At 38.9% G+C, this 43,963-nt stretch carries 42 protein-coding genes, 4 tRNA genes and 1 pseudogene (1 of these 47 cut by a window edge); 21 read left to right on the forward strand and 26 right to left on the reverse strand.

What is annotated here, in order from left to right; all coding sequences use genetic code 11:
* Positions 1-73 carry the 5' portion of a hypothetical protein gene (locus BW142_RS10910; RefSeq protein ID WP_010557528.1) on the reverse strand. 278 nt of this gene lie to the left of the window's left edge, so only the first 73 of its 351 coding nucleotides appear in the window; the start codon lies at positions 71-73; the stop codon falls past the left edge of the window.
* A 165-nt stretch (positions 74-238) separates the two neighbouring features.
* Here BW142_RS10910 and BW142_RS10915 point away from each other — a divergent pair, with 165 nt between their 5' ends.
* From BW142_RS10915 to BW142_RS10935, 5 genes are all read left to right on the forward strand, one after another.
* Positions 239-1,138, forward strand: a complete 900-nt coding sequence (locus BW142_RS10915) for a cation diffusion facilitator family transporter (protein WP_002962256.1) — start codon at positions 239-241, stop codon at positions 1,136-1,138.
* 85 nt (positions 1,139-1,223) lie between these two features.
* On the forward strand, positions 1,224-1,520 hold the full coding sequence (locus BW142_RS10920; RefSeq protein WP_232007049.1) for a hypothetical protein: 297 nt from the start codon (positions 1,224-1,226) through the stop codon (positions 1,518-1,520).
* A 73-nt stretch (positions 1,521-1,593) separates the two neighbouring features.
* Positions 1,594-2,886 (forward strand): TolC family protein, encoded by a 1,293-nt coding sequence (locus BW142_RS10925; RefSeq protein ID WP_002962255.1) that lies wholly within the window; start codon positions 1,594-1,596, stop codon positions 2,884-2,886.
* Between the two features lie 70 nt (positions 2,887-2,956).
* Positions 2,957-3,853 (forward strand): efflux RND transporter periplasmic adaptor subunit, encoded by an 897-nt coding sequence (locus BW142_RS10930; protein WP_002962254.1) that lies wholly within the window; start codon positions 2,957-2,959, stop codon positions 3,851-3,853.
* Positions 3,854-3,863: 10 nt separating this feature from the next.
* Positions 3,864-6,992, forward strand: coding sequence for a CusA/CzcA family heavy metal efflux RND transporter (locus tag BW142_RS10935; RefSeq protein ID WP_002962253.1), 3,129 nt, complete (start codon positions 3,864-3,866; stop codon positions 6,990-6,992).
* 84 nt (positions 6,993-7,076) lie between these two features.
* Here the strand turns inward: BW142_RS10935 and BW142_RS10940 are convergent, their stop codons facing one another.
* Both BW142_RS10940 and BW142_RS10945 read right to left on the reverse strand, forming a co-directional pair.
* Positions 7,077-7,964, reverse strand: coding sequence for a cation diffusion facilitator family transporter (locus BW142_RS10940; RefSeq protein WP_002962252.1), 888 nt, complete (start codon positions 7,962-7,964; stop codon positions 7,077-7,079).
* Positions 7,951-8,681: pseudogene (locus tag BW142_RS10945) on the reverse strand (transglutaminase family protein). The gene BW142_RS10940 and the pseudogene BW142_RS10945 overlap by 14 nt, the downstream one beginning before the upstream one ends.
* 78 nt (positions 8,682-8,759) lie before the next feature.
* Here BW142_RS10945 and cadR point away from each other — a divergent pair.
* The 3 genes from cadR to BW142_RS20930 all read left to right on the forward strand — a co-directional run bounded on the left by cadR (position 8,760) and on the right by BW142_RS20930 (position 9,914).
* Positions 8,760-9,149, forward strand: a complete 390-nt coding sequence (gene cadR / locus BW142_RS10950; RefSeq protein ID WP_002962247.1) for a Cd(II)/Pb(II)-responsive transcriptional regulator — start codon at positions 8,760-8,762, stop codon at positions 9,147-9,149.
* A gap of 51 nt (positions 9,150-9,200) precedes the next feature.
* Complete coding sequence (locus BW142_RS10955; protein WP_028834999.1) at positions 9,201-9,569, forward strand: MerR family transcriptional regulator; 369 nt, start codon at positions 9,201-9,203, stop codon at positions 9,567-9,569.
* A gap of 102 nt (positions 9,570-9,671) precedes the next feature.
* Positions 9,672-9,914 (forward strand): MerC family mercury resistance protein, encoded by a 243-nt coding sequence (locus BW142_RS20930; protein ID WP_327077832.1) that lies wholly within the window; start codon positions 9,672-9,674, stop codon positions 9,912-9,914.
* Between the two features lie 464 nt (positions 9,915-10,378).
* On the opposite strand, the gene BW142_RS10965 is transcribed toward BW142_RS20930, so the two are convergent.
* The 8 genes from BW142_RS10965 to BW142_RS11000 form a co-directional block, all read right to left on the reverse strand.
* Positions 10,379-11,110, reverse strand: a complete 732-nt coding sequence (locus BW142_RS10965; protein WP_002963060.1) for a MauE/DoxX family redox-associated membrane protein — start codon at positions 11,108-11,110, stop codon at positions 10,379-10,381.
* Between the two features lie 28 nt (positions 11,111-11,138).
* Positions 11,139-11,651, reverse strand: a complete 513-nt coding sequence (locus tag BW142_RS10970; RefSeq protein ID WP_010388415.1) for a DUF305 domain-containing protein — start codon at positions 11,649-11,651, stop codon at positions 11,139-11,141.
* Positions 11,652-11,784: 133 nt separating this feature from the next.
* Positions 11,785-12,303 carry a DUF411 domain-containing protein gene (locus BW142_RS10975; protein ID WP_002963058.1) on the reverse strand — a complete coding sequence of 173 codons (519 nt, stop codon included), beginning with the start codon at positions 12,301-12,303 and terminating at the stop codon, positions 11,785-11,787.
* 10 nt (positions 12,304-12,313) lie between these two features.
* Positions 12,314-12,802: a nuclear transport factor 2 family protein gene (locus BW142_RS10980; protein ID WP_002963057.1), complete on the reverse strand. Its 489-nt coding sequence runs from the start codon at positions 12,800-12,802 to the stop codon at positions 12,314-12,316.
* A gap of 23 nt (positions 12,803-12,825) precedes the next feature.
* Complete coding sequence (locus tag BW142_RS10985) at positions 12,826-13,734, reverse strand: CopD family protein (protein WP_010388414.1); 909 nt, start codon at positions 13,732-13,734, stop codon at positions 12,826-12,828.
* Positions 13,735-13,745: 11 nt separating this feature from the next.
* A complete protein-coding gene (locus BW142_RS10990) occupies positions 13,746-14,153 on the reverse strand; it encodes a copper resistance CopC family protein (protein ID WP_010388411.1) in 408 nt (135 codons plus the stop codon).
* A 22-nt stretch (positions 14,154-14,175) separates the two neighbouring features.
* Complete coding sequence (locus BW142_RS10995; protein ID WP_002963237.1) at positions 14,176-15,039, reverse strand: copper resistance protein B; 864 nt, start codon at positions 15,037-15,039, stop codon at positions 14,176-14,178.
* Positions 15,036-16,859 carry a copper resistance system multicopper oxidase gene (locus BW142_RS11000; RefSeq protein WP_010388409.1) on the reverse strand — a complete coding sequence of 608 codons (1,824 nt, stop codon included), beginning with the start codon at positions 16,857-16,859 and terminating at the stop codon, positions 15,036-15,038. Before BW142_RS11000 ends, BW142_RS10995 begins: the two co-directional genes overlap by 4 nt.
* Before the next feature lie 166 nt (positions 16,860-17,025).
* On the opposite strand from BW142_RS11000, the gene BW142_RS11005 reads away from it, so the two are divergent.
* Both BW142_RS11005 and BW142_RS11010 read left to right on the forward strand, forming a co-directional pair.
* Positions 17,026-17,712 (forward strand): heavy metal response regulator transcription factor, encoded by a 687-nt coding sequence (locus tag BW142_RS11005; RefSeq protein WP_010388408.1) that lies wholly within the window; start codon positions 17,026-17,028, stop codon positions 17,710-17,712.
* Positions 17,702-19,099 (forward strand): heavy metal sensor histidine kinase, encoded by a 1,398-nt coding sequence (locus tag BW142_RS11010; protein ID WP_010388405.1) that lies wholly within the window; start codon positions 17,702-17,704, stop codon positions 19,097-19,099. Before BW142_RS11005 ends, BW142_RS11010 begins: the two co-directional genes overlap by 11 nt.
* Before the next feature lie 142 nt (positions 19,100-19,241).
* Here the strand turns inward: BW142_RS11010 and BW142_RS11015 are convergent, their stop codons facing one another.
* Positions 19,242-20,051 (reverse strand): toll/interleukin-1 receptor domain-containing protein, encoded by an 810-nt coding sequence (locus BW142_RS11015; protein WP_002962239.1) that lies wholly within the window; start codon positions 20,049-20,051, stop codon positions 19,242-19,244.
* Between the two features lie 522 nt (positions 20,052-20,573).
* Between BW142_RS11015 and BW142_RS20785 the strand changes: the two genes are divergently transcribed.
* Positions 20,574-21,713 carry a hypothetical protein gene (locus tag BW142_RS20785; protein ID WP_076924856.1) on the forward strand — a complete coding sequence of 380 codons (1,140 nt, stop codon included), beginning with the start codon at positions 20,574-20,576 and terminating at the stop codon, positions 21,711-21,713.
* 174 nt (positions 21,714-21,887) lie between these two features.
* Complete coding sequence (locus BW142_RS11025) at positions 21,888-22,628, forward strand: hypothetical protein (RefSeq protein WP_143475931.1); 741 nt, start codon at positions 21,888-21,890, stop codon at positions 22,626-22,628.
* 373 nt (positions 22,629-23,001) lie between these two features.
* Here BW142_RS11025 and nth read toward each other — a convergent pair whose 3' ends face one another.
* From nth to BW142_RS11085, 12 genes are all read right to left on the reverse strand, one after another.
* The gene (gene nth / locus BW142_RS11030; protein ID WP_039487264.1) at positions 23,002-23,664 is read right to left on the reverse strand and encodes an endonuclease III; all 663 of its coding nucleotides are present in this window, start codon (positions 23,662-23,664) and stop codon (positions 23,002-23,004) included.
* 49 nt (positions 23,665-23,713) lie between these two features.
* Positions 23,714-24,412: an electron transport complex subunit E gene (locus BW142_RS11035; RefSeq protein WP_007585346.1), complete on the reverse strand. Its 699-nt coding sequence runs from the start codon at positions 24,410-24,412 to the stop codon at positions 23,714-23,716.
* Positions 24,409-25,050 carry an electron transport complex subunit RsxG gene (rsxG, locus tag BW142_RS11040; RefSeq protein WP_076924858.1) on the reverse strand — a complete coding sequence of 214 codons (642 nt, stop codon included), beginning with the start codon at positions 25,048-25,050 and terminating at the stop codon, positions 24,409-24,411. The genes BW142_RS11035 and rsxG overlap by 4 nt, the downstream gene beginning before the upstream one ends.
* Complete coding sequence (gene rsxD, locus BW142_RS11045; protein WP_076924859.1) at positions 25,047-26,105, reverse strand: electron transport complex subunit RsxD; 1,059 nt, start codon at positions 26,103-26,105, stop codon at positions 25,047-25,049. Before rsxD ends, rsxG begins: the two co-directional genes overlap by 4 nt.
* Positions 26,102-28,684, reverse strand: a complete 2,583-nt coding sequence (gene rsxC, locus BW142_RS11050; RefSeq protein WP_076924860.1) for an electron transport complex subunit RsxC — start codon at positions 28,682-28,684, stop codon at positions 26,102-26,104. Before rsxC ends, rsxD begins: the two co-directional genes overlap by 4 nt.
* Positions 28,685-28,692: 8 nt before the next feature.
* Positions 28,693-29,247 (reverse strand): electron transport complex subunit RsxB, encoded by a 555-nt coding sequence (rsxB, locus tag BW142_RS11055; RefSeq protein ID WP_002960333.1) that lies wholly within the window; start codon positions 29,245-29,247, stop codon positions 28,693-28,695.
* A gap of 1 nt (position 29,248) precedes the next feature.
* Positions 29,249-29,830 carry an electron transport complex subunit RsxA gene (gene rsxA, locus BW142_RS11060; protein WP_008134172.1) on the reverse strand — a complete coding sequence of 194 codons (582 nt, stop codon included), beginning with the start codon at positions 29,828-29,830 and terminating at the stop codon, positions 29,249-29,251.
* Positions 29,831-30,042: 212 nt separating this feature from the next.
* The gene (locus BW142_RS11065; RefSeq protein ID WP_076924861.1) at positions 30,043-31,986 is read right to left on the reverse strand and encodes a GGDEF domain-containing protein; all 1,944 of its coding nucleotides are present in this window, start codon (positions 31,984-31,986) and stop codon (positions 30,043-30,045) included.
* A gap of 148 nt (positions 31,987-32,134) precedes the next feature.
* Positions 32,135-32,211: transfer RNA gene (locus BW142_RS11070), tRNA-Asn, on the reverse strand.
* Between the two features lie 29 nt (positions 32,212-32,240).
* Positions 32,241-32,317 (reverse strand) — tRNA-Asn (locus BW142_RS11075).
* A gap of 21 nt (positions 32,318-32,338) precedes the next feature.
* Positions 32,339-32,415, reverse strand: a tRNA-Asn gene (locus BW142_RS11080).
* Positions 32,416-32,436: 21 nt separating this feature from the next.
* A tRNA-Asn gene (locus tag BW142_RS11085) sits at positions 32,437-32,513 on the reverse strand.
* Between the two features lie 1,051 nt (positions 32,514-33,564).
* On the opposite strand from BW142_RS11085, the gene BW142_RS11090 reads away from it, so the two are divergent.
* From BW142_RS11090 to BW142_RS11110, 5 genes are all read left to right on the forward strand, one after another.
* Positions 33,565-34,944, forward strand: a complete 1,380-nt coding sequence (locus BW142_RS11090) for an MATE family efflux transporter (RefSeq protein ID WP_076924862.1) — start codon at positions 33,565-33,567, stop codon at positions 34,942-34,944.
* On the forward strand, positions 34,941-36,935 hold the full coding sequence (uvrB, locus tag BW142_RS11095; protein ID WP_002960403.1) for an excinuclease ABC subunit UvrB: 1,995 nt from the start codon (positions 34,941-34,943) through the stop codon (positions 36,933-36,935). The genes BW142_RS11090 and uvrB overlap by 4 nt, the downstream gene beginning before the upstream one ends.
* A 2-nt stretch (positions 36,936-36,937) precedes the next feature.
* Positions 36,938-37,876 (forward strand): class I SAM-dependent methyltransferase, encoded by a 939-nt coding sequence (locus BW142_RS11100; RefSeq protein ID WP_076924863.1) that lies wholly within the window; start codon positions 36,938-36,940, stop codon positions 37,874-37,876.
* Positions 37,877-38,557, forward strand: a complete 681-nt coding sequence (locus BW142_RS11105) for a tRNA (adenine(22)-N(1))-methyltransferase TrmK (protein WP_076924864.1) — start codon at positions 37,877-37,879, stop codon at positions 38,555-38,557. It abuts the gene before it with no gap.
* A 101-nt stretch (positions 38,558-38,658) separates the two neighbouring features.
* Positions 38,659-39,681 (forward strand): hypothetical protein, encoded by a 1,023-nt coding sequence (locus BW142_RS11110; protein WP_076924865.1) that lies wholly within the window; start codon positions 38,659-38,661, stop codon positions 39,679-39,681.
* Positions 39,682-39,684: 3 nt separating this feature from the next.
* On the opposite strand, the gene BW142_RS11115 is transcribed toward BW142_RS11110, so the two are convergent.
* Positions 39,685-39,927, reverse strand: coding sequence for a hypothetical protein (locus BW142_RS11115; RefSeq protein ID WP_010553668.1), 243 nt, complete (start codon positions 39,925-39,927; stop codon positions 39,685-39,687).
* Between the two features lie 195 nt (positions 39,928-40,122).
* On the opposite strand from BW142_RS11115, the gene BW142_RS11120 reads away from it, so the two are divergent.
* Positions 40,123-40,572, forward strand: a complete 450-nt coding sequence (locus BW142_RS11120) for an isoprenylcysteine carboxylmethyltransferase family protein (protein ID WP_076924866.1) — start codon at positions 40,123-40,125, stop codon at positions 40,570-40,572.
* An 87-nt stretch (positions 40,573-40,659) separates the two neighbouring features.
* Here the strand turns inward: BW142_RS11120 and queC are convergent, their stop codons facing one another.
* Positions 40,660-41,316, reverse strand: a complete 657-nt coding sequence (gene queC, locus BW142_RS11125) for a 7-cyano-7-deazaguanine synthase QueC (protein ID WP_002960416.1) — start codon at positions 41,314-41,316, stop codon at positions 40,660-40,662.
* A 145-nt stretch (positions 41,317-41,461) separates the two neighbouring features.
* On the opposite strand from queC, the gene queE reads away from it, so the two are divergent.
* The 3 genes from queE (at position 41,462) to BW142_RS11140 (ending at position 43,869) form a co-directional block, all read left to right on the forward strand.
* The gene (queE, locus tag BW142_RS11130; RefSeq protein ID WP_002960417.1) at positions 41,462-42,127 is read left to right on the forward strand and encodes a 7-carboxy-7-deazaguanine synthase QueE; all 666 of its coding nucleotides are present in this window, start codon (positions 41,462-41,464) and stop codon (positions 42,125-42,127) included.
* 271 nt (positions 42,128-42,398) lie between these two features.
* Positions 42,399-43,142: a class I SAM-dependent methyltransferase gene (locus tag BW142_RS11135; RefSeq protein WP_076924867.1), complete on the forward strand. Its 744-nt coding sequence runs from the start codon at positions 42,399-42,401 to the stop codon at positions 43,140-43,142.
* 253 nt (positions 43,143-43,395) lie between these two features.
* Positions 43,396-43,869 (forward strand): hypothetical protein, encoded by a 474-nt coding sequence (locus BW142_RS11140; RefSeq protein WP_076924868.1) that lies wholly within the window; start codon positions 43,396-43,398, stop codon positions 43,867-43,869.
* Positions 43,870-43,963 lie beyond the last annotated feature (94 nt).

Below are 43,963 nucleotides of genomic sequence, written 5' to 3' on the forward strand. Positions count from 1 at the left end.
ATGCTACAGCAGTTAACGATTGTAAAACAATCGAAATAACCAAGAGCATTTTTAGTACAACATTAAGGTTCAAAGTTATCACCAGTTAAATATAGTATTTAAAATACTAGCAGAAACTATTTTCTTAAACTAGCTTTTCAATTCAGTTTCCACGCTTTTACATTAAATAATTTTTTATTTGACTCTATAGCCACTATAGATTTTATACTTATTTTAATATTATTACGGAGTGTTAAATATGTCAGAAAAATGTAGTGGTCAGTGTCAATCATCTTCTACCAATGAAGATGTAAAAATTGATACACAATTAGATAACTATAGTGGCGCGTTTGTCAGTACATTTAAAGTACCTCAAATGGACTGTCCTTCAGAAGAGAGATTGATTAGGTTAGCACTTGACTCAATTGAGCCTTCAGTTGGGTTGCAATTTGATATTCCTAGCCGTTTAGTCAAGGTTTTTCATGATGAAAATTTAGATGAGATAACAAAAAAATTACAACAACTCAATCTCGGTGCAGAGTTGGCATCAACTAAAGAAAGTTGCAGCACCGAAGCTGCAAAAGCAAAAGATCTAGCCCAAAAAAATGAGATGAAAGAAGCATCAACGCTAAAATGGTTGTTAGCCATTAATGGAGTCATGTTTTTTATAGAAGTAATTGCTGGGATTATTGCGCAATCTGCTGGCCTTATTGCCGACTCATTAGATATGTTTGCTGATGCTGCTGTTTATGGTTTAGCTATATATGCTGTCGGTAAAAGCATAAGCATGAAACTTAGAGCGGCACATATATCTGGTGTACTTCAAATTATTCTAGCGCTAGGTGCTTTGAGTGAAGTCGTAAGACGCTTTATTTACGGTAGTGAACCTATCTCTTCTTTAATGATGATATTTGGTGGAATAGCACTAATCGCTAACATTGCTTGTCTGTTTTTAATATTTGGCAACAAAGAAGACGGCGCTCATATGAAAGCGAGTTGGATTTTTTCCGCAAATGACGTAATCGCAAACGTAGGTGTAATCTTAGCTGGCTTATTAGTTACAGTAACTAGCAGCCGTTATCCAGATTTAGTGATTGGTTTGATTATTGCTGTTGTCGTTTTAAACGGTGCTCGCCGCATCTTACAGCTAAAGTCTTAAGTAGAAAGTAGTTAAAAGAATGCACCCGTCATATTTTAAACCATATATATCATACGTGATAATGATTTTAATCGCGGTGCAGTCTGTGTTTTTTTCGCAAGAAGAGATTGAAGGAAACTTAATTGAAAGTTCTTTTAATATATCACTAACTGAGTCTATTACCCCGCTAAAAGCTCCTGAAAGCTCTAATTTATTTGAGGAGGGTAATAGCCAAACTTTAATTGATAATTGTAATTTTTGTTGCTGCTGTCAGTTATTTTTAAATACAGATTCTTCTTGTAATATTTTACAAGCAATAGAATATTTCCCTACCTACGCCTTAGTTTCCCCTGAGCTAAAAGGCTATATCTCGGTGCCATTCCGCCCACCTAAATACGCCTAAATTTTATAGAAAATTAAGAAAGGTCAAATGTTAATGACCTAAATATCACATATAAATTTATAGGAAAGTATACATGGCACTTAATACCTGTGTGCATCGCAAGATAGCAATTTTAAGGTGTGTAACACCTCGGCTTAAATATATCGCGTTTCTCGCTTTGTCACTTTTTACATTTAATGTTTATGCCTTTGAGAAGCAGTTAAACCTTCAAGAGGCAATTCAGTGGACGCTTAAACAAAATCCAGAACTTAAAATATTTGATTTCAAGCAAACGGCATTAATTGGACGAGAACAAATCGCAAGTTTAAATCCTGCTTATGAACTAGAGCTTGAAGCTGAGAACTTTGCAGGCTCAGGTGAATTTAATACATTCGACAGTGCTGAATTAACAGTCGCTCTATCTTCGGTTATCGAAATGGGAGATAAACGCTCAGCGCGGATTGGAATTGTTTCAAAATCAAGAACACTACTCACTGCTGAAAAAGAAGTCTCTGCGCTTAATTTAATGGCTCAAGTCACTGAGAAGTACGTGGAAGTACTTGCAGCCCAACAAAGAGTTATATTGGCAGAAAATGCTTTGAGCTTAGCACAAGAAACCTTAGAGATTGTATCTCAGCGTAACCGCGCAGGTGCTACTCCTGAGGCTGAAGTGAAACGCTCAAAAGCAGTTATTGCTCAGGCTAACCTCACCCTTCAATCTGAACAAAAGCGCTTGGAATATCTAAAGCTTTCTTTATCAGCTTACTGGGGAGAAACATCAGTGTCATTCTCTAGAGTAACTGGAGATCTGTTTCAGTTTGGCAATGATAGTGATTTTAGTAGTCTCTTTGCGAAATTAGAGAAAAACCCTGCTATTCAAGTTTATGCAAGTGAGCAGCGACTAAAAGAGGCCGAGTTACAGTTGGCTAAAACAGAGTCAACGGCCAATATCAAATGGTCTGTTGGTGTTAGGCGCTCTCAAGAAGCCAATGATACGGCACTGGTCGCTGGCTTTAGCTTACCTTTGTTTGCTGAAAAGCGAAATTCTGGCGCAATCGCTAGTGCGCTAGCAGAGCGTGACCAAGTTGCCATAGAGAAAGAGGCGACTAAGTTAAGATTTAGAAATCACTTACTACGAGCATACTCCAATAGAAAACAAGCCATATTAACAGCTAATTCATTAAAGCAGTCGGTTATCCCAATGCTTGAAGATGCACTGGAAGATACTCAAGACGCCTATCAAAAAGGTCGATATGGATATCTTGATTATGTATCGGCTAGACAAGAGCTGTTAAATGCTCGGCGAACCCTTATTGACGCGGCATCTGCTGCCCTAATTTATGGCGCAGAGATAGAAAAACTAACAAACGAAGCGCTGTCACTCTAAATAAACATCACTTTAAGTTTAATAACAATTTATTGATTCAGTGATTAACTGAATCGTTTAGGAATTCAAAATGAAAAACTATTTACTCGCACTATTGATTTTTATTGGGTATCTATCACCCATTCAAAGTGTTTTCGCTAGTGAAGATGAACATGAAGGCGAAGAAGGCATAAGCAAAATCGACAATAACATGGCAAAAAAGGTTGGTGTTGAAACAGCCTATTTAGCTTCAAAAACGTTGAACCAAACTATCCCTGTATACGGCTCTACGACGATAGGCGCTGAACAATTATTTCAAGTTAGCGCTAGATATAACGGCGTTATAAAGACAATAAACTTCACTGTTGGTGATACGGTAAAAAAAGGCGATCTATTAGCCGTTATTGAATCTAATGAGAGCTTAAATACTTATAAAATAACATCGCCTGTTTCTGGGACTGTTTTACAGCGAAATGGAAATATTGGCGGTATCACGCAAAACACTAGCTTGTTTGAAATCGTCAAATTTGACACCTTGTGGGCTGAATTTAAGGTGTTTACCAGCCAATATAATCAAATCAAAGTCGGTCAGCATGTTGATATTGAGCAAGGTGAACACGCATTCAGTTCAGTCATCACTAATATTATTCCAGCTAAAGATCAGCCTTATGTTTTAGCACGGGTACGATTAAACAACACTGAGTTAAAGCTAACGTCAGGTCAATTATTAAAAGGCAACGTAAAGATAAACCAATTTGAGGTGGATTTAGCGGTCGAGAAAGTTGCCATACAAGAGCTAGGTGGACAATTAGGTGTCTTTGTAAAAGAAAATGAAGAGTACGAGTTTGCACCACTTGTCCTTGGTCGTTCAGACAAAAACTATATCGAGGTCATTGATGGCCTCAGTAAAGACGCTGAATATGTAAACAAAAACAGTTATCTGATTAAAGCAGATATCTTGAAATCTGAAGTAGAAGACGACGATTAGGAGACGCAATATGATTGAATCAATTTTGCGTCTTGCAATAAATAGGCGCTATTTAGTATTAAGCTTGCTGATGGTAATCATCGGCGTTGGTATGTGGAGTTATCAAAAACTTCCCATTGATGCTGTTCCAGATATAACAAACGTACAGGTACAAATAAATACCTCTGCCCCCGGTTATTCACCTTTAGAAGCGGAGCAAAGGGTAACTTTTCCAGTAGAAAACGCATTAGCTGGACTACCAAAGCTGTCTCACACCCGCTCTCTTTCAAGATATGGTTTATCCCAGGTGACCGTTATCTTTGAAGAGGGAACCGATATTTATTTCGCACGCAACTTAATCAATGCAAGATTAGCTGCGATAAAAGGCGTTATTCCCTCTGGCTTAGAGCCAGAGATGGGTCCTATTTCCACAGGGCTTGGTGAAATATTTATGTATACCGTACAAGCTTCTCCTGACGCTAAAATGCCTAATGGAGAGCCTTATACCGCTATTGCCTTAAGAGAAATACAAGACTGGATCATTAAACCGCAATTGGCTCAAGTTAAAGGCGTCATTGAGGTCAACAGCATCGGCGGCTATAACAAGCAGTATCATATAACGCCGAAACCCGAAAAATTACTTTTTCATCAGGTAAGCTTTGAAGACGTTTCTGATGCATTACGTAAAAATAATGATAACCGTGGCGCGGGTTATATTGAGCAAAACGGACAACAAGTGTTAGTGCGCTCCATCGGGCAACTTGCGACAATGGATGAAATCCTCAATGTCATCATCAAAAAGAACGATGGTATTCCTGTAAAAATAAGTGATGTTGCCAATGTTGCTATAGGCAAAGAACTTAGAACAGGGGCTGCTACTCGTAATGGCATTGAGACAGTGCTTGGTACAACCATGATGCTGATTGGTGAGAATTCTCGCACCGTTGCTTTAGAAGTGGAACATAAGCTCAGCGAAATACAAAAATCTCTGCCAAAGGGCATTACCGCAGAGCCTGTTTACGACAGAACAACGTTAGTAGATAAAGCGATTGCAACCGTTACCAAAAACCTCGTTGAAGGTGCGCTTTTAGTTATTGTTGTGTTATTTATTCTACTTGGAAATTTACGTGCAGCTCTCATTACCGCTGCTGTTATCCCTATTTCCATGTTAATGACAATCACAGGTATGGTGCAAGCAGGAGTATCTGCCAATTTAATGAGTCTCGGCGCATTGGACTTTGGCTTGATAGTGGACGGGGCTGTAATCATCGTTGAAAACTCTGTCCGTAGGTTAGCACAGGCCCAACACAACGGTCATAGGCAAGACTTAAGAGAACGCCTAAATACCGTTTTTGAAGCCACTTCAGAAGTGATACGTCCAAGCTTGTTTGGTGTGGCAATTATCACTGTTGTTTACATCCCCATTTTCACGCTAACTGGCGTTGAAGGGAAAATGTTCCACCCTATGGCGGCAACTGTCGTTATGGCGTTAATTTCCGCAATGATCCTTTCAGTTACACTGGTTCCTGCTGCTGTAGCTGTGTTTATGAAAGGTAAAATCAGCGAAAAAGAAAGTGTAGTTATTCGTTCAACCAAGTCTATTTATGAACCATTGTTAAAAATGGCGATGAAATTTCGTTGGATTATTGTTTCATTCTCAACGCTGTTAATGGGGTATAGCCTTTGGTTAGCAACTACGCTTGGGACAGAATTTGTTCCTCAATTAAATGAAGGTGATATTGCACTACAGGCATTAAGAATTCCATCGACTGGCCTAGAGCAATCAGTAGAAATGCAAGAAGTACTTGAGCAACGTATTAAAGCGTTTCCTGAAGTTGATAAAGTATTCTCGCGCATTGGCACACCAGAAGTAGCAACCGACCCAATGCCACCGAGTATTGCTGATATCTTTGTTATTTTAAAACCACGTAAAGAATGGGCCGAACCTTCAAAACCAAAAAGTGAATTAGTTGAAGAAATGGAAAAAGTACTGAAAAACATTCCAGGCAACAACTATGAATTCACTCAGCCTATTCAAATGCGTTTCAATGAATTGATTTCTGGCGTTAGAGCTGATGTCGGCATCAAAATATTTGGTGATGATTTGGATCGGTTATTACTTACCGCAAAAGATATTCTAAATATTGTGAAAACCGTGGATGGTGCCGCTGATGCTCGAATAGAACAGGTCACAGGTGTTCCATCTTTATCAGTAATTCCTAAACGAGAAGCGCTTGGTAGGTATGGATTGAACGTTACCGAATTGCAAGACTGGGTTGCCACTGCGATTGGCGGTGAATCTGCGGGGATCATTTATGAAGGTGACAGACGGTTTGAGTTAGTTGTTCGCCTACCAGAGCAAATAAGAACGGATATCGATAGCTTGAAGCATCTGCCGCTTCCACTTGAGAATGGTAACTATGTGCCAATTGAAGAAGTTGCAGAGCTTAAATCAGAGTCTTTACCCGCGCAGATTAGCCGAGAGAACGGAAAAAGAAGAGTTGTGGTTACCGTCAATGTTCGTGGTAGAGATTTAGGCGGTTTTGTAAAAGAAGTTAAAGCTAAAATTAATCAGGAAGGAGAAATTCCAGCAGGATACTGGCTTGATTATGGTGGAACGTTTGAACAACTAGAATCAGCAAGTAAGCGATTAAGCCTAGTTGTACCGATAACATTGGTTGTTATCCTAGGTATTTTGATTATAGCATTTGGTTCATTAAAAGATGCATTAATCATTTTCAGTGGCGTGCCTTTAGCATTAACAGGGGGCGTATTTTCACTTTATTTAAGAGACATGCCCTTATCAATTTCGGCAGGTGTCGGCTTCATTGCATTGTCAGGTGTCGCAGTATTAAATGGCTTGGTTATGTTGGCTTTTATTCGAGATCTTTGGCATGAAAAAGGCGACCTATACGTAGCGATCATTGAAGGTGCCATCATTCGTTTAAGACCTATTTTAATGACGGCACTGGTCGCAAGTTTAGGTTTTATTCCAATGGCGTTAAACACTGGAATTGGTGCAGAAGTACAACGACCACTAGCAACAGTTGTTATCGGCGGTATTGTATCTTCTACCATTTTAACTTTGTTTGTATTGCCTATTTTATATCAATGGGCGCATGGCGCTGAGAGTAACAAACAGCAATCCGACGAAATCTAAAAGCAAAAAAGCAGCTTAATTACTAAGTTATGCCTAATTAAGCTGCTTTTTATATTGTATGCTCCAAAATTTTATTGATAAAACTTACTCTGCTTCATCCCTACAATTTTCATTTAAAAACTCAAACTCTATCGTCGTATGCGATAAATGATAGGAAGATAATTTAGCTGCAACCTCTTGTTTAAGCTTAATTAATTCTTTAACGTCAAAGTTGTCACTCAGCTCAAGGTGCGCTGTTAAAACGTGACTTTCACCATCCAGTGACCAAAAATGCATATGGTGTATACCATTTACTTCAGGAAATTCAATTAATGACTGCTTAATACGCTCTTGGGTCTCTTTATCGGGTGCAGCTTGAAGAAAAAGCACCAATGTTGATTTAAGATTTTTGAAAACGTTAAATAAGATAAACAGCGTAAACCCTATTGATAATAGAGGATCTAATATCGGCAGTTCAACGAACAACAATACAATAGAGACTATAAGAACGGCAACCCAACCGAGTACATCTTCAAGTAGGTGCCATGTCAGCACTTTTTCATTTAGTGTTTCACCCGCTTTTAATTTGAATACCGCATAACCATTTACGGCAACACCGAGTATGGCTAGCCCTAACATCCCCTCAACTACAGGCATTTCAGGATTGGACAGCTTAGGTATTGCTTCAAATAAAACCCAAATAGAGCCGATAATCAAAACAATACTATTTACCAATGCACCAAAAAGTGTAAGTCGGCGATAACCATAGCTGAATTTGTCTGATGCTTCTTTATCTGAAAAACGACTTAAAATCCACGCAAAACCTATTGAAAGACTATCACCAAGATCGTGAACGGCATCCGCCATTATCGCCGTACTGTTTGTGAGCCAACCACCTATAAATTCGATAATGGTAAATATCACATTAAGGAAAAATGCCCAACCAATCCGGTCGTCTTTACCATGCTGATGACTGTGACTATGGTTGTGCATTTTGTACCTCCAGTACTTTTTTATTTCTTATTTTTGATACATTCATATTAATCAAATGTCGGATCACTCGTTGATACAACCAACGTTTTACACCTGATAGATTAGTACCTTTTTCGAGATAGAACTTATCTGGTGAATCATAAAGCCCAAAGTCGTCATGAATACCTTCTTTTTGAATATAGGTATCCTCTCCACGCCAATCCGTACCGGGTGAAGATAAGCACTTTGTTGCAACACCATAACCACAAAACTCATCTTTTGCTTGGCTAAATTTCTGCTGTAGTGAGCTTAAGTATTGCTCATCCAATATAAAGCCCTCTAAGTTTATCCAACGCCCTTCAAAGTAAACTTCTACCCAACTATGAATGATGTATTTAGGTGCTAACCAAAATACAAGCTTAGGATAGCACCTTTTTATAGTTGCTGATCAATGGTAAAACCTTGGAAACGACACTGGATACCTAGTCCACGCAATAGTGCCATTAACAGATTACCCTTAGTATTACATTGTCCATAACCATCTGCTAGCACATCGCTTGCTGAAATATCATCACTCTTGTTATAGCCAAACATTATTTCATCTTTTACAAACTGATAAGCGGCACCAATTTTGTTGAAATTATCCAAATTTTTCCACCCTCGTTGATCGATCAGGGATTGGATATCTTTGTGTTCAAAATTAACGATATTCGTATTGTTTAAATATTTCTCAGTCATTTTTATATATCCCTTTCGTTGCATACCTATACTATAGATCCTATAGTAACTATAGAGTCAAATGTCTGGGGGAAATTGATGAAAATAGGCGAATTGTCAAAAAAATCGGGCTGTTCAATACAAACGATTAGATATTATGAAAGAGAAGGATTACTGTTAAATCCAAACCGTTCAGAAGGTAATTTCAGGCTGTATGATAGTAAAGCACTTAAACAATTGGAATTCGTAAAGCATTGTCGCAGCCTAGATATATCACTCAATGATATTAAACGTCTTATCGAATTAAAAAATAAGCCAGAAGAAAGCTGCTCTAGCGTTAATGCATTAATTGATCAGCAACTTGCACTAGTGAATAAACGTATGAAAGAATTAAGGGCGCTTAAAGCTGAATTACAACAGATGGCAAGTGCTTGTGGTTCAGACAATACAATTGAAGCGTGCGGCATCATCAAATCATTGGATAGCTAAACTAAATATAACTTTAGATTAGTAGTATTCACAAAGGCAATAATGTAAACCATTGGCAAATTAGCACAATCATTAAATTTAAATGTAGAAACCATTCGTTTTTATGAACGAGAAGGGCTGATTACACAACCTGAAAAACCAATATCTGGTTATAGACAATATGACGAAACAATAGCAGGACAACTTAGGTTTATCACAAAAGCCAAAGCGCTCGGCTTTACGTTAAGAGAAATAAAATCGCTAATGTCTATGGACAGCAACTGCACTCAAGTTGAGCTATTAAGCCGACAAAAGTTAGCAATCATTCGAGACAAAATTAATGACCTTCAACGTTTAGAGAAAGTAATTGTGGATATGACAAATACCTGTATGCAAAACGAAGATCCAACACATTGCCCCATAATTGATTCATTAAAATGATTGACTCCGTACTTATATACGGAGTTTAGAATGATGGTAATATCAACCAATAGACTTTCAAATGATAAATAAAATATTAGACAGAGTAGGCTCTAGTGGCGTTTGGCTAGCGGCACGGCCTGCTTCCCTGCATTAAGGTCACTTGCATCGGCATTAGGACTAGGCTTCTTCTCTCACTTCGAAGGAATAGCTGTAAATACGCTTTTACCTATTTTTGCATCTTTGGAACTATTGGTAAACTTATACAACTGGCACAAAAATAAAAACCATACCAGAGCTGTCTTCAGCATTCTAGGGCCTGTAGCAGTGCTATTAACGCTTTATCCTCTTTGGCTATATGATTGAAGCACATACCTATTTTACTTTGGTATTTGCTTAATGGTCGTTATGTCGGTTTTGGATATCGTAAAACCAGTAAGGGAGCAAACATGCAACGTATGGCTAATTGCCGTCGTTGAAACGATTAACGGTCAATGTCTGCTTTTCGCTCTAAGCGGACTAGAAAAATTTCACAAAATTTATTAATTAAATTTATAAATTCTTAAACACTAGGATGATTAAAAATTTATTGCCAAAAGAATTCTGGAATCAAATTTAGATTAGATCTATTTAATAAAATTAGAGGGCTAGTGCTTTTTTAAATCATGCAATTGATAAAAAACTTTAGTCTCGTTGTAACTTCAAGATACCTTAGAGAAGCCAGAGCAAATTGATGGCATTTTAAGTTCAGGCAGAACCAGACTCAACTACTGAATCTGGTTCGTGCTATAAATAAGCTCGTCATCATATTTTTAAATTAAAGCTGTTATTTACCTAACAAACATCCAAATACCGGCAGCTATCATAAATAAGTTTTCTGTTAGAGAGATAAACCCTAGTGGTACGTTACTGTCACCGCCTACACACGCACATTTTAACTCTCGTTTATCTATATAGACTGCTTTTATCACTGAAACAGCACCAACCCCACCTATGAATAATGAAATAGGGGCAATAATATAGGCTGGTAACCCGGCTATCATTCCAATGCCAACAAATGCTTCTAAAAATGGGTAAACATAAGCGTACCTGACTACTTTCATAGCGACTAAGTCATAGGTTATAAATGAATTAGTAAAGCTAAATAAGTCTTGAAGCTTTTGTATTGCTAACACTGCCATTGTTAGGGCTACAAACAGTTCAGCGGTTTGCATTGATAATAAGCTATTATCCGATGCAAAACTAAATGCCACACTAAGCAAAAAACTAACCGAAAAAATCGCAATCACGGGCGTGTAAGTTGTACCTTCTTGGGCTGCTTGTGGCTTATTAAAGTAATCACGTAAATCGTCGTAGCCACCTATACGTTTATTATCAATAAATGCTTGAGGTGTAGTTTCTACACTGTGTTGTTTTTTAAATTCATCTGTTTGCTCTCGAGAAGTTAAAAGCTGATCATCAACTGTATATCCCTCTCGCTCTAGTAGGTCTTTTGATTTTAAACCAAACGGACAAATATGCTCATCTGTTGCCATTCTAAAAAGTTGGGCTGATTTACTCATGCTTTACTCCTTATGTTATGCGGTTTATTTATTTATTTGAATTGAAATCTGGAACAGCTCTTAATTGTGCTTGAGCATTGGTTTGTGCAATGCCGTTTTGCTCTATATCTTTTAGGAGCCATTGCATTTCTTTTATTTCTCGCTCTTGGGCTTCAATTATATTTGTAGCAAGCTTTTGAACGCGTTTATCTTTGATTTTTGCCCTGTCACTGGTGAGTATGGCAATTGAATGATGTGGGATCATCGCCGACATCCATGAGCTATCATCAACAGTCACTTGTGAGCGAACTAAAAATAAACTTCCTGCAAATACGGCAACACTAGCAATGAGTACTGTTATATTTTTCTTTTTATCTTTATACATATTGAGCATGAAAAGTAGCATTATCACTGCCATCGTGGCTCCCATATAAAGCGCCATATAAGTACGAGTTTCACTAAAATAAACATGACTAAGTTGGTAGGTGTTCAAATACATCAATACAAACATGGTTATTGTGGATGTTGCTATCATTAAAAAAAATTTTGAATAGTGTGACATTGTATTGCTCCTTAAAAGTTTTGTATTTTGTTTTTACATGTGAGTAATTTTTACACTATCAAGCTCACAAATCAGTGTTTCCTGTTGTGTAAAATGGGTATTTAATAATTAACTCAAGAATTATGCCGTTAGGCTAAAATTGCTCGCTGGATTTACTTATGTATCTGTAGGTTTCTTCATTTGAGTTGTCAGTGAGTAGTTCAATATTATATTTGTGAAATATACCCTCCATTTCCATTCCGGGAGTGCCAATAGGCATGGCTGGTACACTTAAGCCTGTAATGTGCGGAGCGTGTTGCCCAGATAAAAACTGTTTTATATGTTTAACGGGAACATGACCTTCAAATACAAATCCATCGGCTGACACGGCTGTATGGCATGAGCGCATATTAGGTTTTATTTGATACTGAGATTTAATCGACCCCATGTCATTAACGTTAATTGCTTTTGTTTGAATATTGTTTTCACTCAAATGAGCAATCCACTTATTACAACATCCACAATTTTTACTTTTATAAACGGTAAGCTCAATTTCAGGTTTTTCTGAATTTTCATAGATTATTGATGTTTTATGCTGTTTTTCGATACTCATTGCCGAAAATGACATAGTTAATGATAAAAAAAACGCTGAGGTAATGTAGATTACTCGCATTGTTAACTCCTTAATTAGACCAGTGAATATGAGTGATTTTCCAACCTTTATCGGTGTTTTTTAATGTGATTGATTCCATTCCCGTAGACTTAATATCTTTCCCTTTATACTTTCCTTGAGTTTTACTTCTTGAAATTGAGTAAGCTATGTCTCCATTTGTGTGAACTTGATGCTCTAGCAGTTCACTATCAACTGCACTTAAGAATTTCATATCCGCTATCATATGATGGTTCGCGTATACATCTGCAGAACGCTCAACAATTCCGCCTTCAAAAATGACGACATCGTCGGCCAGTAATTTACGGGCACCTTTGGCATCGCCTTGTTTTAGGGATGCATGAAATAAGCTAACTGCCTTTGCAGCTTCGCTATCAACATTAACAAAGACCCAGCCTTTTTTTGTGTGCTCTTCATGGGTGTGTGCGTTCACAGCAAAAGAACTAACAGCGCTAAAAATTAGTAGCAATAAAATTTTTAAATTAGAGGATTTAATTAACATACATTTTCCTTTTTTATTAATCGTTAAATAGGCGGACCAACAAGTGTTGTAAATACACTTGTTGTAATAAGTACAAATAGGGCAATTAATATTTCAACAGTGATCGAGCGTTTTAATATACTTATATGGTGTTGTTGAGTGATTTGCGGGACTAAAAAAAGCTTATGCCATGCACCTAGTAACAGCATCGCGCTGACGAGTAACAGCTTTAATAAAATTAGTTGCCCATAATTTGATGTAAACAATGCAGAAAATGACTCTAGGTACTGCAGGAGCAGAGTTAAGCCCGAAATAAGTAGTACAAATACAATAACAATAGCGAGTTGACCAAAGTAATGCATTAACCGCTTTACTTCACTGGTAGGTAGTAAAGTGCAGCTTTTGTAAAGCGGCCACAATGACCCTAACCAGCTCGCAATGGCAATAAGGTGAAAGGTTAAAATACTTTTCACTAACCCATTTTCATTTGCACTGTGCCCAGTAAAAGTGAAGCTATAAGCGATAAACCCAAGCATGATTAGTATAACGGCAACGTTTTTATAACCTGCTACGTTATCATCTGATTCCACACTCCACATACATGCGCTAATTAGAGCAATAATAAGCGCTGGTATTCTAAACGTTGCTTGGTCACCTATGACTGATTGCCAAACAATTTCAAGCATAAAGGGGTCAAACATTCCCATAAAGCCTGATTCAGCCATTGCTCCAGCTTCTATTGGTACTTGTAAAAGTGCAGCAATACTACCTGTAACTACACACGTAATTTGCCAACGTTTTAAGAACTGATAAAAGCTAATTAAGTGATGCCCTGCAACATTGCTGTTGCCACACATAAAGCGCATTAATAAAGTGCCCGCAAGCCCTGAAATTGCGATATAGCTTGCTAGTTTTAATAATAGTAAGAGTACTGACCATTCACTTAATTGCATTATGTTGCTACTTAATGATTATGTTTGCTGTGGGTATTAGATTGTACTTGCATCATCTTATGCGATTCACTTTTGTGTACCATAAATCTAAACGTGTCGGTCATTTTATGTCCATCACCACCCAGTGCTGTCCATTTAACCGTGTAAGTGCCTTGGACTAAGCTCGGCAATGACCAACTAAAGTCTGTGCTTGGGGTAGAGCTTGGTTTGAAATCAAAGTTTATTGATTTATTTTTTTCATCTTTGATGATGACTTTTGCTAGCCTTACTTCACCACCAAAAGTTAACGAAAGTTGCTCTGGGCTTTTCATTAACATGGCTTCTTGCGCAGGTGTTGATTGCTTGAGTGATATATGCGCTGATGCGGAAAATGTAAGTACTAAACCTAAAATAGCTACTGCAGAATTAAAAAACTTCATAATTACCTCTTATTTAAAATGATTAAAACCAAAATTTAATACCCGTAACAAATGCGGTGTTGTTGCTACTTTGTCCACTTGATGTGGCATAGTCGGCGGTATTGCCAAATTTATTGCTCCATTCAACGCCAATATAGGGCGCAAACTGGCGTGTAAATTCATAACGAACCCTAAAGCCAATCGCGCTGCTTGATAGGCCACTTCCAAGTTCGTTTTGTTTATCGTTTTTGCCATAAAGTGTAATTTCGGCTCGCGGTTGTATAATTAGCTTTTGCGTGAGTAATAGTTCGTACTCTGCCTCTAACGTAAATGCGGTATTGCCTCGCTCACCTACGTATGCTGTCATATCAAGTTCAAACCAATAAGGGGCTAAACCTTGTAAGCCAAAAGCCAACCATTGCCGATTTTCACCTTCTTTATTGTAATCAAGACGAACACCTGCTTGAGTATCCCAATATGCTGATACGGCGTGACCCCATAAAATATCGGTTTGGTTTTCTTCAATACTTCCTTCGCTGAAATCACCCTCGGTTTTAATTACCAATCGATCAAAGGTAGTGCCGTACCATGCTTGTAAGTCAAATACACCTGCGTTTGCTTGCTCGTTATATTCAAGACGATCGCCTAGTAATGCGTAAAATGGATGCTCATCAGCGAGTGTTAATCGCTCATTGCCCTCAAGCGCATATGGGCCTTCTGTTAAAGTTGTTCCCGCAGAGTAAGCATGGGGGTCTCTTGCATCTTTAGGTGCACTTCCTCCTTGTGGTTGCATCTTAGCGCTATTCATTTGTGCCATTTCACTTTGCGCTAATAAAGGGAAACTAATTAATGAAGCCCCTGTTAACATTAATAAACCTAATGATTTAGATAGTTTTAATTGTTTCATGATACGACTACCTCTCTAAACATACCGGCATCCATATGGAATAATAAATGGCAATGCCAAGCCCAGCGACCTACATCGTGAGGGGTGGTTAAAAAGCTGATTCTTTGTGCGGGTTGAACAGGTATCGTATGACGTCGCACTTGCACATCACCTTGCTCGTTTTCTAAATCACTCCACATACCATGCAAATGCATAGGGTGCGTCATCATGGTATCGTTTTGTAAAATAACTCTTAAACGTTGGTTATGCTTCATATGCACTGGCGTGCTTTTACCAAATTCTAAGCCATCAAATGACCAGCTATAACGCTCCATGTTTCCGGTTAAATGCAGCTCAATTTCAGCTTCTGGCTCTTGCTGGTTAGTGATCCCTTCAAGTGAGTGTAAATCTGCAAGTGTTAAAACACGACGACCATTTTTACGTAAACCAATACCAGGATCATCAAGATTTGTTCTAGGCATATCAACGCGCATATCAACTGAAGCTCCATACTCCGTTTTTGCATGACGCACTTTAGAGCTGGCAACCGCTAATGGGTTTTCAGACATACCATGTTTGCTATGATCCATCGCCATTGCACCGTGGCCCATAGCGCTATGATCCATTTCTTTAGAGTTCATACCTGACATGCCTGCCATACCAGCCATTGCAGAGTGCTCACCGCCGTGGGTCATATTGCCCATCATATCGGTCATCGTTAACCATTCAACAGGGTCAAGTGCAGGTACTGGCGCATCAATATTAGGCGAGCTTGATAAAGTTCCTTTTGCGTAACCAGAGCGATCCATACTTTGAGCAAAAATCGTATAGGCATCATTTTTAGGCTCAACAATTACGTCGTAGGTTTCACCAGGGCCGAATCTAAATTCATCAACTGTCACTGGTTCAACGTTTTGCCCATCTGCTTGTACAACCGTTAGTTTTAACTCGGGGATACGCACGTCAAAAAAGCTATTACTAGAGCCATTAATAAACCTTAACCTAAGCTTTTCACCGACTTTAAATAATCCACGCCAGTTTGCCATTGGAGTACTACCGTTCATTAAAAAAGTCATTGCTGATGCAGATAAATCAGCTAAATCTGTAGGATTCATTCGCATCTGATTCCACATTTTTCGGCGCTGTAGAGCATTTGAAATACTGCTGCTTGAAACGTCATCGAAAAACTCTGGGACAGTGGGTTGATTGAAATTAAATACATCACTCTGTACTTTTAATTTACGGAACAGCGCCATTGGGTCATCATCAGTCCAATCAGATAATTGAATAACATGCTCGTTATCTGCACTAATAATATCGTTTTCTCGCGGTTCAATAATTAATGCACCGTACATGCCTGTCATTTCTTGAAAGCCACTATGTGAGTGATACCAATATGTACCGCTTTGTTGCAGTTTAAATTTATAAACAAAGGTTTCGCCCGGCATAATGCCTTTAAAGCTGATACCTGGTACGCCATCCATTTGATACGGTAAAATAATGCCATGCCAATGAATTGAACTCGGTACTGATAACTTATTTGTTACTCTAATAGTAACGTCATCGCCTTCTTTGAGGCGCAAGGTAGGAGCGGGTATAGATCCATTGATAGTTGTCGCCATACGTACTACGCCAGTAAAGTTAACCGGCGATTCATCTATAACCAGATCAATTACTTCGCCGCTAAGTTCGGGCACAGTGCCTGTTATTGTTCCTGCTACTAAAGATGATGCAGCATGTAATACACTCGGAAAAGCAGCAAGTACACCTCCTGCAATTAAGCCTTGAACAAATCGTCTTCGTGGTGTGCTAACCTGTTGTGATGACTTTTTAAACCCCATTTCCTTACTCCTTCATAGCAGAATATGTATTGAGTATAGAAAATAGACCTGTCTTCAACATGACGCGAACATTACAAAGTTGTAATCTTGGTGTCATGTTGCTGTAGTGACAGATACTGCATAATATTTGCAGAGGTAGTTGTTAGGACTTTAATGAAGGAATTGTATGCGCTTATTAGTTGTTGAAGATGAAGCAAAAACGGGAGATTATTTAAAACAGGGACTAAGTGAAGCAGGTTTTCAGGTTTCTTTGGCGCGCAATGGTCTTGACGGTCATCACCTAGCAATGACCGAATTATTTGATGTAATAATACTTGATGTCATGTTACCTGACGTATCCGGTTGGAAAATTTTACAGTCGCTACGTGAAGCAGATAACAAAACCCCAGTACTATTTTTATCTGCTCGCGATAGCATAGACGATAGAGTAAAGGGGCTCGAACTTGGTGCTGATGACTATTTAATAAAGCCTTTTGCTTTTGCTGAAGTTTTAGCAAGAGTACGCACTCTTATTCGCCGTGGTGCAGTACAAACAGTTGACGATATACTGATCGTTGCTGATTTAGAAATGGATATTCCAAAGCGAAAAATACAACGTGCAGGCAAGCGTATTTTATTGAGTAATAAAGAGTTTAGCTTACTTGAACTATTGTTACGGCGCGAAGGTGAAGTACTGCCACGTTCGTTAATTGCTTCTCAAGTATGGGATATGAATTTTGATAGCGACACCAATGTGATTGATGTTGCCATTCGTAGGCTAAGAGCAAAAGTTGATGATGACTTTACTATTAAATTAATTCATACAGTTCGCGGTATGGGCTATAAATTAGAGGTTGAAACTGATGGCTATTAAGTCACGGCCTTTATCACTTACGATGCGTGTTGTGTTGTTTGTGGCTGTAACCGTTATTGCGTGCTTAACTTTAGTTGCCACCTTAATAAATAGTTCGATAAAACATCATTTTTTCCAGCAAGATAGTAGTGAACTGCATGTTATTAATCAATCTATTGAATTAGTTTTAAGACAACACTATAAATCAAACCTGAAATTTAAAAATGAATTATCTAACGCTGTAGCGGGTCATCACGGTGTTTACTATCAGGTAAATACCGCAAAAGGAGATCTCATTTTTCAAAGCTCTGAACGAGATTTTAGTGATTTTGTAATGAGTGCTAAGGCTTCAACTGGCTTTAACCGTAACAACATTACCTCATGGCAAAATGATACCCACACCTACCGAGCTCTGGTGAGTAATTTAAGTACTGAGCAACAGCAATACAAAATTACTACAGCGATAGACATGAGCTTTCATTTACACTTTCTCAATCAATTTCAACAAAGCCTTTGGGCCATTATGTTTGGCTCAGCGGTACTCATTTCATTGGTGGCTTGGTTTGCTGTACATCAAGGATTAAACCCTTTACGAGGTTTAAGTCAGAAAATACACGATATCCAAACTAATAAAATGGATGTAAGGCTCGATGAAAATAAAGTGCCTATTGAGCTTGTTAATATGGTGCAGTCGTTTAACTCAATGCTCGACAGGCTCCAGGGTGAATTTATTCGCTTATCAAATTTTTCTAGTGATATTGCTCATGAACTACGAACTCCACTAACGAATATAATTACTCAAACACAGGTTGGATTATCTAAAAAAAGGCAGTTGGAAGAGTATCAAGAATTATTATTTTCTAACTTAGAAGAACTCGAGCGATTAACGAAAATGGTTAGTGATATGCTTTGGCTCGCCAAAACTCAAAACGGGCTAATTAAACCAGTTCAAAACACTCTAAAAAGCCATGATGAAATTGAAGTGTTATTTGAGTATTTTGACGCTTTGGCTGAAGACTCATTGATTGCATTTAATAAAAAAGGTCAAAACCTTTGTTTTTATTGTGACAAATTACACTTTCGTCAATTATTATCAAACTTACTATCCAATGCAATTAGGTACGCTCCAAAAGGCTCATCAATCACTGTAAACAGTGAAATGACCACCGCTGAAAAAATATGCATTTCAGTGATTAATACAGGGGAGAGAATACCTTCTGAGCATTTACCTTATTTATTTGACCGCTTTTATCGACCTGATAAGTCGCGGCAACGACACAGTGACGGAGCAGGTTTAGGGCTTGCAATAGTTAAAGCTCTAGCGCAAGCAAACGGTGGAGATATAGAGGTCAGTTCAAATAATCAAACTACCAGCTTTAAAGTTTATTTAAATTTAGTTAAAAGCTAATTATTAAAACCAATAACTCAATGTTTGCTTGTAGCTCTTTGGCGAAGTTCAGCTAAGTGCCAGTTGCAGACGTTCGATAATGAGATTCATGAGCCAAAATTTGCTCTTATTCTCTCTTAGGGATTTTCTAATTAATTAGCTTTCACGCGTTGTTTACGGCATCTGCAACTTTTTCTGCAATTTCATATACCGTATTAGTTGCTGAATTAAGAGCAAACTTATCCACAAGCGTAGGACTCAACTTCATAATCTCATCTTTACTAATATTATGCCAAATAGGAAGAATGACTTTTTCACCCTCCATCTCTTTTGCGACTAATCCATTTAGTTCATATTGTGTCCAGTTTTTTTCGAAAAAACTTTTAGATAAAATAATTAAACCAAACCTAGATTGAGAAAGGCCTTTATCAATGGACTTCCTTAAACTATCACCAATTCTTAGTGCGTATTCATCATACCAAACTGAAACTCCCTGTTTTATGAGCTCATCTGCTAATGATTTCACAAAATCAGCTTTATCTTCAGAGGCGTGTGAAATAAATAAGTCGCTTGCTTTACCATCTTGCTTAGTTAAATCCTTAGCAAAACTGATCGGCATATTTTTTAATTGAGACAATATGTTTCCCTGAATTTTTAATTCTTCATTTAATGATTGATTAAGTGCAATATTCTTTCTTTTTTGAACTTTACCACCAAATTTTTCTTTATTTCGCTCAGCTAACTTTCTGGTTTTTTGAGCTATTTTTGACTTAACTTGTCGTCTAGCTTTAATAACAGACTTTTCTTTACTTTTTAAGGCCTTCCTTAATTTATGTATATCGTCATAAGGATCTGCATTTTTTAATTTTTTTACTGCCCACTCGAACTCTATCTCTCTAGTAATTACATTTTGTTCAAGTTTTCGTATTTCTGCATCTAGAAAGTTAACACCTTTATATTTGGGATGTTTCAAATTTATTCCTTAAATGCTTAACATTTCTTAGTGTTCGAAGGGCACATCTGAGCGGATGTAAAGCTCGCCTTTATAATCTATATATTTTTAACAAATAACTTTAGATATTACTATCACAGTTTTCCATTGTATTTAACCAACCTCAATGGCCGGTAATCGCTCTTTTGAGGCATTCGCCTCAACACGTTTTGGGGCAGAAACGAGTTACGCTTTAATGCCCGCTCATGGCACTTAGGCGAACTTCGGCAAAGAGCGAGGAGCGGTCATTGATACTGGCCAAATATCGTCGTTAATTGATTGGGTAAACTACGCTTTGCGCATACATTCATGAAAATGAGCGACACGCGCATATTGGTTCTATTAAACTTTACTTTAAAGCTTTAAAAAACTTAGTGGTAGTAATGCTTTAGGTTATTTGTTAAAACTAAATAAAGTAGATAAATGAGCGTTAAGTTGGCAGAAATATGCGCGATGAGCGCACTATTAAATTGTTAGGGCTCAAAAATATAGAAAGGACTATACATGTCAGGTTTACCAAAAAGCATTCAAGTTATTTTTGAGAATAATCCGAAGCTCTTAGAGTTAATTCCTAACCCCTCTCTAATTTCAGATTCGTCATTTGTTTCAGCATTTAGTCAAAAGCTAAAAAAATCCTCGACAGGAACTGAAGATGAGTTCTTTTATAGAGTTGTTTTTAAAAAAGACTCTTCTCGTGAACTAATGACAATTAACAGTGGGGAGTTAAAGGGGCTACTGACATCCACATGCATAGAGAAAGGTAAAATTAGTGATGTTGCTGGCTTGGAGAAAGTTGAGCTAGAAAATCAAACGGATCTAATGCCTACTTTGTTAGGCATAAGTCTATATGGCGCAATTCAAAATAATCTATCTTACATTTCCCATCTTTGCGCTGATATCAGGAATCACCAGATTCTTGGGGAGCAGGCTCGATTTGAAAGGATTTCAGAGACTATAGTGGATAGTTTTAGAAGCATACCTGACATCTCAGTGGATAGGTCAATGAGAGATGTATATTTATCTCGCATAGTAAAGAATAACGAAGACTGTTATGAAATGTATGTCTCTCAAAGACAGAGATTTAGCGACTTGCTGAAGTCGGAACCAGATTACTATTCAACGGGTTATAACTACTGGTTCACTGCAGGTGATGGTCGACAAATCAATCCTGACCGGTTCTTCGAGAGCAAAGTTTTATCTCATCCAGTATTTTCAGTTTTCGAACGCTTGGTGGCTGGTAAAATTTGCGAAATAGTTCTTAGTGGAAACTATTCTGACAGCAACATTAAGAGGCATAAAGAATTCGCAAATAGAGTTCAACGAGAACTTGAGAAACTTACGGAGTACCGACTGAAAGCTTTTGAAAACTTTACAAGCGAGCGCAAGCAAAAAATCGAAGAAGATATGAGCTTGTCTGGTTATGACCGCAAGAATTTGAGCGATGAATTAGAAAGCCATGTTACCTTTGTTGCTAAAATAAAAAACAAAGTATTTGATTTGTTAGATGCAAAGCTAGACAGCTTCAATGTTTTGGCTCACCTGATGGATCAAGATGAGATAGATGTATATCTTATCGATGGAAAGCTGCTTGTAAGCAACTCCGAATTAAGCCCTAACAAAACATTGGAGCGGACAAGCCGCTGAATGCGGCGTTGAGGCTCTAGGATTACTCTTTTAAAGAAAATTAGTCCGCTTTATGGGTTCCAAATGCATTACCTAATGCTTTAAAAACGCTTAGAGTTAATTACTGGAGCTCGTTATTTAATTGAATTTGGCTGTTGGAGTTATTCTACAGTCTCTTTAGAATTAGGATGAGTTTTGCCATATAAAATAATTATGGAATACCTTGAGGATGATATTGACCTGTGGAAATACATGGATGTGTCAAAATTCCTATCACTTTTAAGTACAGGTGAGTTGTGGTTAGCGCGCTCAAATACCTTAAAAGATAAGCGGGAAGGCTATTTTTCTAAAGAGATGAAAGACGAATTAAATGTAATATACGAGCAATTAAAGTTTGAAAATAAAATTACTAGTGATAGCCAAATTAAGAATGCATTTGATTATGAAGAATACGTAAAAAACAATTCATACTTTACTTGTTGGCATAAGAATGCAGATGAAAATATGATTATGTGGGAAATTTATGGTGAATCTGAAAACTCTGTTGCTCTAAAAACTAATAGTTCTAAATTGAAGAGTTGTTTTAACTTGGACGATGTAATGAAGTTTTCGCTCGAAATAGCTTTAGATGATGTTCAATATTTAGATTTTGATAGCCTTCCCTCTTTGCAATGTTCCCGACAACCATTTTTTATTAAGAGACCGCATTTCTCTTTTGAAAAAGAAGTGCGCTTATATATAAAGTCTAGAGAGCACCATTACAGTGAAGGGTGTCCTCCTGGTTATAAAATATCTGTAGACCTCAATGTTTTAATAGAAGAGGTATATGTTCACCCTGATGCTGAACAGTGGTTTTTCGAAGCAATTATTGATGTAGTAAAAAAATATAAACTATCAGCCCCTGTCACTAGAGGTGTGTGTGGTAATCAATTCTAACAAGGCAATTAAATCTGACGCTTTACGGCTTGTCGTCATCTTTACAAAAACAAAAAGCTGCAAAACTGTCGCCAAACTTAGCGCAGTTTACTGCGGCGTTACCACTGTCTGCAATTGGCACAAACCGGAAATAGCTTCCAATTAACTCCGTATTTAAATTTTAGGTTTTAGCTGGGCTCTAATTAATAAATCATAATCTATTTGCAACACCTCGCTTAAATTCAAACTATTCTGAAGTTAACGCAAATTTTCAATTTAATTGGTGCTGGCCGAATAAAGGCTCATATGAGAATCAAATCGCCAGCTTCTTAAATAGAAACTAAAGATGTGACCGTTAAAAGGTTTATGCTAATTAAAAAATAACTACTCTTAACTATGACTCAGTTTTCTCTTTATAGTCACACAAATCCTCAATTATACAACTTCCACATTTTGGTTTTCTCGCTGTACACGTATAGCGCCCATGTAAAATAAACCAATGATGGAGGTTAAACATAAATTCTTTCTTATTTGGCGTATTTTTAATTATAGCCTGTTCAGTCTGCTCAACAGTCTTACCCTTAGCGTAACCAGTACGGTTTGCAAGACGTTGGATGTGAGTATCTACTGCTAAAAAGTATCTACCTTCATTATCTTTTAGCCAGCCAAAGGCGGTATTAAGTACAACATTAGCGGTTTTACGGCCAACGCCTGGTAGGGCTTCTAGGGCTTCACGATTTTCTGGCACGATGCTGTTATGTTCATCCACCAAAATTTGGCACATTTTATAAACGTTGGCAGCTTTAGAGTTAAATAAGCCGATGGTTTTTATATAATCACGCAGTGTATCGTGGCCTATATCTAAAATGGCTTGGGGTGTATTAGCAACAGGGAACAACTTTCGGGTGGCTTTATTAACACCTACATCGGTTGCTTGCGCTGAAAGAGTTACTGCTACTAGTAACTCAAACGGGCTTGAATATTCAAGCTCTGTAACTGGGTGTGGGTTATCGTCGCGTAGGCGCGACAGTATTTGGTGACGTTTTTCTTTATTCATGCAACTTAAAACGTATTAGTGCTAATTGTTGCTCTAATACGTTTTCCCCTTAAGTTAAGCTAGTAACACGTGCTCGAGGGCCTTTTTCAGCCTCTGGCGGTGCAATTTGCTTTGATTTTATTTGTGCGTCAATTACGTTTTTTGCAGCAATAAGCAGCCCAAGCCCTAAAAAGGCACCCGGTGGTAAAATTGCGAGTAAAAATTGGTTATCAAAGTTAAATACTTCTATGCGCAAGCTCTGTGCCCATGGGCCAAGTAATAAGTCGGCGCCGTCAAACAGCGTACCTTGGCCAATTAACTCACGCATAGCGCCTAAAACAACAAGCACAATCATAAAGCCTAAACCCATCATTAAGCCGTCAAATGCTGATAAATGAACAGGATTTTTAGAGGCGTATGCTTCGGCGCGGCCAATAATGGCGCAGTTAGTTACAATCAACGGGATAAAAATCCCCAATGATTGATACAAACCAAAGGTGTAAGCGTTCATAAGTAATTGAACTATAGTTACAAAGCCCGCGATGATCATGACAAATACAGGTATACGAATATCTTTTGGCACCCAGTTACGCACTATTGATACGGTAACATTGGAGCCTATTAGTACGAGTAAAGTTGCTAAGCCTAAACCTAAGGCATTTGTTACAGTTGAGGTAACGGCAAGCAGTGGGCATAAACCTAAAAGCTGTACAAGGGCAGGGTTATTTACCCACACACCTTCTTTGTATAATGTTTTTAACTCACTCATTTAGTTACCTCTAAACATTCGGCATTAGGTGCTGCAAAAATATCATCAAAATTAGTTTGTGCGAACAATACGGCATTTTTAACAGAGCCCACTACAGCACGAGGCGTTATGGTTGCACCTGTAAATTGATCAAACTGACCGCCATCTTTTTTTACAGCCCAACGAGCGTCATCTTCACCTTCAACCGTTAAGCTTTTAAATGTTGTGATCCAAAGTGATTTTTTAACTTCTACTTTGTCGCCTAAACCAGGAGTTTCTTCGTGTTTAGTAGTGCGTACACCCGCTATGGTGCCATCACTTAAAACGGCGGTTAATAGATTTATATCGCCACTGTAGCCGTTTGGCGTAACATGCCTAATAACAACAGCGACTGGTTTATTGTTTTTACGAGCACGGTAAATTACTTGATTTGCGTGTGGACCTAGTTTTTCGTCAGTAATAATTACGCAATCTTGTGATAATTGATTGTCGTACGATTTTGGGTCGAGCACTTCTTGTAGCTGCGCAGTAAGTTGTAGTTGTTCTTGCTCTGCAATTTTATCGGCAGTAAGTGCATTGATAGAGGCAACTAAGCCCGTCGTTGCTAACGCAAACGCAGTTAAAATAGCACCATTTTTAGCCATTGACGAAATGATCATTTTACTGCTCCATGGCCATAAGTACGCGGCTGTGTGTAGTAGTCTATTAGCGGCACGGCAATATTAATCAGTAATACACTAAATGCGATGGCATCAGGAAAACCACCAAAGGTACGAATTAAATAAATCAGTAAGCCAATTAGTGCGCCATAAATTAAGCGCCCTTTGTTAGTTGTTGCTGCAGATACCGGATCGGTTGCTATAAAAAAGGCCCCCATCATTGTGGCGCCACTTAATAAGTGAAATAGGGTACCCGGCTCTGTTCCTGGTGCTGCAATATAACCAATCGCACTACATAGTGCTAAACTTGCAATAAAACTTACAGGAATATGCCAGTTAATTATTTTTGCTTTTAATAAATATAAACCACCCGCTAAAAATCCTAAGTTAACCCACACCCAACCAAGGCCAGCCCATTCGTTAAATAGTGGCTTTTGCATACTTTCGGTAACGGTTAAACCGTGTGCTATGTCTGTTTTAACAGTATCCAGCGGTGTTGCCATTGTTAGGCCATCAACCCCTGCACGTACTTGATCTAGGCTAAACCCAGAGGCCGTAAAATCTGTAAATATTAGCCTTAGCTGATCAGCAAAGCCTATTGGTGTATTTATTAAATCAGTTACTGGCAACCATGCGGTCATTTGTACTGGAAACGAAACTAAAAGCAGTACATAAGCCGCCATTGCTGGATTGAATAAGTTAAAACCAAGGCCACCATAAAGTTGCTTAACGATAACAATAGAAAATAAACAGCCAATAATAATTATCCACCAAGGTGCAAGTGGAGGGATACTCAGTGCCAGTAACACAGCAGTAAGCCATGCGCTGCCATCACTTAATGCAGGCCAAACAGGGCGTTTGCGAATTAGCATTATTGCAGCTTCAAATACACTTACAGCAACAAGGGCTAGTACTAGCTGAATAAGCACCCCGGTACCAAAAAAGAAAACTTGAGCAATTAGCCCAGGAACACACGCAGCAATAACGCTAAGCATTAATCGTGTTAACGATTTATGGCTGTGATTATGCGGCGAACTGGCCATGGTTAATTTCATGACTGATTATTTCCTTCTTTTTGTAACTTTTTAGCTTTTGCTCTCGCAATTGCAGCAGCCACGGCGGCTTTTTTCTTATCGTCGGCTGATTTAGGTTTATCTGCGCTAATAAGATCTGATGAGTCATCGGTGTTATTTTCTGCACTCTTCGGTGCTGCGCTATCAACTTGTAGCTCTTGCGGCTGAGTTTGTTCGGTATCTTCTAGTGCTTTAGCCGCTTTTTTAGCTTTAGCACGAGCAATGGCCGCCGCTACTGCTGCCTTTTTGTCATCAACAGGCTCATCGCTTCGTGGCTCTTCACTCACGGATTGCTCGGCTTCTTCTAATGCTTTAGCTGCTTTTTTAGCTTTTGCACGAGCAATGGCCGCCGCCACGGCTGCCTTTTTGTCATCAACAGGCTCAACGCTTTGTGGATCTTCACTCACGGATTGCTCAGCGTCTTCTAATGCTTTAGCCGCTTTTTTAGCTTTAGCGCGAGCAATGGCAGCGGCTACGGCTGCCTTTTTGTCATCAACAGGTGCCACGCTTTGTGGATCTTCACTCACGGATTGCTCAGAGTCTTCTAATGCTTTAGCCGCTTTTTTAGCTTTAGCACGAGCAATGGCAGCAGCTACGGCTGCCTTTTTGTCATCAACAGGTGCCACGCTTTGTGGCTCTTCACTTACTGTCTGCTCAGCCACTTCACTTGCTTGTGCCGCCTTTTTGGCTTTAGCACGAGCAATGGCCGCAGCTACCGCTGTCTTTTTGTCATCAACAGGTGCCACGCTTTGTGGCTCTTCACTTACTGCCTGCTCAGCCACTTCACTTGCTTGTGCTGCCTTTTTGGCTTTAGCACGAGCAATGGCTGCAGCGACTGCTGATTTTTTATCATCAACGGGTGCAGTCTCGGCCGATTCATCTGTTTGCGATTTTTGCTCTTTATATTTGCGCGCTTGTTCTTTGCGTAGTGCGCGCTCTTTTGCTACTTCGCTATTGTCTGGCTCTAATTCAGCAGATTGATCGCCTAGCTTTTTAGCTTTAGCGCGTGCGATAGCGGCAGCAACAGCTGATTTTTCATCGCCGTTATCTGATTTATTTTTAACACGAGCTAGTGCCTCAGCTACTTTTTGTTTTTCGTCAGCAGATTTAGCCGCAGGTTTACGTTTATGGCGGTTTTGGCGTTCTTCTTGCTCACGCTCTAAACGTTCTTTTCGGGCATCAAAGCGCTCTTTTGCTCTGTCGGCTTTTATTTTGTCAGCTTGCTGTTCTTTAATTTCAACTTTGGCCACACGATAGTATTGTACAAGAGGGATTTCACTTGGGCACACATATGCACAAGCACCGCATTCAATACAGTCAAATAAATTATGCTCTTGTAGCTTGTCGTACTCTTTTGATTTAGCAAACCACTGTAATTGCTGTGGCAATAAAGAAGCAGGGCAGGCATCGGCACAAGCACTACAACGAATGCAGGCTTTTTCAGGGCCGGGCTCTGCTAGCTCTTTATGATCGGGCGCTAAAATACAGTTAGTTGTTTTAACTATGCCAATACGTACTGTGGGTAGCGTAAATCCCATCATCGGGCCGCCCATCACAACACTTTGCTGAGGTACAGGCGAGAACCCTTGGCAATCAAGTAAGTGCTTTATTTCAGTGCCAAGTAGTGCCCATACATTTCCAGGCTTATGAATAGTGTTACCTGTTACTGTAACTATACGCTCAATTAGCGGTTTGCCTTCATAAACGGCTTGTTGTACGGCAAACAAAGTACCCGTGTTGTGCACTAAAATACCAATATCGGCAGGAATACCAATGCTAGGAACTTCACGGTTGGTAAGTAATTTAATTAACTGCTTTTCACCGCCAGAGGGGTAAATAGTGGGCACCGTTTGAATAATGATTTTTGAGTTATGCTCAGCTGCTTGCTTCATTGCTGCAATAGCTTCTGGCTTATTATCTTCTATACCCACAATGCACAGTGTTGGGTTTAAAAGCTGCTGCATAATTTCAATGCCTTGGATAACTTCTTTAGCGTGTTCGCGCATTAAAACGTCATCGGCAGTAATATAAGGTTCGCACTCAACAGCATTTACAATCAAAAATTCGATAGGTTGCTTAGTATCTGCTTTCACATAAGTAGGAAAGCCAGCACCACCCATACCACTAATACCGGCTTGGTGAATAATATTTATTAGCTCGTCATGACTAAGCTCAGCAGGATTTTTATTTTTATTTAGAGCTACCCATTCGTCTTTGCCGTCTGGTTCAATAATAACACTTAGTTCAGGTAGGGCCGATGGATGTGCTGATGGCATAGGTGCAATATCAGTAACCACACCAGAGCTTGGCGCATGCACAGGTACCGACCAGTTAGCAGCAGGCGCTGTAAGTGGTTGGCCTTTTAAGACGTGTTGGCCTTTTTCTACAAGTAACTTACCGTTTGCGCCTATGTGTTGCTTAAGCGCAACAATGAGTTTGTCGGGCAAAGGTAGGCGAGTGATACTCGCACTATTAGAGAGTGATTTTTGCTGTGGTGGGTGTATGCCGCCAGGAAATGCCCACACGGTGCCTTTTTTTATTTGTTCAAGTAACTTGTCCACTCAAACCTCTAATCTATTTGTGTAACAGGAATAGCATCTAGTTGCCATTTCCAGTTTTGTTTAGTTTCGGCTACAGGTAGCATATCAATGCAATCTACAGGGCAAGGCTCAACACATAAATCACAGCCAGTACATTCATCAATTAACACGGTGTGCATTTGACGAGTCGCGCCTAAAATAGCGTCAACAGGGCAGGCCTGAATACATTTGGTACAGCCAATACATTCATCTTCGCGAATATAAGCCACTGTTTTTATAGGTTCTGCTTGCTCGCCGCCTGCAAGTGGTTTTTCATCAACCCCCATTAAGCCGGCAAGCTTTTTCATAGTTGATTCGCCGCCCGGAGGGCATTTATTTATTTCATCGCCATTGGCTATAGCTTCGGCGTAAGGGCGACAGCCCGGGTAGCCACATTGTCCACATTGAGTTTGCGGCAAAATGGTATCAATTTGCTCAACAATAGGGTTGCCTTCAACACGAAAGCGAATTGCTGCAAATCCTAAAATAAGTCCAAAAACGAGTGCTAGCGAGCCAATCGCTATCAAGGCATAAAACAAGGTCATATTAAAACTTCACTAATCCAGTAAAACCCATAAACGCCATCGACATTAAGCCTGCGGTGATCATTGCAATGGAGGCGCCTTTAAAAGGCGTAGGAACGTCAGCTGCTGCTAAGCGTTCTCGTAGTGCTGCAAACAATACAAGCACTAAAGAAAAACCAACCGCAGCACCAAAACCATACACTGCAGATTGTAAAAATGAATGATCTTCTTTGATATTTAATAGAGCTACACCTAATACCGCACAGTTAGTGGTGATCAGCGGTAAAAATATGCCTAGTAAACGATATAGAGTAGGGCTTGTTTTACGTACAACCATTTCGGTAAATTGCACTACAACGGCAATTACCAAAATAAAGCTCATGGTACGTAAAAATTCGATATCCAGAGGGATTAAAATATATTGGTTAACTAAATAGCTAGTTACAGAGGCAAGGGTAAGCACAAACGTGGTTGCCAAAGACATACCAATCGCTGTATCAAGCTTACCTGATACGCCCATAAACGGACATAAGCCTAAAAATTGTACTAATACAAAGTTATTAACCAGAACGGTTCCAATCAATAACAAGACATATTCTGTCATGTGTGCCTCACGCTATTAAAGTCCTGCGTATTATCCTTTTTTCTGCCCCGATAAACAACATTTGCGAGTCGTTATCAGTTAAATAAACGCAAGGACAAACATATTGATCACAAGGCTGTAAAATTAATGTGATTTTGATGTAAGGAATTACTCAAATAGCAGAAACAAAAAAAGAGCAACGAATGCTCTTTTTTTTATTAATTAAAAACTAATTAAATATCTTTAGGTTTTTCTATGTAATAACCTTGAACGCCATCTAAACACAAAGTTTCTATTATGTGTTTCTCTTCTTGGCTCTCAACGCCCTCAGCAAATACGCTAACACCAATACGGTGGGCTAAATCGACCATTAAGCGCATAAAGTACTGATTGTTTTTATCGTCTTCAAGGCCGCGAGTATAACTTGCGTCCATTTTAATAAAGTCAGGTTTTAAATCACGGAAAAATTTAAACGATGTTAAGCCAACACCAAAACGTTCAACAGTAACGCGTGCGCCAACTCTGTGCACCATGTCGATAAAGCGCTTACTAGCCTTTATGTTTTGCTGTAAACCAAACTCGCTTACTTCAAATACTAGTTTAGATGCAATATGCGTATCTTTTAATAATCGGCGTTCTAGCCAAATTACAAACTGATCGTTGTGTGCACTAGAGGCTGTTACATTTAAACCAAAAAACTTTTCGGATAAGTTACGGCTTTTCACTTTTTCAAGTGAAGAGTCGATTATCAGGCGGTCAATTTCTATTGCCATATCAAGCTTTTCGGCCATAGCTAAAAAAGAGGCCGTAGGGAGTACTTGATTGTCTTCTGTTTTAAATCGCACTTGTACTTCAGCGTAGGCTTTAATACTTTTACCAAGCGGCATAATATTCTGCATAACTAAATGTACACGCTTAGATTCAATAACCTCGTTAATAACCTTACGCCAGTTTTGATTACCAAAACCTGCACTTACGTTATTAACTAAATCGGTCTCGCGTTGCACGTGCCATGCATTTACTTGTTTTGATTGCGCCATACTCATCGCGTTATCAACAACAGAAAGCAATTCACCTAACGGCTTACCTTTTTCGTAACCTACAATACCTGTATTAGCTACTGAGCTTAGCTCTTGGTTTTGTTGATACTGAGTAAAACGCGATTGTAGATTTTCACCAAAACGTTCTGCTTCTTTTAATGGAATGTGAGGCAGTACTACAGCAAAGTCAGAGCTGTTTAATCTAAATACTTGGCTACCAGTGTAAGTGCCGCTTATGTGCTTAATAATATCGGCAACGCCTTTAACGTACTCATCACCTTTTTGATAACCACGGGTTTGATTTATAGCTTGTAGTTCGCTACAACGTACCATAGCTAAAGAGCCAAATGTACTTTGCTCAGTGTTTTCAATATTTTTTTCGTAGTACTCAACAAACATATTACGATTACCAAGCGAGGTAATTACATCTTTGTACGCTTCATGCTTAATAGTCATAGCAGCGCTTTGTATGTCTTCGTTTTTGTTTTTTAAAAAATGAGATAATCGATTAAAACTAGGTACTAAGTCTTTCCCCATTTTTTTCAATCGAGTGCCATCTAACGCTGTTTCTAAATCATTATCAACTTGGTTTTGATTGATATAAATATCGATAATGTCAGCAACTGTTGTACTTATGTTTTTATTTAGCTGATAGAAAATTGATTGCATTAAAATTATTGGAATAATAACTAAAATCGCAGAAATCAAAATAACGATAAAGAGGGACGTTTGAAGTTGCGACGCTAAATGTTCAATGTTAAGTACAAACTCAACTTTTATATCTGAGGCATCATTTACAGCAAATTGAGGGCGTACAGAATTAAAGTTAGAGAGTGCAAATTCAGCAAACATTGGTAATTGAGTAGGGGGGTTAATGCTAAATATTTCAGCCCCTTGGTAATCTCTTAGCGTAAAGCTTGAAAACGTTTTACCATCTGCAATTGATTGTTTTAAATTTTGAGCAGAAATATTGTCTAAAGAAAGGTCATTAATATACTTAGTAACAGTTGTTTGCGCATTTTTTTGTGCATCACTTACTGCAGTATCAAAGCTTATAGATATGAAGTAGCTTCCTGCTGCAACACACAATAACCAAGCGATAATTTGTATAAAAATAAGTTTTTTAAATCCAGCCATGTTTTCAGTCTTTTAATAGTTCAAAAGGGAAGGAATCAAGTCCTTGATTAATAAACTAAGTACAGCGCATCAAAGAGTAAACTAATGCTTTAGTTATATAAGGAAGAGTAGTGGAATTAGCTTTAGATGTCTATGAAATTCTTAGAATTGGCTCCCCCTCCCCGACTCGAACGGGGGACCTGCGGATTAACAGTCCGTCGCTCTAACCAACTGAGCTAAGGGGGAACTAAAGTAGTGATATTATTATGATGATTTGGCTCCCCCTCCCCGACTCGAACGGGGGACCTGCGGATTAACAGTCCGTCGCTCTAACCAACTGAGCTAAGGGGGAACTACATCATAAACATAAACTTGGCTCCCCCTCCCCGACTCGAACGGGGGACCTGCGGATTAACAGTCCGTCGCTCTAACCAACTGAGCTAAGGGGGAATCGTTTATGGTTGAAAAACTTGGCTCCCCCTCCCCGACTCGAACGGGGGACCTGCGGATTAACAGTCCGTCGCTCTAACCAACTGAGCTAAGGGGGAAGCGTCTTGCCTTTCAACGGGGCGAAATATTAATGACCGAGCCGCAAAGTGTCAACATATAAAAGTCATAAATTGAAAAAAGAGGTTTATTCGTTGTTTTTGTGTTCGATCTGCGTGTTTTATAGCTCTATTAAAGTTATTTTTTTTGAAATTTAAGAATAACAGTGTGACTTTTATTATTGCAGAGTCTTTAAATTGGTTAAATTAAACACGTTATTAAAGTGGCTTGTTATTAAAAAACAACTCAAAAACATAAAAACTCATTTTTTACTTGGCGGTATTTTCAATATTAAATTTGTTTTTATTTTAAATTTTTAAAAATATACCTACGCGTATATGCACAGAAATATTTTGTGATCTAAATTGTGATCTAATTACTATGAATAAAATGGGTACTTACTTTATCCGTTCAAAAATAGAACAATCAATAACTTAACTTTATGGTAAACGTATTTTTATACCAACCGTACAACTATGTTAAGAAGAAAAATTGCAGAGCTTCAGTTTTTAGCGTGAGTTTATAAAAATGCTACAAATAGCAAATGATCAATTGGCTAGATATCACCGAAAATGGCGGCTCTCTCAAAGCCTTTATAAATGCGGGTTTGAATGAGTTATCCACGGTTTCTGTGGATAACTCTGTTTATGAAACTTTAAGAACATCATCGGCACCAATGGTTTAGGGCGCTACAACGATTTCAAGCTTTTAAATCATTATTTTTAATTTAATATAAAACAATGAGTTATGATTTGATGCAGAATAGATGCAACTCTATGAGGGAATTTTTTCGTAACGATAAACCAAGCATCACCTTTGTGTAAAAAAGCATCAGATATCACTGGCTGTTTGTAATAAAAGTTATAAAAATGTGTTTTAATTGTTTTTTGCGGTGTTTAGGCTCTATTTTAACAAAAAGATGTAAAAACTAAGTTTTACTATTTTTTCGAATCTTTACTTCTTTAATTACTTCAATTGTAGTGATAAATCCGTGGCTTGAACTGCCTTGATGCTTTAAAATGATTCGTTCAGTAAAAGAGGCCTATTTATTTCATGCGCGCAATTTCAAAATCCCAGAATCGCCCAGATTTACTAAACGATCCCATCTTGCCAACATTAAAGACGATGACCATTCCGATGATATTCGGCATGATCACGTTAATGATGTTCAATATTGTCGATACATTTTTTATAAGCTTACTTGGCACCGAACCGCTTGCAGCGGTGAGCTTTACATTTCCGGTTACCTTTACCGTTATAAGCTTAGCAATAGGGCTGGGGATTGGTACATCGGCGGTAATAGCAAAAGCACTCGGTAGTAATAAAATAGATGAAGCGCGTTTTGATGCCAGTATTTCTTTAATGGTTGGTGTGGTTTTGGTTATTGTGTTGTCATCTATTGGTTATTTACTGATTGACCCCATATTTACTCTGCTAGGAGCGGGCGCACAAGTATTACCGTTAATACACGAATACATGAATATATGGTTTATCGGTAGTGTATTTTTAATAACCCCAATGATTGGTAACTCAGTACTGCGCGCCAGTGGCGATACAAAAACGCCAAGTATAGTTATGGGCGGAGCAGGGTTGATAAACGCCATACTCGATCCAGTACTAATATTTGGCTTTGGGCCTGTACCAGCGTTAGGAATTCAAGGCGCCGCCATAGCAAGTGTTATTGCGTGGTCGGTCGCTGTCGTTATTATTTTATATATATTAGCGTTTAAAAAGCGTTTGTTGAGCCTAAAAGCAGGCAAGCAAACAGTGGCTGGCGCTATCCGTAAGATATTAAAAATTGGTCTGCCTGCTGCCGGCGCGAACATGCTTACACCGGTTGCAATGGCTGTAATGACCGCTTTGGTGGCACACCATGGCCCAGAAGCCGTAGCTGCATTTGGAGTAGGAAGTCGAATAGAATCGATTGCAAGTATATTAGTGCTTGCGCTATCTATGACATTACCGCCATTTGTTAGCCAAAACTTTGGTGCTGGCAAATTATGCCGCGTTAAAGAAGCGTACACCGGCACACTAAAATTTGTGATGGTGTGGCAATTTGCCATCTACGTATTACTAATTGCATTCTCAGGCGTTATAAGCCAATTGTTTGGTAAAGAACAAGCCGTAATCGATGTAATTAAGCTCTTTATTTATACCATCCCGCTAAGCTACGGCTTACAAGGGGTGATCATATTATCAAACTCATCGTTTAATGCTTTACACAAACCAATGTATGCATTGGTTTTAAGTGTCATTCGGTTATTCATATTTTATGTACCATTTGCTTATATAGGCAACGAAATAGCCGGATTATTAGGGCTATTTATTGGCGCTGCGTTAGGTAACTTATTTACAGCAATAGTGGCGTATAAATGGTTTATGAAAAAACTAGAGGCGCTGAGCGGCGAATCGTTACAGGAGTGCAATAATTGAGCGACCATTTTCAGTTAAGATCACATTTTAAACCAGCAGGCGATCAGCCCACAGCAATTAAACAGCTTTGCGAAGGGCTAGAAGCTGGCCTTGCACACCAAACGTTATTAGGTGCTACTGGTACAGGTAAAACCTTTACCATGGCTAATATTATTAACGATTTAAACCGTCCAACAATAATAATGGCGCACAATAAAACGCTTGCCGCGCAGCTATACGGGGAGATGAAAGAGTTTTTCCCTAAAAATGCGGTTGAATATTTTGTATCGTATTACGATTACTACCAACCAGAAGCCTATGTTGTATCAAGCGATACTTTTATTGAAAAAGATGCCTCTATAAACGAGCACATAGAGCAAATGCGTTTAAGCGCGACCAAAGCACTGCTTGAGCGTCGCGATACTATTATTGTGGCGTCGGTATCGGCTATTTATGGTTTGGGCGACCCTAAATCGTACATGAAAATGATGCTACTTTTAAAAGTGGGCGAAAAAGTAGATCAACGCGACATGCTACGTCGCCTAGCTGAAATACAATATACCCGCAACGACATAGATTTTAGCCGAGGTACATACCGTGTACGTGGCGAAGTGGTCGACATATTCCCTGCAGAATCAGACACATTTGCTGTTCGAGTAGAAATGTTTGATGACGAAATAGAGCGCTTAAGTATTTTTGATCCGCTCACTGGCGCTGTTGAAAAGCACATAGTCCGTACCACTATCTACCCAAAAACACACTACGTTACCCCGCGTGAAAAAATACTCGGTGCTATCGATAAAATACAAGAAGAACTAAAAGATCGAAGAGCCCAGTTACTAAGTGCTAATAAATTAGTAGAAGAGCAACGCGTAACGCAGCGTACGCAATACGATATGGAAATGATGCGAGAGCTAGGTTATTGCTCAGGTATAGAAAACTATAGCCGCTATCTATCTGGCCGCACGCCAGGCGATCCGCCGCCTACGTTACTTGATTATCTCCCAGACGATGCATTGATGATTATTGATGAATCGCACGTAACCGTATCGCAAATTGGCGCAATGTATAAAGGCGACAGAAGCCGTAAAGAAAACCTAGTTGAATATGGCTTCAGAATGCCCTCAGCAATGGACAACAGACCGCTGCGCTTTGAAGAGTTTGAAGCTATTTCACCTCAAACTATTTATGTATCGGCAACGCCAGGCGACTTTGAATTAGAACGTTGTGTGGGCGCAATTGCAGAGCAAGTAATTCGCCCAACAGGCTTGCTCGACCCACTTATTGAAGTGCGCCCAGTGGGCGATCAGGTTGACGACCTCCTATCAGAAATTTATAAAAGTGTAGAGAAGGGCGAACGCGTACTGGTAACCACATTGACCAAACGTATGTCTGAGGATTTAACCGATTACTTAAGTGAGCATGGCGTAAAAGTGCGTTACTTACATTCAGACATAGACACGGTTGAACGGGTTGAAATTATTCGTGATTTACGTGCAGGCGTGTTTGATGTGTTAGTGGGCATTAACTTACTTCGAGAGGGTTTGGATATGCCAGAAGTAGCGCTAGTAGCAATATTAGATGCTGACAAAGAAGGCTTTTTACGCTCAGCGCGTTCAATTATTCAAACCATTGGTCGTGCTGCACGTCACTTAGATGGTCGCGCAATTTTATACGGTGATAAAATTACAAAGTCGATGGCCAAGGCCATGGACGAAACAGCGCGCAGACGCGAAATTCAGCATGCTTATAATGTTGAACACGGTATTGAACCGCATTCACTAGCCAAAAAGATTCTTGATGCGATGGATGTAGGCGAAGAGGCCGGCCCTAAAGACAATTTAAGGCTTATTCGTAAAGATTCTAAAAAGGTACTTAGCGCGAAAGAAATTACAGTGCAAATTAAGCAGCTTGAAACCAAAATGCATGCATACGCAAGCGACCTAGAATTTGAAAAAGCGGGCTCTGTTCGCGATGAAATACATGAACTACAACAACAGTTGATTAATTAAAAATGACAGCAAACTTTACTCCTCTTATTACCGCGCTTGAAGATGCGCCAATTTTAAAAAATGAACTGTGCCGTGTTTTTCATGGTCGAGGCCACAGTATTGAGGCGTTAAGCCATATAAATTTAGACTTTTATCCGCCAAGTTTATTTTTAGTTTCGTACGACGAAATTGACGAGCAAACACTAAGCGAGCTTACCGATGTAGTGTGGCAGTGGGCGCAAGCAAATCAGCCTGAGCTTATTACGTCACTTGTGTATCAGCAACGCGCTGGTGTACAAAGCCAAAACACCGTGGTTTATGGGCAATTACCTAACCCGCATGTTGTAACCGAAAACGGCATTCGTTTTTTGGTTGATTTACAGAGCCGTCAAAATACCGGAATATTTCCCGACATGCGCAGCGGTCGTGAGTTTGTAATGGCTAATAGTAAGCATGGCAAAGTGCTTAATTTGTTTTCGTATACGTGTGGATTTTCGCTTGCAGCAATGCAAGGCGGGGCAGATCATGTAATGAACATGGATATGAGCAAAGGCGTACTTAAAGTAGGCAAGCAAAACCATCAACTAAACGGTTTTGAGCGCGGCGTAAGCTTTTTACCTCATGATATTTTAAAGTCGTTTGGTAAACTAAAAAAAGCAGCCCCGTTTGACTTAATAATAGTTGATCCGCCAAGCTTTCAAAAAGGCAGCTTTATTTTAACTAAAGACTACCAAAAAGTACTGCGCAGATTGCCAGAGCTACTTTGCGATACAACACAATTGTTATTGTGTGCTAATAGCCCAGAGCTTAGCGAAGAGGCGTTTAAAGCGTTAATAAACGAGCACACCCAAGGCGCAATTGAATTTGTTGAGCGCCTAGCCCCTACCGAGCGTTTTACTGAAGTAGACAGCGACAGAAGCTTAAAAGCACTTATCTACAAAACGTCACAATCTACTGATTAAATGAAACTCAGCAAACGCCTAACTGCCATTAATACATTAATTTCGCAGCATCACGATATTATTTGGGATTGCTGCTGCGACCATGGTTATTTAGGCATGGCGCTATTAAAACGCGTAGCTGCAGAGCAGGTTATTTTTGTTGATATAGTCGCCACTTTAATGAACGACCTAGAAGCGCAATTATCATCTATCAATAAATTACAAAAAGCCTGTAATAAAAATCCACAGTGGCAGGTCTTATGTCAGGATGTAGGCAAAATTGAAATTGCTCAAAGTAAAAGCCAAGTAGTTGTAATAGCAGGTGTTGGCGGTGAGCTGTTGTTAAGTTTAATACAACAAATTACGGCTAATAATACAGTGGAGCATTTAAATAATGTTCGGTTTATTTTATGTCCAGTGCATCACACTTATAAGTTGCGAGTCGGTTTAAAGCAACTAGGCTTAGGGCTTATAAGTGAGCAAATAGTTTACGACAACAAACGTTTTTATGAAGTAATAGAAGTGAGCTTTAATACCAATAATGAGATTAGTCACACCGGCCACAAAATGTGGGACTTTACCAATACAGAACACGTTATGTACCAAGGCCAACTTATAAATCATTATAATAAAATGCTCAATAAAGATAAGCCATACTATCAAAAAGTTATAACAGACTATCAAGAACTCACTGATAGTTAAAAAAGCCCGAAAGTAGGGCGTACATGTGATCTAATTACGACATTGATGACGTAATGTGTTCATAGTTTATATCGCACACCGCGAGTTTATTTGGTTTATTTATGTCAGATAACAAGAGTCACATTAATCATTTGCTTAGCAATGAGCAAAAATGGCAACACAGTTACGAGCAACCTATTTCTTATGCACCCCTTGTGCAATTGGCTAATAGTAGCTGGGTGGTGCCACAGCATTTTTTACGTTACAAGCACACGCTTGAAAGCGTAAACGAAGTGCTTGAGAGTATTGAATTTTCGGCTCACTTTAGAGTGCTTGCTGCACAAAAAGGTGAAGAAATTTACTTGCAAGTAGCAGTGCTCAGCCCAGATAACTACCAAAAAAGTGCATCTACAAATGAAGGCAAAGCCAAAAAGCTATTATTTGGCAGACGCTGGATAGTAGAGGAAAATTTGCCTACTTCAGAGCTTATTCAAACAGCATTTTTAGCGTTAAAAGTAGCGCGTGAACATGAAGTAAGAGAGCTTTTTCAGTTAATGCAAAGCGGCGCAACAAGCACGCCATTTAATAACCACCACGACTTACCTGTAATGGCGCAAAACCCCGAGCTTGTTAAAAGTGTAAGTGCTGAAAGCTATGTAGATGAAGTACTTAAACGTATTGTATTTGCAGGAAAAAGTATTGAGCTTAAAAGTCAGCAGCAAATAGCCGAGCAACATTTATATACTGTTGAGCTGTTGTGTGAGAATTGCCAACTTAGCGAGTTTAATAACAAAACTATTTTGTTTTTAACAGCAGATTCATCAGCTAATAGCTTTTTGCACGCCTTAATTACAGTATTGGTAGCCACAAGCAATGATTACGTAAACGAGCAATTTAAGTACAAAGGTTTTGCCCGTTTTAGTAAGCACGTTGTGGTTGAGCAAATAGGTAACTTAAGTATCGCTATGCGCTCGCCAAGTACCGTAGGGCTTTGCTCTATGGGTAAGCAACATGCAAATAAGTTAAACTTTGAGATAGACAGTGGCCGAGCTCCACAGGGCTGCGGGCAAGCTATTGGTGGGTTTTTAGCTGCTCATGGCATTGAGCAGCCAGAAAATGCACATTTATATCCAAATTACTTATAACAACTAAAGTTTATTAATTTCATCTTTAACGTTAAAGCTAGAATCAGTAACAATAGCCTCAAGTGTTTGTACACGCTCTTTTAATGCAAGCACTTGTGCGTTTGTTTCAGCTAATTGTTTATGGGCATCGCTGTTGTTGTTTTGCATTTTATGCTTAAACTCAAGATGCTTTTTATACATATCGTAAACCACTCCTGAGCCAACCGAAATTAGCACAATAAGTACAATCATCGTAGTTCCAGACATAACCTCATTCCTTATCATTTTATTATTCGTTTATGGTTAAAGTATAACCTTTAAGCGCTTATGATAAAGCTGACAATTGTAACTTAATTTGTATAGTTTACTTGGCGTGTTCATAATTCATACATTTTTTATATTGTTTAATGGCGATAGTGCCTCCATATAATAAACATACTTTAGCCAATACAGAGAGTTGCCATGTTAAATAATAAAATACCTCCCGTTATTGTTGTGCTGTTTTTTGCAGGCATAATGGCGCTTATTGCGCATTACAGTGTTATTGATTTCACCGCCTTTATTACCTATTTAGCAGCAAGTTTGGTTATTATAGGGTGTATTTTTTGTATTGCAGGGGTGGTGAGTTTTAAAATAGCAAACACCACAGTAAACCCTAGTAAACCTGAGCAAGCGTCAAAACTTATTACGAGCGGCATTTATAAAATTTCGCGTAACCCAATGTATGTGGGTTTTGCATTTATTTTAGCAGGGTGGGGTATTTGGTTAAGTTCCTTGTGGGCACTTTTATGTATTATCGGGTTTATTGCGTATTTAACGTTTTTTCAAATAATACCCGAGGAACGAGCGCTCACTAAATTATTTGGCGAAGAGTTTACCGCTTACAAAGCGCGCGTAAAACGCTGGTTATAGTCTCTAAGTTAAAATTAAACAAACAAAAAAGGCTATCGATGATAGCCTTTTTTATTTGTAGCAACTGTATTACTAATTAATTGCTGCTTATTCGTATTCTAACGGGTCTGTAATGTTATTTAGTGCAAATGCTTCAAGGCGTTCTTGGCACGCGCCACATTTACCACAGGCCTTTTCACGGCCGTTATAACAAGTCCACGTTTGGCTGTAATCTAAACCCATTTCAATACCGTCGGTTAAAATACCAATTTTAGTATTGTTTAAGTATGGGCTAAAAATTTCTACAGCGTCGTAATTAGCAATACGGCACACATCATCCATTTTTTGCACAAATTCAGGACGGCAGTCGGGGTAAATAGCATGATCCCCAGAATGAGCACCGTAATAAACTTGGCTAGCTTTAAGTGATACCGCGTAACCAACAGCAAGCGAGAGCAAAATCATATTACGATTAGGAACAATCGTACTTTTCATGCTTTCTTCTTCGTAATGGCCTTCTGGCACGTCAATATCATCAGTAAGAGATGAGCCACCAATAAGTTGGTTAATCGCCGAAATATCAACAATTTTGTGCGGAACGTTTAATTTTTCACACACACTTGCTGCTACTTTAAGCTCTTTTACATGACGCTGACCATAGTCAAATGATAGGGCATATACATCATGGCCTTGTTGCAGGGCTTTATTTAATACGGTAAATGAGTCCATACCGCCGGAATAAATAACAACTACTTTTTGCGTCATATCTGTTTTGCTCTTAGTTTTAATAGAGGTTTATATCAGGGCGCGATATACTACACGGCCGCAGCTTAAATAACAATTTTTGCACAGCGCTTTTTGGTTTTTTAATAGTAGCAATTTGGCTGCTAGGTAGTAAGTGAGATCTCTTTTGTACAAAATTAATGAAGTGTTTGAAACCATCCAAGGTGAAGCAAGTTTTACTGGCACACCTTCAATATTTTTGCGCCTGCAAGGCTGCCCAGTAGGCTGTTCTTGGTGCGACACCAAGCAAACGTGGGATGTTGATAACGTATATAAAGTATCGCTGGACGAAACCGTAGAAAAAAAAGCCGACTCAGATCATTGGGCTAACGCCAGTGCAGAGCAAATTTTAGCGTTGTTTCAATCGCGTGGGTATACCGCAAAGCATGTAGTAATTACTGGCGGTGAGCCATGTATGTTTGACTTAAATCCAGTATGTAACTTATTACACGAACACGGCTTTAGCACACAAATAGAAACCAGCGGCACGTTTGAAATACTCGCCCCAGAGCAAACATGGGTAACAGTATCGCCAAAAATTAATATGCGCGGCGGTTATGAAGTACTTACCAGCACCATGAAGCGCGCAAACGAGATAAAACACCCCGTTGCCATGCAAAAGCATGTAGAAGAGCTAGAAGAGTTATTTGCTAAAACAGGCGTTAACCCTAAGCTTGTTTATTTGCAGCCAATTAGCCAAAAAGTATCAGCAACTAAATTAGCAATCGACACCTGCATTGCCAAAAACTGGCGCCTATCAATACAAGTACATAAGTATTTAGGAATTAGTTAAAGCCAGCTTAAAGTTATATTACGTATGTTGGGTAGAGCGTAGCGAAACCCAACAAACCTCTACTTCCGCACCATTTTCTAATAACGTTTTATAATATTTAAATACGTAGGCCGGATAAGCGAAGCGCCATCCGACAACCCTGTACTTTATAGCCTAAAATTTATATCCTAGAATTACATCTACCTTAAAGCTCATATCTTCTTCGTTAATTGTGCTAATTAGTTTACTATGCGCGACTTAAAAATATTCCACTACTTACCACTAGGCTTATATGTCCGTAAATGCGCTTTACACCGACCTTTCTGATTACTACGACTTAATGTGCGCAGATATAGATTATCAAGCCCAAAGCAATTCTATTCACAGGCTGCACCAAATTTTTGGTAATGGTGGAAATACCCATCTCGATTTAGCGTGTGGCACCGGCCCGCATGTACGCCACTTTATTGATTACGGCTATAAAAGTAGTGGGCTTGATTTAAACCAGCCAATGCTCGATAAAGCAAAAGTTCGCTGCCCAGAAGCGCAATTTTCGTTGCAAAACATGAGTGAATTTAAGGTCACTGAGCACTTGGATTTAATTACCTGCTTTTTGTATTCACTGCATTACTGCGACGGAATTGATAAGTTAAAAGAGTGCCTTGCTAGCGTGCACAATGCATTAAACGTAGGTGGAATATTTTGCTTTAACACGGTTGATAAAAACAAAATCGACAGCGATTCATTTGTAGAGCACACCGCAACAAGCGAAAATAGCTTCTTCACATTTCGATCTGGCTGGCATTACAGTGGCAGCGGCAATAAACAGCTATTAAAACTCAGCATAGAAAAAACCACCGCAGACAACACACTCGTATGGCACGACGAGCACCCAATGGTTGCTTTTAGTTATACCGAGCTTAAAGAAGCCTTAAAGCCGTACTTCGAATTCCACATATTTGAACATGACTACGACAAAATAACCCCATGGGCAGAGCGCTCAGGCAACGCCATTTTCGTCTGCGTAAAAATATAAGTTAAACACTCATCAAGAAGAGATAAAAGGTTGGGCAGAGCGCAGCGAAACCCAACGAACCTCCATACCCACGGCCCAATAACCCCGCATTATATATTTGAAAACGTAGATCGGATAAGCGAAGCGCCATCAGACGATGCACCGTATTTGAGTTTCGGCGCGTAAAATTCTGTATATTAATTTCAGTTTCATCGACTCTAAAATATATGCTACTTTCAAATAGTGGATTTAATAATGATAAAAGGAATTTAAAATGGAACTCTCTGCATCAATTCTCCTCCTAATAATTACCATATTGATTTGTCTTGGTTGGTACAACCATACAAAAAATTTAAAAATACAGTTTAAAAAAAATATTAAGGCATTAAATGATTCTTTAGCTTTAGCGCGAGAAGAAGCTAAAAAGCAATCATTGAAAAATAAAGAGCTAACTGAGAAATATAGCCCAATCATTCAAGCTGAATCTTACTCTCAAGCTTTATTAGATGAAGCGAAACTAAAAGCAAATGCTATAAAGCAAACTGCTGAAAATTTAGCTAATGAAGTTAAAAATGAATCTATTACTGTAAGTGAGTCATTAAAGGAACAAAGAATAGAGGGGAGTCTAAGACTTCGAGAAGCGAAGGAGAAAGCTGAAAAAATTAGGTTGGATGCTAATCAAGAAGCTGACCGTATTACTTTATTCGCAGAGCAAAGCCCCCTGTGTCAGGATAGTTGTCGCCTCTAACTTTTAATAGAGGCAGATAAAATGAGACGTCGATTTACACAAGAATTTAAAGTTCAAGCTGTTGAAAAAGCATTATCTCAATGTGATGATGTTC

This window comes from Pseudoalteromonas sp. EB27 (genome assembly GCF_001974875.1).
Classification (GTDB): Bacteria; Pseudomonadota; Gammaproteobacteria; order Enterobacterales; family Alteromonadaceae; genus Pseudoalteromonas.

Coding starts and splice junctions, on each gene's coding strand:
- BW142_RS10915 (WP_002962256.1), top strand. CDS start 239: ATGTCAGAAAAATGTAGTGGTCAGTGTCAATCATCTTCTACCAATGAA.
- BW142_RS10925 (WP_002962255.1), top strand. CDS start 1,594: ATGGCACTTAATACCTGTGTGCATCGCAAGATAGCAATTTTAAGGTGT.
- BW142_RS10930 (WP_002962254.1), top strand. CDS start 2,957: ATGAAAAACTATTTACTCGCACTATTGATTTTTATTGGGTATCTATCA.
- BW142_RS10935 (WP_002962253.1), top strand. CDS start 3,864: ATGATTGAATCAATTTTGCGTCTTGCAATAAATAGGCGCTATTTAGTA.
- BW142_RS10940 (WP_002962252.1), bottom strand. CDS start 7,964: ATGCACAACCATAGTCACAGTCATCAGCATGGTAAAGACGACCGGATT.
- cadR (WP_002962247.1), top strand. CDS start 8,760: ATGAAAATAGGCGAATTGTCAAAAAAATCGGGCTGTTCAATACAAACG.
- BW142_RS10965 (WP_002963060.1), bottom strand. CDS start 11,110: ATGAGTAAATCAGCCCAACTTTTTAGAATGGCAACAGATGAGCATATT.
- BW142_RS10970 (WP_010388415.1), bottom strand. CDS start 11,651: ATGTCACACTATTCAAAATTTTTTTTAATGATAGCAACATCCACAATA.
- BW142_RS10975 (WP_002963058.1), bottom strand. CDS start 12,303: ATGCGAGTAATCTACATTACCTCAGCGTTTTTTTTATCATTAACTATG.
- BW142_RS10980 (WP_002963057.1), bottom strand. CDS start 12,802: ATGTTAATTAAATCCTCTAATTTAAAAATTTTATTGCTACTAATTTTT.
- BW142_RS10985 (WP_010388414.1), bottom strand. CDS start 13,734: ATGCAATTAAGTGAATGGTCAGTACTCTTACTATTATTAAAACTAGCA.
- BW142_RS10990 (WP_010388411.1), bottom strand. CDS start 14,153: ATGAAGTTTTTTAATTCTGCAGTAGCTATTTTAGGTTTAGTACTTACA.
- BW142_RS10995 (WP_002963237.1), bottom strand. CDS start 15,039: ATGAAACAATTAAAACTATCTAAATCATTAGGTTTATTAATGTTAACA.
- BW142_RS11000 (WP_010388409.1), bottom strand. CDS start 16,859: ATGGGGTTTAAAAAGTCATCACAACAGGTTAGCACACCACGAAGACGA.
- BW142_RS11005 (WP_010388408.1), top strand. CDS start 17,026: ATGCGCTTATTAGTTGTTGAAGATGAAGCAAAAACGGGAGATTATTTA.
- BW142_RS11010 (WP_010388405.1), top strand. CDS start 17,702: ATGGCTATTAAGTCACGGCCTTTATCACTTACGATGCGTGTTGTGTTG.
- BW142_RS20785 (WP_076924856.1), top strand. CDS start 20,574: ATGTCAGGTTTACCAAAAAGCATTCAAGTTATTTTTGAGAATAATCCG.
- nth (WP_039487264.1), bottom strand. CDS start 23,664: ATGAATAAAGAAAAACGTCACCAAATACTGTCGCGCCTACGCGACGAT.
- BW142_RS11035 (WP_007585346.1), bottom strand. CDS start 24,412: ATGAGTGAGTTAAAAACATTATACAAAGAAGGTGTGTGGGTAAATAAC.
- rsxG (WP_076924858.1), bottom strand. CDS start 25,050: ATGATCATTTCGTCAATGGCTAAAAATGGTGCTATTTTAACTGCGTTT.
- rsxD (WP_076924859.1), bottom strand. CDS start 26,105: ATGAAATTAACCATGGCCAGTTCGCCGCATAATCACAGCCATAAATCG.
- rsxB (WP_002960333.1), bottom strand. CDS start 29,247: ATGACCTTGTTTTATGCCTTGATAGCGATTGGCTCGCTAGCACTCGTT.
- rsxA (WP_008134172.1), bottom strand. CDS start 29,830: ATGACAGAATATGTCTTGTTATTGATTGGAACCGTTCTGGTTAATAAC.
- BW142_RS11065 (WP_076924861.1), bottom strand. CDS start 31,986: ATGGCTGGATTTAAAAAACTTATTTTTATACAAATTATCGCTTGGTTA.
- BW142_RS11090 (WP_076924862.1), top strand. CDS start 33,565: ATGCGCGCAATTTCAAAATCCCAGAATCGCCCAGATTTACTAAACGAT.
- BW142_RS11100 (WP_076924863.1), top strand. CDS start 36,938: ATGACAGCAAACTTTACTCCTCTTATTACCGCGCTTGAAGATGCGCCA.
- BW142_RS11105 (WP_076924864.1), top strand. CDS start 37,877: ATGAAACTCAGCAAACGCCTAACTGCCATTAATACATTAATTTCGCAG.
- BW142_RS11110 (WP_076924865.1), top strand. CDS start 38,659: ATGTCAGATAACAAGAGTCACATTAATCATTTGCTTAGCAATGAGCAA.
- BW142_RS11115 (WP_010553668.1), bottom strand. CDS start 39,927: ATGTCTGGAACTACGATGATTGTACTTATTGTGCTAATTTCGGTTGGC.
- BW142_RS11120 (WP_076924866.1), top strand. CDS start 40,123: ATGTTAAATAATAAAATACCTCCCGTTATTGTTGTGCTGTTTTTTGCA.
- queC (WP_002960416.1), bottom strand. CDS start 41,316: ATGACGCAAAAAGTAGTTGTTATTTATTCCGGCGGTATGGACTCATTT.
- BW142_RS11135 (WP_076924867.1), top strand. CDS start 42,399: ATGTCCGTAAATGCGCTTTACACCGACCTTTCTGATTACTACGACTTA.
- BW142_RS11140 (WP_076924868.1), top strand. CDS start 43,396: ATGGAACTCTCTGCATCAATTCTCCTCCTAATAATTACCATATTGATT.